The sequence below is a fragment of the Ruegeria sp. P8 genome (assembly GCF_056534665.1).
The window spans coordinates 167,559-212,893 of sequence record NZ_JBQERC010000004.1; the positions used below are offsets into that span (position 1 = coordinate 167,559).

Below are 45,335 nucleotides of genomic sequence, written 5' to 3' on the forward strand. Positions count from 1 at the left end.
AGGGTTGGCGCGCTGGTGCGGGCAAGAGGGCAATTATTGGGGCCACAACGCCATAATCCGCACCAAGGCTTTCGCCACCAGTGCCGGACTGCCCAAGCTGCGTGCGTTCAATGGTCAGGACAAGCTGATCATGAGCCATGATTTCGTCGAGGCCGGATTGCTGCGCCGTGCCGGATGGGCGGTGCGGTTCCTGCCGCGCATTCGGGGATCTTACGAGGAAACACCCCCCACACTGATCGATCATGCGATGCGGGATCGGCGTTGGTGCCAAGGCAACCTGCAACACCTGAAACTGCTGGGCTCGACCGGATTCCGGGCCGTCTCGCGTTTTCACATGTTCCACGGTGCCGTTGGGTACTTGATGTCACCGCTGTGGTTTGCGCTGCTGTTGATGTGGGCACTGATCGGTCAGGGCAAAGACGCTTCTGTCCTGCACTACTTCAGCCCCGATAATCCGCTGTTCCCGCAATGGCCGGAAATGTCTGAAACCCGGCACGTTCTGATCATTCTCGTGATGTATGCAATGCTGCTGGCACCCAAGGTGCTGGGAGTTCTGGCTTTGCCGCTAAGCGGTGTACGCTATTCCGAATTCGGAGGCGGCCTCAAGTTCCTGACCTCGTTTCTGGCCGAAGTCATTCTGTCGATCCTGTATGCGCCAATCCTTATGGTGCAACAAATGATCGCCGTTTTCCGGACAGCACTTGGCATTCAGCGGGGCTGGTCGCCACAAGCACGCGACGGTGGCAGTTACGGATTGCGCACGCTGATCCTGTGTCACGCATTGGAAACCGTCAGTGGCATAGCCTTGAGTGTTGGTATCCTGTCCGGGCTGGTCTCGATCTGGCTGGCTCCGATTGCCATCAGTCTCGCCCTTGCCATTCCGCTATCGGCACTCAGCGGTGTTTCGGCCGGTGCCGCACGCCGGATGGTCGGAATGCGCGAGGATTTCCGCGAACCTGCCATCACCCGGTCGGCCCGCCGTTACCGAGCCGAGCTGAAGCAACTGGTTGAAGGCAAGATCAACATGACCCCGGCAGAGTGATCAGCTGCCGGGAAGCCCTTCGTACCAATCCACGACCATATCAGCCCAACCGGCTGGAACTGTATGACCGCCCGGGAACAAGGCAAACTCCAGCGCGCTGCCTTTGGCACAGGTGGTCCAGCGGCGGCGCATAAAATTCCCCGTTGTGCTAAAGCCGGCCGGTTTGTGATCGACGCAGCCATTTGCCTCGCGCCAGATTTCGAGCCCGGCATAGATATCGCCCTGCCGAAACCGGCCACCGCCCAGTACGCGCCCCTCAAGCGGTACCACGTTGTCCGTCCAGCCATGGGTATGAAACATCCGGATCGGACCCTTGCAGGTTTCCGGGTGTGGCCTCCAGAATCCTCCGGACACCGGAACATATGCCGAAAATGTCTCGGGCGCCTTGCAGGCGAGATAGTTGACCATAAAGCCACCAGCCGAAAACCCGCCCAGCATGACCCGGTCCGCATTGATTCCGAACCGGTTTTCCGCGTCCTGAACCACTTCGGACAGAAAGGCGGTTTCATCCCGTTCGCCAAATCCAGGATAGAAATTCCAGCTTTTTGTGCCACCACGGTCGGGCCTCTCCAAGCCTTCCGGAGCCATGACAGCATAACCCCGCGCCAGCAGAGGTTCGACCATCCCGCGATTTCGCATCGTGCCTGAACCACTGCCGCCATACCCGTGCAGGAACACCACCAATGGCGGGTTTTCTGTGTCGGGCAATTCGATGTGATACGCGCCCATCGGCGTCTCGCAAACGCTCTGTTGATCGGCGCAGCCCGCCTGGACCGTCTGCGCGACAAAGGCAAAGATTGCTGCAAGACTGATTTCCCTGATCATCCCGCATCCTCAATGAATCTGCGAACCGGCAAACCGGCCCTTACCCATCCTGGCCCGGCCGCCGAGCCCAACATACCCTCGGGTACGTCGATGATATTTGTGAATCCGGCTTCAATCAAACGATTGCTGAGGCGCGCGGACCGCACCCCACGGGCGCAGATCAGCGCCACGGGAACAGCCTGATCACCACCGGTCATTTGTGTCAGAACGTCGACGAAATCTTCGCGCCGCATGTCCAGCGGTACCGCGCCCTCGCCAATTCCCGAGGCGCGCCATTCGCGCGGTGTGCGGATATCAACCAGCAGAACGCGCCCGTCCGCGGCCTGCTCATGGGCGTCGGCCACACTGATCCGGCCACCGCTGTGATCTTCAGGGATCAGTCTGTATTGCCTGATCGCAAACCCGGCAGCAATCGCGGCACCGCCACCAATCAATAGCCACCGTCGGGATCGGTTCGTTTTTTCGGCCACGCCTCAGCCTCCTGTTCGCTGATGCTGGTTCTAGCACAACCACACAGCAAGTTGCGCGGTGAAACACAGCTCGCAGATCAAGATCGCGTCATTAATGCGCAGCGCCGCCAATGCCTTGGTGATCCGTTGGAGCCCGGCAAAAAAGTTGCCATCTCTGGACAGTCGGCAAAATATCCTTACAAAATTGACCTCACCCTGACCGCCCAGACCGGAGTATCGCACTTGTCCCTATTCCTTATTGCGGCCCTTCCCTTCCTTGGTGCTGTATTTCCCGCACTGCTGATCCGCGCGGGCCGAAATGCCGCCGCATCCGCAGCCGGGTTGACCACATTTCTGGCCCTGATGGGGCTGCTGATCCACATCCCTTCGGTCATGCGCGGAGACGTCGTGACTGCCCGGTTTGACTGGATACCGAGGTTGGGCCTGAACGCGAATTTCATGCTGGACGGGCTGGGATTTCTTTTCGCCTTGCTGATCCTTGGCATTGGATTGCTCATCATCCTCTACGCACGGTTCTACCTGTCGCGCGAAGATCCGATGGGGCAGTTCTATACCTATCTGCTGCTGTTTCAGGGGGCGATGGTTGGTATTGTCCTGTCCGACAATATCCTACTTTTGATTGTTTTCTGGGAACTTACATCGCTCAGCTCATTCCTGCTGATCGGCTATTGGAAACACCTGCCCGATGGCCGTCAGGGCGCGCGCATGGCTTTGGCCGTCACCGGCTCGGGCGGGTTGGCGATGATCGCCGGGATGCTGATCCTCGGCAATATCGTTGGATCCTATGACCTGAGTGTCATTTTGCAGAACAAGGAGCTGATCCAGGCGTCCCCCTACTACCTGCCAGCGTTGATCCTGATCCTGCTGGGCGCCTTCACCAAGTCGGCACAGTTCCCGTTTCACTTCTGGCTGCCCCACGCAATGGCCGCGCCGACGCCGGTGTCTGCCTATCTGCACTCGGCCACCATGGTGAAAGCCGGTCTGTTCCTGATGGCGCGGATGTGGCCTGTTCTGGCAGGAACAGATGCGTGGTTCTACATCGTGGCCACGACTGGTCTGATCACCATGCTGCTGGGTGCGGTCATCGCGCTGTTCAAGGATGATCTAAAGGCGTTGCTGGCCTTTTCGACTGTATCCCATCTGGGCCTGATCACCATGCTATTGGGCTTTGGCACTAAAATTGCCGCCGTGGCCGCCATTTTCCACATAATCAACCATGCGACCTTCAAGGCCGCCCTGTTCATGACCGCCGGGATCGTGGATCACGAAACCGGCACGCGGAACCTGAAACGGCTGGGGGGTCTGCGTCACCTGATGCCGATCACCTTCACCATCGGCACCATCGCGGCCCTGTCCATGGCGGGTCTGCCGCCGCTGAACGGCTTTTTGTCGAAAGAGATGATGCTGGAAGAGACCGTTCACACCACTTGGTTGCATTCACATTATCTGGTTCCGGGGCTGGCACTTTTGGCAGCGCTGTTCTCGGCCGCTTATTCTTTCCGCTTCGTCAGCCATGTTTTCCTTGGACCCAAGCGAGAAGACTATCCCAGCCATCCGCATGACCCGCCTGTCGGGCTGTGGCTGGCGCCCGCACTGCTGGTTGTACTGGTCGTCCTGATCGGTCTGAATTCCGCCGCGATCGTTGGCCCCCTGATCGCCGTGGTTTCCAGCGCGGTGATAGGCGGCGAGAAGCTGCCGTATTACTCGCTCAAACTGTGGCATGGCTTCACGCCCGCACTTTACATGTCGGTTGTTGCGACATTGGGTGGCCTGTTCCTGCTGGCGCTGCACAAACGCGGCGAGCAGGTCTGGAATGCCCTGCCCCGGCCCGAGGCCAAGGTAATCTTTGAGGCGATCATCGACGCGCTGACCAGGCTAAGCCGCTGGATCACCGATGAGATGCATAACGGTGTTCTCAGCCGCTATGCGATCATCTTCGTGGCCTTCACCGTGGGCCTTGGTTATTACGCCTATTCGACAGGAACCATCGGCTTGGAAACCCGCGTTCCGCTGCCAGCGCAGATCATTCCGATCATCGGCTGGATTTGTCTGGTGGGCGCAACGCTTGGTATCATGTGGTTCCACCGGAACCGCCTGTTGTCGCTGGTGTTGATCGGCGTCGTGGGCCTGATCGTTTCCATCGCGTTCAACTATCTTTCCGCTCCGGACCTTGCCCTGACGCAAATCTCGGTCGAGGTGGTAACGATGATCTTGTTGCTGCTGTCGCTGAACTTCCTGCCGACCGAGACGCCATGGGACAGCAGCGCAGCGCGGCGATGGCGGGATGCCGCGATTTCCGTCGTTGCCGGTCTTGGCACCGGCGCGCTGGTCTACGCGATGATGATGCGCGATTTTGCATTTCCAACGATTTCAGAGTTCCATCTGGCCAATTCCTATAAGGGCGGTGGCGGCACCAATGTGGTCAACGTGATCCTGGTCGACTTCCGGGGTTTTGATACGTTTGGAGAGATCATCGTGCTGGGCATTGCCGCGCTGATTATCTTTGCGCTGACGGAATCCGTGCTAAGCACCAATGTCCGCAGTTACCTGCTGAATCGCAAACCGCACTGGCCCCAGTCCGGTGATTCACACCCGCTGATGATGGTTGTGGCGACCCGCGTGATGATGCCGATTGCGCTGATGGTCGGAGCCTATATTTTCTTCCGTGGGCACAACCAGCCCGGCGGCGGATTTATCGCTGGGCTGATCGTCGCCATCGCCTATCTGATGCAATACATGGCCAGCGGCTATACTTGGGCGATTGAGCGGCAGCGGTTTTATTACCACGGCACCATTGGCTGGGGCGTGCTGATCGCCGCTGCCACGGGGCTGGGGGCCTGGTTCAATGAACGCCCCTTCCTGACCAGTGATTTTGGCTATCTCCACTGGCCCCCGCTTGAGGAATTCGAATGGGCCACCGCCATGCTGTTTGACACGGGCGTGTTCCTTGCGGTTCTGGGTGCGGTCATGCTGGCACTCGACAGCCTGTCCCGCTTTGCGTGGCAGCCCGGAATGGCACAGGAATTCCCGATGGATATCAATCCCCTGCGGGACTCTCCACCGGAACAAGAACAAGAGAAGGAGCAGGCCTGATGGAAGCGCTCGTAGCCTCTGCCGTCGGTATATTGACCGCTGCCGGAATATTCCTGATCCTGCGCCGCCGGACGTTTCCGGTCATTCTGGGCCTGTCGCTGATCACTTACGCGGTCAACGTGTTCCTGTTCGCGACCGGGCGTCTTGCGCTGAACGCCCCCCCGGTTCTGAACAAATACAAGGACGTCGCTTACACCGATCCTCTGCCACAGGCGCTGGTGCTGACCGCAATTGTGATTTCCTTTGGAATGACCGCGGTGATCGTGATGATCTCGCTCAGCGCGTACCTGTCCTCCAAGGATGACCATATCGACATGACAGCGCAGGACAGCGTGGACGCAGCAGGAGAAGACGCATGAACCACTGGATCGTTGCGCCGATCGTCCTGCCCGCGATCCTGGCTCCGTTTAGCATCATGGTCCTGCGATACCATCTGGATCTGCAGCGCATCTTTTCGGTCGCCGGTGTTGTGGCCTTGCTTGGGATTGCGCTGACAATCACAGCGCAGGCTTCGGGCGGAGATATTCAGGTTTACGAGCTTGGAAACTGGCCCGCCCCGTTTGGCATTGTCATGGTGCTGGATCGAATGTCAGCTATGATGGTTTTGCTGACAGCTCTGCTTGCCTTGCCGATTGTGCTTTATGCCATTGCAACAGGCTGGGATGATCGGGGCAAACACTTCCACGCCCTGTTCCATTTTCAGCTTATGGGTGTCTGCGGCGCATTCCTGACCGGAGATGCCTTTAACCTTTTCGTGTTTTTCGAAGTTCTGCTGATCGCCTCTTATGGCCTGATGACCCATGGTGGCGGTGCGGTGCGATTGAAGGCGGGTGTGCAATATGTGGCTTACAACCTGTTGGGATCGACTTTGTTCCTGTTTGCGTTGGGCACGATCTATGGCGTGACCGGGACACTGAACATGGCGGATATCGCCATAAGGGTTGCCGAAATCCCGACCGAGGATACGGCATTGTTGCGGGTTGGCGCAGTCCTTTTGTTGCTGGTCTTTTGCATCAAGGCCGCCGTTCTGCCCCTGCATTTCTGGCTACCTGCCAGCTATGCCAATGCGCCAATGCCCGTCGCGGCCCTGTTTGCAATCATGACCAAGGTCGGGGCTTACTCGATTCTGCGGATGTTCACATTGGCCTTTGGCCCCGATGTCGCAGCGACAGAAGGTCTGGTGGGTGAGTGGTTGCAACCTGCTGCACTTGTCACTTTGGCTGTCGGGGCTATCGGCATTCTGGGGTCAAAACATATCGCCCGCATGGTGGCGTTCTGCGCGATTGCATCCATGGGCACCCTGTTGATCGCGATCTCGCAATTTACGCCTGATGCGACAGCCGCGGCGCTGTACTATGTGTTCCATTCGACGCTGGCGACAGCCCTGCTGTTCCTGGTTGCCGATCTGGTGATGGCGCGGCGCGGCGGGGCCATCGCACCAACGCCACCCATGCCGCAAAGCGGGCTGGTGTCTGCACTGTTCTTCGTGGGGGCGATTGCGATGGCGGGAATGCCGCCCTTGTCCGGCTTTATAGGCAAGCTGCTTGTGCTGGACGCCTCGCGCGATGCTTCGGATGCCACGGCGGTCTGGGCCGTGATTCTGATCAGCTCATTCGTCACAATAATTGGCTTGGCCCGAGCCGGAACTTTGATTTTCTGGAAAAGCTACGACACTCAGGCTGTTCCGATAGCTGAACCAGCGGAAAATGAAGCTGCCCCCGCACCGGTCGCACCTGAACCAAAACCCGGTCTGGCCTTTACTGCCGTGTTTGGCGCCGTAGCCGGCCTGATCCTGCTGACATTGTTCGCGGGCCCAGCGCTGGAATATACAAGCCAAACCGCAGAGCAGCTGTTCACGCCTGAAAACTACATCTCTGCCGTATTGGGAGGGACCGAATGATGAAACTGCTACACCGGATATTTCCGCACCCTCACCTGACCATTTTGTTGACGATCGTCTGGATCCTGCTGGCGAACAAGCCGTCGCTGAATTCTCTGGTCTTTGGCCTGATCCTTGGGATCATCATTCCCTTTGTCACACAACCCTACTGGCCCGACAGGCCCAAGCTGCGCAACTGGCCAATGGTCGCCGAGTACATGATCGTAGTGCTGTGGGATATTGTCGTCGCGAATGTGACCGTGGCCCGCATCGTCCTGTTCAAACGCAATGAAGACCGGCGGCCCAACTGGGTGTGCATTCCACTGGAGCTTCGGACACCCGAGGCCATAACCGTGCTGGCCGGGACCATCACGATGACACCCGGCACCGTCAGTTGCGACCTGTCGGCACAGGGGCACAATCTGCTGGTCCATTGCCTGGATGCACCAAACCCGGATCAGGTGCGCGACGAAATCAAGCAGCGCTATGAACGTCGCCTGAAGGAGATTTTCGAATGATCGAATACGCTATCTACTTTGCATTTGCCTGTTTTGGCGCGGCGATCATGATGTGTCTGTGGCGGATCATCACCGCAGACGGCGTTGGAACCCGGGTTCTGGCTCTGGATACAATGGTCATCAACACGATTGCCCTGATGATCCTTTATGGCCTGTCGAAAGGGACCGAGATTTTCTTTGAAGCGGCCATGATCATCGCGATGCTGGGTTTCGTCTCAACCGTGGCATATGCGCGCTTCATGCTGCGCGGCAACATCATCGAATGAGGGCGATATGACATTCATTGCAGAGCTGCTGATTGCCGTTTTCCTGATAGTCTCGGGTATCTTTGGGTTTGTCGGGTCCTTCGGCATGATCAAGCTGAATGACCCTATGTCCCGCCTTCACGCGCCGACCAAGGCGACAACTTTAGGCGTGGGTGGGGTGTTGCTGGCTTCGATCACCCATTCCGTTCTGCTGGAAGGCAAACTGTCGCTGCACGAGCTTCTGATCACGCTGTTTTTATTCCTGACGGCTCCGATCACGGCCCTGTTCATTGCAAAATGGCACATTCACCGTCATGAACTGCCCAGTGACCTGCCCGATGCTGGCGAGGATGAGCTTTGGGCCACCCACGCGGTCGAGCAGGTCGAGGATGTTCCGGACCACAGCGCGAATTAACTCAAATGCACACATCTCCGCTGCCCCTGACCCGTGATCTGGTTTTAATTGGCGGCGGCCACACCCATGCCCTGCTGCTGCGCAAATGGGGAATGAGCCCTTTGCCCGGCGCCCGGGTAACCGTGATCAACCCCGGCCCCACCGCCCCCTATTCCGGGATGTTGCCCGGATATGTCGCCGGACATTACGACCGGTGGGAGCTGGATATCGATCTTGTCAGACTGGCCCGTTTCGCAGGCGCGCGGGTGATCTTGGGCACGGTCAATGGCATCGATACCGAAACACACGAAGTGCACGTCCCTGGGCATCCTCCGGTAGGCTTCGACGTGGCTTCGGTCAATGTAGGGATCACGTCCGACATGCCCGCCCTGCCGGGCTTTGCGGAACATGCAGTGCCAGCCAAGCCGCTGGGACCTTTTGCTGCGAAATGGGCCGAGTATCTAAAGGGTCAAGGCCCGGCCTCGGTCGCTGTGATCGGTGGCGGCGTCGCGGGTGTCGAACTGGTCATGGCGATGGCGCACGCGTTGAAGGCCAGGGGGCGGGCAGCACAGATTACCCTGATCGATAGTGCCTCGGCCCTGACTGCAACCAAACCCAAGGCGGCGGCAACAATCCGGATTGCAATGCACGACCTTGGTGTAGAGGTGATTGAAAACGCGGTGATCACCCGGATCGGGCAAGATCACGTGGAACTAAAGGACGGGCGCACAATTCCGGCTGGTTTCGTGACCGGTGCCGCCGGAGCCCGCGCCTATGACTGGATCGCAAACACAGGGCTTGACCTTCAGGACGGATACATCCGCGTGAACGGCTACCTGCAATCCAGTGATCCGGCTGTGTTTGCCGCCGGGGATTGCGCCCATCTTACGGACAACCCCAGTCCGAAGGCTGGTGTCTATGCGGTGCGCGAAGCGCCGGTTTTGTACGATAATTTTCGCGCAGCGCTCGGCGCGGGACAGATGCGAAAATACACACCGCAAAAAGATTATCTCAAACTGATCTCACTGGGTGGCAAGTCAGCACTGGCCGAGCGTTTGGGAACATCGTTCAGCGGCCCGTTGATGTGGACATGGAAGAACCATATCGACCAGACCTTTATGAACAAGTTTCGCGACCTGCCGCAAATGACACCGCCCGCCCTGCCACGCGTCCGGGCAACCGGGCTTGATGAGGTTTTGGGTGAAAAGCCCATGTGCGGCGGATGTGGAGCAAAGGTCGGGCGCGACGCATTGCAACTCGCCCTGAAATCCCTCCCCGCCCCTGCTCGTACCGACATCACCGCCCTACCCGGCGACGATGCCGCGCTTTTGCAAACGGGCGGGGCGCAGCAAGTCATGACGTCTGACCACCTGCGGGCTTTCACCAACGATCCCGCACTTATGACGCGGATCGCTGCCGTTCACGCTCTGGGGGATATCTGGGCCATGGGGGCCGCACCTCAGGCGGCCACGGCAACAATCATCCTGCCGCGCATGTCTGCGGCCCTGCAAAGCCGCACAATGTCCGAAATCATGTCAGTCGCGAGTGACGTCATGCGGGCTGCGGGCGCGGAAATCGTGGGCGGGCACAGCTCAATGGGCGATGAGATGACTGTCGGTTTCACGCTGACTGGCCTGTGCAAGGCTACCCCGATTACATTGGCGGGTGGTCAGCCGGGGGATCGCCTGATCCTGACCAAACCCTTGGGAAGCGGTGTTCTGATGGCGGCGGAAATGACTGGTCTTGCCGAAGGGGCCTGGGTCGCGGCAGCCTACAAACACATGACACAGCCCCAGGGCGATGCAGCCCGCATTTTGGCCAACGCCCATGCGATGACCGACGTGACCGGGTTTGGTCTGGCCGGGCATCTGCAAGGCATCTGCGACGTATCGCATTGCGGCGCTACGCTTGAACTGGACGCGGTAAAGGTGATGGACGGCGCGCTTGCGCTGACGGATCAGGGGGTCCGGTCAACGATTTTTGCCGACAACAACGCGATTGCGCCCGATCTTCCGTCCGGGGGCAAGGCGGCGCTGCTTTTTGACCCGCAAACAGCCGGGGGTTTGCTGGCCGCCGTGAATGCGAAGGACGCCGAAACCCTTCTGCAAGATCTTCTGGACGCGGGATATACGGCAATGATCATTGGCCAGCTGACCGACACACCGGGTTTGCGCCTTCAAAGCTGATCCAGAAGGCCTTCAATTTGCGCGGCCGCGTTGCTCAGCCCCGTGTTGTCCAAAGTTTCCACATCAAGACTGGCCAACACTTGCACCGGGCGGGATTGCCGGGATTTGGTGTATGCGGGATCATAATGCTGTTCCATCAAGGCCCGTGTCAGCGCCTGTTTTTGACCCGCATCAATCAATCGCAGCCATCCGTCCACGACCTCATGCCCGCGATGGAACCGCAGCGGTGACAACCGGTCACGCAAACGGTCACTGTCAGACAGGATGTCGTTATAAGCCCGCACCAGATAGGCCGAACGTGCTTCAATCGAAGCCGTGATGTTCACACGCGGAGCCTTGCACAACGCGTTCCAAAGGCTGGGTGGCAGGATCAAGCTGCCAATTTTGGATGATTCCGCTTCGACCACGACTGGACGCACCGGATCCATTGAACACAGCGCAGCAGACAGGGCAGATTCAAACCCCTTCTGACTGGGCTGCCCCCCCGGCCTTTCGCCCAGCAAGGACCCGCGATGGTTGGCCAGCGCTTCAAGATCCAGAACCTGTACGCCTCGTGCCTGCAACACAGCCAAAAGATCGGTCTTTGCGGTGCCCGTGTAGCCATCCAACGCGATCAGCCGATGTGGCAAAGGATCATCGTACAAATAAGCGTTCACCAATCGACGATAGGTGCGATAGCCGCCTTCGACCACTTCGGCGCGCCAACCAATTTGTTGCAACATCCATGTGAAAGATCCGGAACGCTGTCCACCGCGCCAGCAATAGACCAAGGGGCGCCACGCTCCGTCATGATGGCTGAGGTGGTGTTCGATGTGATTGGCTGCATTGCGGAATACCAAAGCAGCGCCCAGCTTGCGCGCCAGAAAAGGACTTTCCTGTACATAAATGGTTCCGACCCGGGCGCGCTCCTCGTTGTTCAGCACTGGCAGGTTCATTGCACCCGGCAGATGATCTTCGGCAAACTCGGCAGGGCTGCGAACGTCAATCACGGTATCATAGGCGTGCGCATAAAGTTGGGTCAGGTCAGGAAAATTCAGAGCCATGCCGAAGGTCTAGCTTGCCGCGTTTCCAATGAAAAGGTCACGCGTCATAAGGTTCGATCAGATCAGGCCCGCTGGCCCGGTTCGAGTTCACCGCAGGACCGACCCGGTGGAAGGTCAGCACGTCCTCGTGCCCTGGCTGCATCAGTCGTGCGGCCCCTTTTCCGGCTTCACCCAACCATAGTGGCCAGTCTTTAGGTTCTACGATCAAGGGCATTCGCTGATGAATGACCTCAAGCCTTTTGTTGGCAGCCGTCGTCACGATTGCACAAGTGCCCTGCCGTTCGCCTTCAGGACCCCAGTCCTGCCAGACCCCGGCAAAAGCAATCGGAGCTTTGTCCTGACGGTGGATATACCAAGGCAGGCGCGTTCCCTGTTTCGTTTTTGTCCATTCATAGAACCCAGTCGCTATGATCAGGCAGCGGCGCGTCCGGCAGGCATCACGAAAGGCGGGCTTGTCCGCCAGGGTCTCGGCCCGGGCGTTGATCAGCAACGGCCCCGCTGTTTCGGTCTTGTACCAATGTGGCAGAAATCCCCAGCGCAGCGCACTCAGATGACGGCCTGTTTCGCCACTCCGCACGACATGTACCTGATTTGTCGGACAAACATTGAAATTCGGCACCACAGGTAGCGCATTTGCCGGGCGCGCCGAAAACAGCTGCGCCATCGCGTCGTTGGGAAGAGTTATTGCAAACCGTCCGCACATAGGTAATGAACCACCGATACATTCTTGATACAGGCACAGGATTTCACGGGGTCACATGGAAAACCAGACAACGCAATCCCTTAAGAGCAAAGCACTGGCCCTTCTGGACGCGGGCAAGCTTCCGCAAGCTTTGAAAAAGGCCCAGTTGGGTGTCAAGAAATTCCCAAAAGACTCGGATTATCATGCCATCGCCGGCTTTGTCTTGACCGAGATGAAGCAATACAAGAAATCAATTCCGCATTTTATTGAAGCCTCGCGGATGAAACCGGACGACCCGCAGTTTGTCGAAAACCTGGCGAATGTTTTGATGCAGACCCGGCAGATTCCCAAGGCCCTCGAATATACCGAACAAAAACTGGAACTATTCCCCAACAATCAGGAACTGAACCGCGTTCTGGATGAAATTCATCTCAAGGGCACCAACTGGCGCATGATCATTGAGCATGCGAGCAAAAAGCTGAAAAGTGATCCCGACAATGTGGATCTTCTTGAAAAACGTGCACGAGCCTACGCCAAAGTTGGATTTGACGATGAAAACTCGCGCGATATCGCGCGCGCCTACGAGTTGGCCCCCGAGAACACAAAGATTGCTTTTCATAAATCCGTCAATCTGCACCAAAGCGGTGACAAGCGCGGGTCCAAGGCGATTCTGAAGCGCATACTTCAAAATGAACCTGGGCACGTGTCGGCGTTGCTGCAATTGTCGACAATGGTATCAGCTGATGACGCTTCGGAACTACTAGAAGCCGTTAATACAACTATCTCCGACAGAGGAGATAATATTTTGGAGCTTCAGTTCGCAAAGGCACATCTGATTTCGACGCTAGACGGGTTGAATGCCGCCATGCCGCATTACGCGCGGGCCAATGATATTCAGCACCAAGGCAACCCTTATGTCTCGGCCGATGAAGAGGAAAAACTGTTCCGGATCACCAGCTTGTTTCCCGTTGATGCCGAAGCACCAGAGTCCGGCTTTGCCGAGGGGCCAACACCAATCTTTGTACTGGGTCAGCCCCGCTCGGGCACGACATTGATGGAAATGATGTTGAGTTCAGCCCCCGGAATTTCCGGTTGCGGCGAACTGACTTTGGGGGCCGATCTGTCGCGTGAGTATGAGAAAAAAGGCCAGAAGTATGACGCTGCCAAAGCGTCCGAGCTCGCGCGGGAATTCCTCGAATTGATGCCGCCCATTCCGGGCGACTCTGTCGCCTTTGTCGACAAGATGCCGCACAATTATCAACGTATCGGCTTCCTGCTGTCTGCCTTCCCAAAGGCAAAGATTATTAATATGCTGCGCGATCCGCGTGATGTTGGATTGTCCAAATGGATCAGGTGTTTTCCTGCCGGTGGAATGCGCTATGCCTCGAATATGCAGGCCATCGCCCATTCGGCAAATATGTATCGTCGCTACATGGCACATTGGGATGCCGTGTTCGGCAATCGTATTCTGACGGTGCCTTACGAAGAACTGGTGGCAGACCCGAAAACTTACAGCCAGCAGGTAGCCGCGTTCTGCGATTTGGAGTGGAACGAAACGATGATGCACCCTGAAAAGAACACGAAACAGGTGCGCACGGCCAGCATTGATCAGGTGCGCAGCAAGATCTCGACCAAGTCTATCGGAGGTTGGCGCGGGGTTGTCGAGCATATCAAGCCGATGCTCGACGGGATCGACCCCGAGCTCTGGCCCGAGTACGATTTCAGCTGAACGGTTACAAAACAAAAAAAGCCGCATCACAGGGATGCGGCTTTTGTCTTTGTCGTAAACCCAGTTATTTCTGCTTGATACGCCCGTCGACATAGGGCTGATAGGGCGCATTTTCCGCCAGGTATTCCGCGGTGACATCCGCAAGGTCCGGGCCGAAGTCATAGGCGTTCTTGTCATCGCCTTCGAACATCTTGTACCCGTCACCACCGTTGCGGACGTAGTTGTTGGTGACGACCAGGTAGGTCTTGTTCGGGTCGATCGGAATAAAACCGTCACCCTCGGCAATCATCACCTCGCTGACGCGCCCCTCGTTCGGTGCCACGCTTGGGTCCCAGGTAAAGCTAAGACCGGCGACCTGCGGGAATCGGCCTTTCACTTCTTCCACCTGACTTACGCCATTTTCGAGTGCGTCAATGACACCCTGTCCGCTGATTTCAAAGGTCGACAGTGTATTCTGGAAAGGCAACACCGTCAGAACCTCGCCCATGGTCACATCACCGGGATCGATAGAAGCCCGCAACCCACCCGAGTTGGCAATGGCAATCTGAACGCCCTGATCCGCCACACGCGCCAGCATCGCATCGGCAACCAGGTTACCCATCTGGCATTCCTGCACGCGGCAAATTGAGCGATCCCCTTCAATGGCTTCTGCAGCGCTTGCAACAACCTTGTTGCGGATTTCATCCAAAGGCACCGCCAGTTCCGCAATCCGGTCCAGCGCGGCCTGATCCTCGGTCACTGCGTTGTCCATGATCAAAGGCTCGCCAGCTGCCTCGATCACTTTGCCATCGTCATCGAAAGTGACGTTCAATTCGCCCAGAAACTTGCCATAAGCATAGGCCTGAACGATCTGTACGCCGTTTACCACTGTTGGGTACGGACCTGCCGCCTTATCCGACACATTCGAAAGATACGTGTTCGAATGCCCGCCGACGATCACGTCAACACCAGTCGTCTCTTGTGCGACACGCTGATCGACGCCATAGCCGGAATGGCTGAGAACGATGATCTTGTTGACACCCTCACCTGTCAGTTTATCGACTTCGGCCTGCACAGCTGGCACCGGGTCCGAAAACGTGACATTGGGGCCGGGCGAGGCAAGCTCATCCGTGTCGATTGGGGTCAGGCCGATCAAGCCGATCTTCTCGCCGCCTACTTCGATAACGGTCGATTTCTTGATCCTGTCTGTCAAAAGCTCTTCGTCGTGAATATCGGCGTTGGACATCAGGACCGGGAAGTCGACCGAGTCGATGAACCCCCGCAACACTTCGGGGCCGTCATCAAACTCGTGGTTGCCGACGGTCATGGCATTATAGCCCAGCTTGTTCATGAACTCGGCTGCGACCTTGCCCTTGTAATAGGTATAGAAAAGGGACCCCTGGAACTGGTCACCTCCATCCACCAGAATCGAATTTTCTGCCCGTGCGCGCGCGTCGGCAACTGCCGTTACTAGGCGCGCCGATCCGCCAAAGCACTTGCCTTCTGCATTGTCTTCCTCACCGCAACCGCTGTCGTATTTGTTGATCGGCTCAAAGCGCGAATGGAAATCGTTGGTGTGCAGAATTGTCAGCTTGTAATCGGCTGCTGCGGCACCCGCCGTCAGGCCCACCACCGCGACCGAAGTTAAAAATCGGGTCAACATCTTGGAACTCCCTGTTATTATTGCCGGGGATCGTGCGCTTATGTCGACCGAGAGTCAAAGGAGAAATCCAGCTTGATTCCAAGCGCTGTGCGGGGCATCAGGTCATCATGCTGATCTACAAGATTTTCCGAGCCGTCGAATGGGCTGAACTGCAAAGTCTGGGCGCCACAGACGGAGCACCCATTGACGTGTCAGACGGGTTTGTTCACTTTTCTACCGCTGAACAAGCTGCTGAAACCGCTGCCAAGCATTTTGCGGGCGTTGAAGGGCTTACGCTGTTGGCCTGTGATGCCGACGCCATGGGCGATGACCTGAAATGGGAAGTGTCGCGAGGAGACGCCCTGTTTCCACATCTGTATCGTCAGATCAGGTTAAGCGACGTTGTCTGGGCGCGACCCCTGCCTTTTGTCGGCACGGCACATCAGTTTCCCGAGGACATGGCATGATATCTTATGTCGATCCGGATCGCGGCCAGTTCGAGGCATTCAAGGCCCTGGACCGCGACCAGCCGATCGAAATGCTCAATCTGGTGAAGTTCCGCGCCGAGGCGCAGTATCCCAAATCACATGAATTGGCTGGCGCAGGGTTGACCGGGGCTCAGGCCTATCAGAAATACGGGGATGAAACCGCCCCAATCATTGGCCGTATCGGGGCATGCATCCTGTGGCGGGGTGTATTTGAAACGACTCTGATCGGACCGGCTGATGAGGTATGGGATGCCGTCTTTATCGCACGCTATCCGACTGCATATGCGTTTCTTGAAATGGTGACTGACCCAGTGTACCGGGCAGCGGTGGTCCATCGGCAGGCTGCGGTCGAAACCTCGCGCCTGATCCGGTGCGGATCAAGCAAAAGCGGGAAAGCGTTCGGATGAAACTGACCGAGAAGTTCGGGCTTGCGGCCCTGCACTGCATGGACCCCGAAACCGCCCACGGGATGTCGATCAGGGCTTTGAAGGCGGGGCTTGCGCCTGCGCCGGGGCCGGTGACAACACCGCGCCTGAAAACCAGCCTAGCCGGGTTGGACCTGCCTAACCCGGTAGGATTGGCCGCGGGCTTCGACAAGAACGGTGAGGTTTTGGCACCCCTGTCACGCGCTGGATTTGGTTTCATCGAAGTCGGGGCTGTCACACCACGCCCGCAACCGGGAAACCCTAAACCACGCCTGTTTCGCCTGACCGAAGACAAAGCGGCGATCAACCGTTTTGGTTTCAACAACGAAGGCATGGAGGTGATGGCAAAACGACTTGCTGATCGCCCCCAAAATGCGGTGATCGGCCTGAATCTGGGTGCCAACAAGGACAGCGAGGATCGCGCAGGTGATTTCGTCAAGGTGCTGGCGCATTGTGCCCCGCATCTGGATTTTGCCACCGTCAACGTGTCATCCCCGAATACGGAAAAGCTGCGGGATTTACAGGGCAAAGCAGCGCTGAGCGCGCTTTTGAGCGGTGTGATTGAAACCCGTGATGCGCTGCCTCGCCCGCTGCCTGTCTTCCTGAAAATCGCGCCGGACCTGACCGATGCCGAATTGCAGGACATTGCCGAGGTTGCGCGCGAGACCCATGTGGATGCCGTGATTGCCACCAACACCACCCTGTCACGCGAAGGGCTGCGCAGTTCGCACAAAGGTGAAACCGGTGGGCTGTCCGGTGCACCGCTGTTCGAGAAATCAACACGTGTTCTGGCGCGGCTTAGCCAGTTGACCGGGGGTGACATTCCCCTGATCGGCGTCGGTGGCATCAGCAATGCGGAACAGGCCTATGCCAAGATTTGCGCCGGGGCATCAGCTGTGCAGTTCTATACGGCGATGGTGTATGGCGGCATTTCTCTGGCGGCGGACATTGCGAACGGGCTGGATGAACTGCTGGCCTGCGACGGCTTTGACAATGTGGCTCAGGCCGTCGGCAGCAAACGAGAGGACTGGCTATGATCGAATATTGGCACAACCCGCGCTGTTCAAAATCCCGCGCTGGTCTTGCATTGCTGGAAGAAAATGGTGCACGGGTCACGGTGCGCAAATATCTTGAGGATGCACCATCAATTGATGAGCTGCGAGCGGCACAATCCGCCTTGGGGCTTTCGCCCGTCGAGATGATGCGCACCGGAGAATCCCGGTTCAAGGAACTGGGGCTGACAAAGACCTCGCCAGACGACGCCCTGATCCGGGCCATGGCTGAAAACCCGATCCTGATTGAACGTCCGCTTGCCATTGCGGGCGATAAGGCTGCCATCGGGCGTCCACCGGAAAACCTTCTTACGCTGCTCTAGGCCACCTGCGCCTCGAGCTTGGGATAGCGCCACCCCAAAGTCACGCCACGTGCGATGTTAAGCACCATCAACGCGGCCCACAGGCCGTGATTTCCGAAACTTGGCACCAGAATGAACAGCGCAACCAGATAGAACACAACCGATTGGAACATCGCGCTGCGCATTGCCCGGGTCCAAGTGGCGCCTATGTAGATTCCGTCAAACATCCAGCTTGCCACGCCAATAACGGGTGCCAACGCGGCCCATACGAGAAACTCGCGCCCCGCCTCACGCACCTGCGGTGAGGTCGACATGACGTCGATCAACGCGGGTCCGGCGATAATGAATACCGCACCCAGTAACAGGGCACCCCCAACACCCCATTGCGAGGTCATGACAGACGCGCGGCGCACCTGATACCTGTCTCTGGCACCCACCGCGCTTCCGACCAGAGCCTCGGCGGAAAAGGCGAACCCGTCCAGCGCGTAAGCCGTGACTTCAAGAAACTGAAGCAAGACTTGATTGGCCGCCAGATTGACATCACCCAGATCCGAACCGACGAAAAGAAAAGTCGTGAAGGATCCGGTCAGCAAAACCGACCGGATCATGATATCGCCGTTGACCTGCAACATCCGTTGCAGCCGAGCGGCATCAAATATGCGGGCCCAGTCGCGCCAGATTCCGTCTTCGAACCCATCCCGACACAGCCAAATGCCCAGCGCCAGACCTGTCCATTCCGCAATCAAAGTGGCAATGGCAACCCCTTCGACACCCCAGCCGAGACCAAGCACGAACCATAGATCCAGAACGATGTTCAATCCGTTCATCCAGACCTGAAGAACAAAAACCCCGCGCGTGCGCTCAACCGCAATCAACCATCCGGTAACCGCATAAAGCGCGATAGTGGCAGGCGCGCCCCAAATTCGAATCTCAAGATAGGCGTGGGCCAGCGTTTCGACCTCGGGGCTTGCCGGAGATAAAGCGAACGCACCCGCGAACACGGCCACTTGTGTAAGGATAAAGAACAGCCCAGCCGCGCCGCCAAGCATCAGGCCGCGCATCAGCAATGCCCGGGTTTCAACAGCGTCGCCTGCCCCGCGTGCCTGCGCCGCCATCCCGGTGGTTCCCATCCGCAAGAAACCGAAGATCCAGTAGATCGTTGACAGGATCACTGCACCGATCCCGACCGCACCAATAGGCGCAGCCTGCCCCAACTGGCCGACAACGCCGGTATCAACTGCCCCCAGAATCGGAACGGTGGCGTTCGACAGGACAATCGGCACAGCGATCTTCAGCACCCGTCGATGCGTGATGGGCGCCGAGGCGTCCTGCATGGTCAGCTCTTGCCCCGAGGCGGTTGCGGCATCAGGAAATGCCCGGAGGCCTGCGCAAACAGTTTCGCATGATTGTCCTGCCAGGCTTCAACCCGTACCGAGGCGTAACGCCGCCCCGACCGGCTGATAAATGCCCGCGCATAGGCGTCTCGCGGCAAGCCCGAACGCAGATAGTCGACGGTAAAGTCGATCGTCTTGGGAAACCGGATGCTTTCGTCTGACACGATGGCCTCTGCATCGATCTCTCCGCTTTCAATACTTGGGAACATGTGTTCCCAGCTCAGCGTGATAACGGCTGTCACCTCCAAAAAAGCTGCGGTTACGCCGCCATGAATTGCAGGCAGAAACGGATTGCCGATCAGCTTGTCATCGAAATTCAAAACACCGGTCAGCTCATCCCCGCGCCTGTCAAAACTGATGTTCAGGAAACGTATATACGGTACGCCGTCGACAAGCGCACGCAGGGCTGCATCGCGGCGCTGCTTGACCACCTGCATCGGCTCGGGACGAGGTCTTGGCATATTACTTCCCTTCAACCGTAAAGGACCCTGAGGCTGTCGCCACCGGCAGGTCCGTGTCGTTGTCCATTGCGGTGGCCCGCACGAAGGCAACGTTTCGCGTGATATGGTGACAGACGGCATGAGCAGTAATCGTCTGACCGGGTGTCGCCGCGCGCATATAGTCAATCCGCAGATCGATTGTTGCGGTTCCTCCGGGGGCCGATGGGTGGCTCATCACCGCAGCGCCACAACAGGTGTCCAGAATCGTGGATATCGCTCCCCCATGAATCACCCCTGTACGCGGATCCCCGATCAGGTCTTTGTTGTAGGGCAGAGTTATCTCTGCCTCACCCTCACCGATCTGCGTGAGCGTAAGGTTCAATGCCCGCGCATGGGGGATCGCCTCGATAAACTGGCGGGCTAAAACTGTCTTATCGACCATAAGTATGCGTCCTGTTCTCTGCACCGCCTTTATGAGCCGGTGTTCCGGTAAAGAGCAAGCCTACCTGTTGCGCTTGGGATCGGGACCGCCTAGGTTGCTGACGAGGAGACCGGGAATGTCCAACAACCGTTTGTCATTCAAAGAAATGTGCGCCGAGTTTGACGTGACGCCGCGCACCCTGCGCTACTACGAATATATCGAGCTTTTGCAACCGGACCGCGAAGGGCGTTCGCGCTTTTACGGGGCCCGGGAATGCGCGCGGATGAAACTGATCATGCGCGGCCGAAAGTTTGGTTTTCCTCTAGAAGAGATTCGCCAATGGCTACTGATCTATGAAGATCAGGGAAACGAGGCCCAGATGGCCACCTTTGTCGAAATGGCGGACCGCCAGATGAGTGAGCTTCAGCAGCAGCGACAGCAGCTGGATGAGGCAATGGACGAACTCAAAAGCCTGCGCGACCAAACGGCCAAGTCGCTGGAATAACCTTTTCCGACATTTCATAACCAAGCATTGCAGGTGGCAGAACCTGTCAAAACCGGTGCGCATCCCCTTCAAAGCACCCGTTTATTCATGCCGAAAATCAGTTGACGTAACGGTAACAAAATTACGCCGAAAGCCCCTTACGTGCACGGATGTTACGTCAACTTCAAAGTGACGCAGCGTCTGGATTACGTAAACGTCACTCACATGTTGTAAAGCACCCACCAACTGCGCAACTCATGTCTCATGACGCCAGTGACGAGAGTATGACGAATGACCGAAGATGTGATGACCATCCGCGAGATGTGCGAGACCTATGATGTCACACCACGCACCTTGCGGTTCTATGAGGCAAAGGAACTACTGTTCCCGATCCGCGAAGGCCAAAAACGTCTGTTCACCAAACGTGACCGGGCGCGGCTCAAGCTGATCCTGCGCGGCAAAAGATTCGGGTTCAGCCTCGAGGAAATTCGACAGCTGCTGGATCTCTACCATGTGGGCGATCAACAGGTCACCCAGATGAATCGCACATATGAAATCGCGTGCGAGCGTCTGGCTGACATGGAATCGCGCCGCGAAGAGCTGACGCAGGCCATCGACGATCTGAAAGAGCAGTTGCGCTGGGGCGAGAAAGTCATCGCCTCGATGAAACAGGAAAAGAAGGCGGCCGAGTAACCTCGCCCTGCCTTCCGGACATATGAATTAAGGGAGCTTCACATGCCCGTTTACAACGCGCCAACCAAAGACATGCAGTTCATTCTGCACGATGTTCTGAAAGTCTCGCAGTCGGACATCCCCGGCTATGACGAACTGGAGCCCGAATTCACCGGCGCAGTTCTGGAAGAAGCAGGCAAGGTTGCCACCAACGTCCTGCATCCTTTGAACGTTGTTGGTGACACCGAAGGGTGCCGGTTGGAAAACGGCATTGTGTACACCCCTACCGGGTTCAAAGACGCCTTCGAGCAGATGAAGGAAGGTGGCTGGACTGGCCTCGACATGCCGGAAGAGTATGGTGGCCAGAACATGCCTTACGTGATCGGCACAGCTGTGGGTGAGATGTTCTCGGGCTCCAACCAGGCTTTCACCATGTATCAGGGCCTGACCCACGGCGCGGCCTCGGCCATTCTGGCGCACGGGACAGACGAGCAGAAGAACAAATACCTGCCCAACATGGTCAGCTGCGAATGGACCGGCACCATGAACCTGACCGAACCGCATTGTGGCACCGATCTGGGCCTGATGCGCACCAAAGCAGAACCGCAGGGTGACGGCAGCTACAAGATCTCCGGCCAGAAGATCTTTATCTCGGCTGGCGACCACGACATGGCAAACAACATCGTCCATCTGGTGCTGGCCAAGATCTCGGGTGGCCCCGAGGGCATCAAAGGCGTGTCGCTGTTCATTGTGCCCAAGTTCATTGTGAACGAAGACGGCAGCCTGGGCGAGCGCAACGGCGTATCGGTCGGCAAGATCGAAGAGAAAATGGGTATCCACGGCAACTCGACCTGCGTCATGAACTATGACGAAGCCACCGGCTGGCTGCTGGGCGAAGAGCACAAGGGCATGCGCGCCATGTTCACCATGATGAACGAAGCGCGTCTGGGGGTGGGCATGCAGGGCCTGTCGCAAGCCGAAGCGGCCTATCAGAATGCTCTGGAATACGCCAAGGACCGTTTGCAGGGTCGCGATGTGACCGGTGTCAAGAACCCGGATGGTCCGGCCGATCCTCTGATCGTGCATCCTGATATCCGTCGCAACCTGATGGATCAGAAAAGCTTTACCGAAGGCGCGCGCGCGTTCATCCTTTGGGGCGCGACCATGATCGACAAGGCGCACCGCGCGGGAGACAAGGATGCGGACGGGCTGATCTCGCTGCTGACCCCGGTCATCAAAGGCTTCCTGACCGACGAAGGCTACGACATGACCGTTCAGGCGCAGCAGGTCTATGGTGGCCATGGCTACATCGAAGAATGGGGCATGTCGCAATATACCCGCGACGCCCGCATCGCGATGATCTACGAAGGTGCAAATGGCGTTCAGGCGCTTGATCTTGTGGGTCGCAAGCTGGCGCAGGATGGCGGCAAGCACGTCATGGCGTTCTTCGAGATGGTCAAAACCTTCTGCAAGGAAAACGCGGGCCAGAACGAAGCATACGACAAGGCGTTCATCGAACCGCTGAAAGCCGCATCCAAGGATCTTCAGGCCGCTGGCATGTATTTCATGCAGGAAGGCATGAAGAACCCGAATAACGCATTGTCCGGTTCCTATGACTTTATGCACATGTTCGGCCATGTTTGCCTGGGCCTGATGTGGGCGCAAATGGCGAAAGCGGCTCAGGAAGCGCTGGATGGTGGAGCCTCGGACAAAGAATTCTACGAGACCAAGATTGCCACCGGCCGTTTCTACATGGCCCGCCGCCTGCCCGCGACAGCGATGCATCTGGCGCGAATCCAGACCGGCGCGGACACGGTAATGGCACTGGACGCGGCGAACTTCTGATCTCAGTCTGGGTCCGGGCAACACCGCCCGGACCCAGCTTACCGGAGGAGACCAAATGCCAAAACGTTTTCGCCTGACCCGCCGCTTTCCGGTTGCGATGACTGAAGATGGGTATCGCAAACTCAAAGCGTTCGCGCGTGATGCCGGTCTGGACGAAGGTGAAGCGCTGTCTTTCTTGTTCGAGAATTTCAACAGCGTGATTGATGAGGAGAACCTGACCCACCGCCTGCGCATCTTCAATTCCGAACTTGAGGCACGGAAGAGGTGAACTGCTGCGGAGAAAACTCAACGGCGACTTTAATTTGAATGCCGGACGCCTCCGGCGGGAGTATTTGTGAAAAGATGAAGCGGCGATGCGTCCCTGCCACCGGGCACACTCGCCATCAGGACAGGAACGACTTCACCTTTTGCGGTCATCGGCTCTCCAGCCTGTACCGCACGACCACTGAATACGAAGATGGTTGATGAAAGATTACCTACTGCCCTTCATCTTTTCAAAAATACTCAAATCCGGCCTAGCCACATGCGCCTTGGGAGGGGCGAGCACATGACCATCAAACTTCATTGCTTCGGAGAAAGTGGAAACAGCTACAAGGCTGCTTTGGCTCTGGAAATGTCCGGTTTGGAGTGGGAACCGGTCTTTGTCGATTTCTTCAAAGGTGTAACCCGTACGCCGGAATATCGTGCTGACGTAAACGAGTTGGGTGAAGCACCAGTTCTGGTCGATGGAGATTTTCACACCAGCCAATCCGGTGCGATTCAGGCCTATGTCACGGAGAAATCCGGCAAGTTCGGTGGCAAGGACCGGGAAGAAGACTACGATATTCTGCGTTGGGTTTTGTGGGACAATCACAAACTCAGCTCAATGGCAGGTTTGACGCGGTTCCTGATCAATTTCCTACCCGAGCAGCACCGCAACCCTGATGTCATTGCATTCAATAAAGGGCGTTTGAAGGCAGCTTATGAGATCCTGAACAACCACCTGGACGGCCGCGACTGGATCGTTGGTGATGGTGTGACCAACGCCGACCTTAGCTGCTGTGGTTATCTGTATTACCCTGAACCATTTGGCTTTGACCGTGCCGACTGGCCCCATATCGACGCCTGGCTGACCCGCTTGTCCGAACAGCCCGGCTGGAAACACCCCTATGAACTGATGCCCGGCAACCCGTCGGATCGAGCTTGAGGAGAAGACCCATGACCGAAGCCTATATCTATGACGCCCTGCGCACGCCGCGCGGCAAGGGCCGCAAGGATGGCAGCCTGCACGAGGTAACCTCGGTGCGCCTGTCCGCCCTGACCCTGAACGCGATGAAAGAGCGCAACAACCTGGAAGGTCACGCCGTCGAAGACGTGATCTGGGGAAACGTCACGCAAGTGATGGAGCAAGGCGGCTGTCTTGCGCGCTCGGCCGTTCTGGCATCCGACCTCGACCAGTCGATCCCGGGTCTCGCGATCAACCGTTTCTGCGCCTCGGGCATGGAAGCCGTGAACCTGGCCGCAAACCAGGTGAAAGGCGGCGCTGGCGAAGCCTATATTGCGGGCGGTGTCGAGATGATGGGTCGCGTGGCCATGGGCAGCGACGGTGCAGCAATCGCTGTTGACCCCTCGCTGGCGATGGAGACCTATTTCGTACCTCAGGGAATCTCGGCCGACATCATCGCGACCGAGTATGGCTTTACCCGTGATGACGCGGATGCGCTGGCGGTTGAATCGCAAAGACGTGCTGCGGAAGCCTGGGCCGACAACCGGTTCGAGAAATCCGTGATCACCGTCAAGGATCAGAACGGCCTGACCATTCTGGACCGCGATGAATACATGCGCCCCTGCACTGACATGCAGAGCCTCGGTGCGCTGAACCCGTCGTTCGCTATGATGGGCGAGCAGATGCCTGGCTTCGACAAGGTTGCGATGCTGAAATACCCCCATCTTGAGCGCGTGAACCACATCCACCACGCCGGCAACAGCTCGGGCATCGTGGACGGAGCCGCTGCTGTTCTGATCGGCAACAAGGAATTTGGCGAGAAATACGGCCTCAAGCCGCGTGCCCGCATCAAAGCAACCGCCAAGATTGGCACTGATCCGACCATCATGCTGACTGGCCCGGTTCCGGTGACCGAGAAGATTTTGGCCGACAATGGCATGAAGATCAGCGATCTGGACCTGTTTGAAGTGAACGAAGCTTTCGCCTCGGTCGTGCTGCGGTTCCAGCAGGCATTTGATGTCGATCCCGCACTGGTCAACGTCAACGGTGGCTCGATCGCGATGGGTCACCCGCTGGGTGCCACGGGTGCGATGATTATCGGTACGCTGCTGGATGAACTTGAGCGTCAGGACAAGGAAACCGGTCTGGCCACGCTTTGCATTGCATCCGGCATGGGTGCGGCTACCATTATCGAGCGTGTCTGATGCCTAAGCTGGATCTTTCTCAGATCCCGTTTCAGGGCGGCTCGGCCTATCCCGGCAAGCTGGCCGAAGCGACCACAGGTCGCTTTGCGCAGCGCGTGGGCGATGCGGGCGGGCTGACCCAATACGGGGTCAACATCGTGCGGCTGGATCCGCAGGGCCTGTCATCGCTGCGCCATTACCACATGAAGCAGGACGAGTTTGCCATCATCCTCAGCGGCTCGTGCACGCTGGTCGATGATGATGGCGAGCACGAGATGCAGCCCGGCGATTGCGCCGCCTGGCCCGCAGGTGAGGCCAACGGCCATCACCTTGTGAACAACACCGATGCGCCCATGACCTTTCTGGTGGTGGGCACACGGACCCCGACCGAGACCGGCTATTACAGCGACATGGACATGATGGTGAAGGTTGATGAGAACGGATTCTCCTTCACCCGCAAGGATGGCAGCCCGCTGACGGCTGACCAGATTGGAGATGACAATGACTGATTTCACTCTGAGCAAAGACGCAGACGGCGTCGCCACGATCACCTGGGACGTGCCCGGGAAGACCATGAACGTGATGTCCTTTGACGGGCTGGCAGAATTGAGCGATTGCATCGATCAGGCGCTGGCCGATGACGAGGTTAAAGGCATCGTCATCACCAGCGGCAAGGAGGGGTCCTTTGCTGGCGGCATGGACCTGAACCTGCTGGCCGTGATGAAAGAACAGGCCGGTGACGATCCCGCCAAGGGCCTGTTCGAAGGTACGATGCAGATGCATGCGCTGCTCCGTAAGATCGAGCTGGCGGGCATGGATCCCAAGACAAAGAAAGGCGGCAAGCCGATTGCCACCGCCCTGCCCGGCACCGCTGCGGGTATCGGGATGGAACTGCCGCTGTCCACGCATCGCATCTTTGCCGCCGAAAACCCCAAGGCCAAATACGGCCTGCCAGAGATCATGGTCGGCATCTTTCCCGGCGCGGGTGGCACCACCCGGATGGTCCGCAAGGTGGGCGCGATTGCCGCCGCACCCCTGCTGCTCGAAGGCAAGATGCTGGACGTCAAGAAGGCGAAAGGCGCGGGCTACATCGACGAGATTGCCGCTGACCCGGTTACAGCCGCGAAAGATTGGGTGCTGAACGCCAAGGAAGGCGATCTCGTCAAGCCTTGGGATGCCAAGGGCTACAAGATGCCCGGCGGCGCGCCCTACCACCCGGCGGGCTTCATGAACTTCGTCGGTGCCTCGGCGATGGTCAACGGCAAGACCCAAGGGGCTTTCCCGGCAGCCAAGGCTCTGCTAAGCGCGGTTTACGAAGGCGCTCTGGTGGATTTCGACACCGCGCTGAAAATCGAAGCGCGCTGGTTCACGTCCGTGCTGATGAACCCTTCGTCAGGTGCGATGATCCGGTCGCTGTTCCTGAACAAGGAAGCACTGGAAAAAGGAGCCGTGCGCCCCGCTGGTGTCCCGGACCAGTCAGTCAAGAAGATCGGCGTTCTGGGCGCGGGCATGATGGGGGCTGGTATCGCTCTGGTATCGGCGCAGGCCGGTATGGAAGTGGTTCTGATCGACCGCGACCAGGAGGCTGCCGACAAAGGCAAAGCCTATACCGAGACCTATCTGGACAAAGGCATGAAGCGCGGCAAGGTCACGGCTGAGAAAAAAGAGGCCATGCTGGGTCGCATCACAGCAACGCCGGATCTGGACAACCTGAAAGGGTGTGACCTGATCATCGAAGCGGTCTTTGAAGACATGGGCGTCAAGGCTGAGATGACCAAAAAGGTTGAGGCGATCATCCCCGAAGAGTGCATCTTTGCATCGAACACATCGACCCTGCCGATCAGCGATCTGGCCAAAGCCTCGGTTCGGGCTGACCAGTTCATCGGCATCCACTTCTTCTCACCGGTCGAAAAGATGTTCCTGGTCGAGATCATCAAGGGCAAGGAAACCGGGGATCGTGCAGTGGCCAAGGCGCTGGACTATGTGCGTCAGATCCGCAAGACCCCGATCGTGGTCAACGATGCGCGTTTCTTCTACGCAAACCGCTGCATCATTCCATATATCAACGAAGGCGCGCGCATGGTCACTGAAGGCGTCAGCCCCGTTTTGATCGACAACGCCGCGCGGCAGTTGGGCTTCCCGGTCGGTCCGATCCAGCTGACCGACGAAACCTCGATTGATCTGGGTGCAAAGATCGCCCGCGCGACAAAGGCGGCGATGGGCGATGCCTATCCGGAAAGCCCCTCAGACGATTTGATCTTCTGGATGGAGGAACAGGGCCGTCTGGGCCGTAAGGCGAATGCCGGTTTCTTCGACTATGACGAGAAGGGCAAGCGCGTCGAATACTGGAAGGGCCTGCAAGACAAGTATCCGCTTGCCGATGACCAGCCTGACCTGATCGAAGTGCAGGAACGTCTGATGTTTGCTCAGGTTCTGGAAGCCGTTCGCGCACTGGAAGAGGGTGTTCTGGAAGACATCCGCGAGGGTGATGTCGGTGCAATTCTGGGCTGGGGCTTTGCCCCGTGGTCGGGTGGTCCGTTCAGCTGGCTGGACATCATCGGCACACCCTATGCGGCCGAACGTTGTGATCAATTGGCCGAGACATACGGTGAACGCTTTGCCTGCCCGCCACTGCTGCGCGAGATGGCAGAAAAAGGTCAGAGCTTCTACGGTCGCTTCAACCCCGAAGCAAAGGCCGCTTAATCCAATGATACGGGCGCATGTCACCATGCGCCCGCATCGTTCTTGTCAGTGTTTGGTTAGATCTGCCATTCGGGCCGCAGGAACAGAACCGGCGCGCTTGGGCGTCCCGGTCGACCCGGTCGCCTGACCCCAAACGGCGGGCGGATCGGAAATATCGGTTCCTGGGGAATGGGTGCAGGCAGCGCACCCAATGGGTTGGCAAGAGCCGACATATCGCCCTTGCTTATAAGTGAGTGGATCAGGTCGGAGGCCACCTCTTCGGTCGCGACTTCATACCGTGTTCCTGTCGTTGCGCTGCGCATATTGAAGCGACCGGACGGGCAATAAGCCTGCAATCCGCCTTCGACAAAGATCACCTGATCGTCATCAAAAAACAGGGAAAACACTTCAAAAGACGACCCCGGTGCCTGTGACGTCAGGCGACCGGCACCGTTCAACAAACGCGCGGGCACCACCGAAGGCGCATCGGCCGTGACATTGATCCGGGACAGGTTCAGCGCCATGCCCTGTTCGGGCATCAACCAGACAGGTCGCCCGTTATATACGGCGCGGGCAGGCACGAGGACCGGCAGGAACTCGACCCGGCGTTCATCGGCCGGAATGACGACAACGCTTATCGAGATGCGCCGCACCTCTTTGAACCCGTGATCGAGGGTTCGAACCAGATCACCTACCGTGATCCGTTCGACCGGCTTCCACCCGGCAGTCGTGGCGATCTTGGTGCCGTGCAAAAACCCGCCACGGCGCGCATTTACCGCCTGTTTTTTGTTGGTTCGATCAACTTCTGGCAGCTGATCCAGATAAACAGAAATACTTGTTACTTCGGACACGTGCCTTACCCCCTTTTGGCACAAAACATTTATGCCAATGAGCTAACACCAAAAATCCAACCCGTCACATTTCAGACATATTTGCGCCCAATTTTGACCAACTCCGCGTAATTGCCGATGGTTTTCGTGGACACTCCAGGACTCTCATCCGACATTTTTGCCATTTCTGAAACGAATGCCTTTTGTCGATCCACCGAATCCACGGCGTTTCACCGGATACGGAAGAAACGAAACGGTCTGGCTTGGGCGTGCATACGGCCCAATCGCGTCAGGCGACTTTTTGCTGTTCAGATGATCGACTGGCGCGCCACCCCAGCAACAGACCCGCTGCCGCAATCATAAGGATGCCCGAAATCTGAAAGACGCCAATGGTTTGCCCAAAGGCCACAAATGCGAAGAGCGGGCCGAAGATCATGACAGAATACTCGAACACCGCCACATAAGACGGCTCACCCACTTGATATGCCTTGATCAGCATGAAAACCGCGATTGTTGAACCGACAGCCTGAGTAACCAACCACGGTATGGCAGGTCCCATATCCCAGACCCACCCACGCGTAACAAACCCCTCAGCACCGTCTGCCGTAACAACCGGCGAGATTGTCAGGAACGTGAGCCCCATCGCACCTGCCAAACCCAGCGTAATGACCATGACGGCCAGCATGGCCACAGTGCTTTCCTGAGAACAATGCGTACGCGTGAGAATCGAACTGAGGGCATAGAAAAACCCCGCGGCCACGGGCACCAGAGTGCGCAGGTCGAAATCGCCGGGGTTTGGCTGAAGCACCAGAAGGATGCCGGTAAATCCAATCAGTACGGCCAGTATGCGCCACGGCCCTATTGGTTGCCTGAGCACCAGAGCGGAGATCAGCAGCACGAAAATCGGTGAGGTGAACAACCCTGCCAGCGCCTGTGCAATTGGCATCATGGCAAGAGATGCAAAATAGAACAACATTGCCATGGTAATCAGAACGCTGCGCAAGATGACAGGGCCCCACCGCACGGGCCTCAACCCGCCCAGCCCCAGAAACGACAGGCCAACAATCAGCGGCAGCATCAACAATGCGCGGGTCAGATGAAACTGCCACAGCCCGACGGTTTCGGCCAAAAGGATCACAACATTGTCGATGACGCCGATAATTGCCATGGCACTTACCATCAGGGCCGAAGCCAGAACAGCAGAAGATGCGGAATGCGCCTGCATGAAGTCGTGTCCTGATTGCGATGGTGGGCCGACTGTTTCGATCCATTCGGGTATCCAGCACAATTCACAACGACTGCGCAACAGGTTTGCGCCCTGCGATTTCACCATGCTAAGCTGTAATAAAACAAATTCGAGCAGACCAACCCAGATGACGGCCCTGAAACAGTACCAGCGGATCGAAGCCACCGGTCTGTGGCGCCCCTCGCCCGATGAACAGCGGCGCGAGGTTGTTGTGTCTATCGGCGAAGCCACCCTGACCATTTCTGATTTCAATGACAGGGCGCTAACCCATTGGTCGCTGGCGGCACTTGAACGCCAGAACCCCGGTTCCTTTCCGGCCATATTCAACCCGGACGGTGACCCGGATGAAACGCTTGAGCTGGCGGAATCCGAAACCACGATGCTTGAAGCGATCGATCGATTGCAGCGTGCTATTGATCGGTCCCGCCCCCACCCGGGGCGTTTGCGCTGGCTGAGTGTCGGAGGCGTCGTGGCCGCTGTGCTGGCCCTGTTGCTGTTCTGGCTGCCCGGTGCGCTGCAAAACCATGTTGTCTCGGTCGTGCCCCAGGTCAAGCGGCAGGAGATCGGCGATATGATCCTGCATCGGATCGAGCGTGTTTCGGGCCAGGCCTGTACGTCGCGGGATGCACGGGATTCACTGGAACAATTGGCCCGGCGCACGGGCGTACGGCAGATCATCATTCTGCCAGCAGGCGTTCAGGACAGCCTCAGCCTTCCTGGCGGCACGGTCCTGCTAAGCCGTGCTTTGGTAGAGGATTACGAAGATCCTGCCGTTGCAGCGGGCTATGTGATTGCGGAACGGGCGCGGGCCGCGCATTGGGACCCGCTGGATGACCTTCTGGACAGAACCGGCGCGACCTCGGCCTTCAGGCTTCTGACAACCGGCGGGCTGACGCCCGAGATTATCGACACATATACCGAGCAGGTCCTGTCGCAGCCTCGTCCGGCCATTTCTGACGACGACTTGCTGGCGATGTTCTCGCAAAGCGCGCTTCCCTCAACCCCCTACGCCTATGCCCGTGATGTGACCGGCGAAACCGTTCTTGGCCTGATCGAAGCAGATCCGATGGCGGGAAGGGCACTGGAACAGGTGCTGCCGGACCGCGACTGGGTCCGGCTACAGAATATTTGCGGCGAATAAACCGGGTTACTTGGTTCCGAACATCCGGTCACCGGCATCCCCCAGACCGGGCATGATGTAACCTTTCGAGTTCAACTCGCGGTCCAGCGCTGCCGTGACGATACGAACGTCAGGGTGCGCTTCCTTCATCCGCGCGACACCTTCGGGTGCCGCCAACAGGCACAGAAAGCGAATATCCGTCGCCCCGGCCTGTTTCAGCAGGTCAATGGCCGCGGCCGAGCTGTTACCAGTCGCCAGCATCGGATCCACCGCAATGACCAAACGGTCCTTCAGGCTTTCGGGGGCCTTGAAATAATACTGTACGGGTTTCAGCGTTTCTTCGTCGCGATACAGCCCCACGAAACCGACGCGTGCCGAAGGTACAAGTTCCAGCACCCCGTCCAGCATCCCGTTTCCGGCGCGAAGGATCGACACCAGCGCCATTTTCTTACCCGCCAGTATGGGGGCGTCCATTTCTTCCATCGGCGTTTCGATATTTCGCGTTGTAAGGGGAATGTCGCGCGTGACCTCGTAAGCCAGAAGCAATGTGATCTCGCGCAGCAACTGCCGGAATCCGGCGGTCGAGGTGCCCTTGTCCCGCATGAGCGTCAGCTTGTGTTGCACCAGCGGGTGATCAACGACGGTCAGGTGTTCGCTCATGTGTTCTCCAGTCTTTTCTTGACCCGCGCGCGGGTGTCATCATCACAGAAGGCCGCGTTCAGGGCCATCTCATTCAATGCCGCAAAATCCCCGGCCTCCCAGCCGAAAGCCGCGTTCAACATCTCATATTCCCGCCGCATGGTCGTGTGAAAAAACGGAGGATCGTCGGTGGAAATCGTAACCTTTACGCCCGCATCGCGCAGTTTCGCGATGGGGTGGGCAGCAAAATCAGGGAAAAGACCCAGAACCACATTCGAACCCGGACACACCTCAAGCGTGATTTCCCGGTCAACCAGTTCACGAACAAGATTCAGGTCTTTGATGGCGCGGACGCCGTGCCCGATACGCTCAACCCCCAGATCGCGCACAGCGTCGCGCACACTGTCAGGGCCACCAAACTCACCTGCATGCGTGGTCAGGCGAAGCCCGGCTTCGCGAGCACAATCGAAAGACCATTTGAAGTCACCCTGCGTGCCAATGGATTCGTTGCCGCCCATGCCAAAACCGGTGATCCAGTTTCCGGCGGTCTCGGCCGCACAATGGGCACTCCGCCTGGCTTGTTCGGGGCCAAAATGGCGGACACAGGTAACGACACCGCGCAAGGTGATATCGAATTTACGCTCGGCTTCGTCTGCCGCATCCTGAATGGCATTCAGATAATCCCGCCACGCATGCAGGTCGCCACCGCCGCAAAAATCAGGGCTGAGAAAGGTCTCGGAATAAACCACGCCATTTTCAGCGCTTTCCTCAAGAATGGCCAATGTCAACCGCCGGAAGTCTTCGGGCGTTTTCAGAACTTCGCAGGCGGCTTCGTACACGCTCAGAAAATGCGCGAAATCACGAAAATCATAAGATCCGTCCGGTTTGAAGATGCCGCTCAGGTCAACGCGTTTTTCATGCGCAAGCTGACGGATGAAGGCCGGAGGTGCCGCGCCTTCGTGGTGAAGATGCAGTTCGATTTTAGGCAGGTCTGCGACGCTCATAAAAAATTCCTTCCCGGCCCTTGCGCCGGAATGTTCAGATGATGGGCAATGCTGGCCGCAATATCGGCAAAATCCACTTGCCCGATCTGTCCCGCACCCTGCCCCGCAATCAGAACCGGTACCTGTTCACGGGTGTGATCCGTTCCAATCCAGCTTGGGTCATTGCCATGATCGGCAGTCAACAGCAACAGGTCGCCTGGGTGCAGCTTCTTCAGGATATCCCCGATCTCGCGGTCGAACCATTCCAACGCGCGCGCATATCCGCTGATGTCGCGGCGATGCCCATAAAGGCTGTCAAATTCGACAAAGTTGGCGAAGGTCAGACTGCCCTCTTCCGCCTCGTCCACAAGATCAGACAGGTGCTGCATCAGCTGGGCATCCGACCCTTTGCGCAGCGTGTCGATCCCCTGCATCGAGAAGATGTCGCCGATCTTGCCCACTGCATGAACCCGTCGCCCTGCATCCTGCACCCAGTTGGTCAGCACCGGTGCCGGGGGCAGAATGGCGAAATCCTTGCGATTGGTCGTCCGTTCGAACCCCGTCTCAGGCGTTCCGACAAAGGGGCGCGCGATGACACGCCCCACTTTCATCTTGTGCAATCGCGGAGCAAGCGCGCGGCACATGTCCAGCAACCGTTCCAGCCCAAAGCTTTCCTCATGCGCCGCGATCTGAAACACGCTGTCAGCGGATGTATAGCAGATCGGCCAGCCGGTGCGCATATGCTCAGCGCCCAGCTCGGCGATGATCGCTGTCCCCGACGCGTGGCAGTCACCAAGAATGCCTTCGGTCCCGGCAGCTTCGGCTGCCGCGCGGCTCAATTCCGCTGGAAAAGCCGGAACCGTGTTTGGAAAGTAATGCCAATCCCAGGGCACCGGCAGGCCCGCCAACTCCCAGTGGCCCGAGGGCGTGTCCTTACCCGGCGAATGCTCACGCGCGCAGCCCCATAGTCCAACAGGTTCGGCATCGAGGCCCGGAGTGGTCTCTCCAGACGCCAGCCGCACAGCCGCACCCAAACCCAGCGCGTCCAGGTTGGGCAGGTGCAACGGGCCGGTGCGCCCATCTACTGCGCGGCCTTCCGCGCAGGCTTGGGCGATATGGGCCAGCGTGTTTGCCCCGGCATCCGGAACATCACCGTTGAAAAACCGGTCTGCATCAGGTGCCCCGCCTATTCCGACGGAATCCATGACGACAAGAAACGCTCGGCTCATACGCTGATCCTTTCGTGGATCAGATCGGGCAGCTTTGGAACTGTATCGCTGATTGTCATCGCACTCAGCACAGTGTCCGCCGCGCGCCGTGCGGCGTCTTCCCGTGCAGCGTGGACCACGGCAATGGGTGAACCTTTTGACACACGATCCCCCAGCCTGAGGATGTTGGATACTCCTACTGCCGGATCGATCTCATCGCTTTCGACCTGACGGCCGCCACCCAGCGCGACGACCGCAAGGCCCAGCGCCTCACCGTCGATGGAGGAGATGTAACCGTCTTCGGGAGCAGGAACCTCCTGAATAACGCTCGCCTCAGGAAGGAAACGGGTCCAGGTATCGACAAATTTCACAGGACCACCAACCGCAGCCAACATGCGACCAAACCGTTCGGCGGCGCGACCGTCACGGATGATCTCGGCGATCTGCTCACACCCCTCCTCGACCGATTTGCACATGCCTGCATCAGCCAACAGGACGCCGCCCAACTCGGCAGAAATATCCACCAGAGGCGAAGCATCCGGACCGGTCAGAACCTTCATCACTTCCGCGACCTCCAGTGCATTGCCCAGCGCCGGGGCCAAAGGCTGGTTCATGTCCGTGATCACCGCCGAAGTCCGGCACCCGGCCGCGTTTGCGGTCTCGGTCAATGCTGTGGCCAGCTTACGGGCATCCTCAATTGTTTTCATAAAGGCACCGCTGCCGACCTTGACGTCAAGAACCAACGCATCCGGGCTGGCCGCCAGCTTTTTGGACAGGATCGATGCTGTGATCAGATCCAGACTTTCAACCGTCGCCGTCACGTCCCGAACCGCATAAAGCCGCTTGTCCGCCGGTGCAATCTGGCCCGTCGCGCCGACGATAGCCGCGCCCGTTTCGCGCAATATCTGCGCAAGTCGCTCCTGACTGATCTGAGTGCTGACACCCGGAATCGCCTCGAGCTTGTCAAGCGTTCCACCCGTGTGCCCCAAACCCCGGCCCGAGATCATCGGAACAAACGCACCGCATTCCGCCAGCGCCGGAGCAAGCACAAGGCTGACACAGTCCCCGACCCCACCGGTCGAGTGCTTGTCGATCACCGGCCCGTCCACATCCCAACTGAGAACATCGCCGCTATCGCGCATCGCAATCGTCAAGTCCGCACGCCCCTGAGGGCCCAGCCCGCCCATACAGACGGCCATGGCAAACGCCCCGGCCTGCGCATCGCTGACGCTGCCGTCTGCCAACCCTTGCGCGAACCAGATCAGCTCGTCGCGGCCTGGAACTTCGTGCCTGCGCAGTTTGGCTATGATTGAACGGGCGTCCATGCGTTCAGACATCCTCCATGTGCGACGCGTCGAACGCACCCGGCAGCAAATCTCCGATGGTTGTCTCAAACTCCGCACCATCGACGGTTGCCAGAGTAACTTTTACATCGCGCTTGCCAAACTCGGCCAGCTTCTGACGGCATCCACCGCAAGGCGGCACAGGCTGAGGGCTGGAGGCAACCACGTAGATTTCGGTCAGTTCCTGCTCACCCGCGGCCACCATTGCGGCAATTGCACCTGCTTCCGCGCAGGTGCCCTCGGGATAGGCCACATTTTCGACGTTGCACCCGGAAAAGACTTGGCCCGAAGAAGACCGGAGCGCTGCGCCAACTTTGAAGTTCGAATATGGCGCGTAGGCGTTTTCCCGGACAGACAAGGCAGCGTCTTTCAGCGACATGGCGATTCCCTATTTTTGATCATCTGGTCAGAAATTTGCACGCTAACGTATTAAGGCGGGGAAATTGAAGCCCCCGACCCGTGTTTTTCGCTTAACCCAGCGTTGTGTTGAAGGTACCGGGTAAGGTGACTTCCAACAATTCGATATTGTCTGTTGGGTCGGACAGCCGTGTGCGCATCCCAGGTGGGATGACGAACGCATCCCCTTGCTCCAGCCGGTAGGGATCGCGCCCCTCTCCTTCCAGGGTGACCTCTCCGTCCATCACAAAGGTAAAGTGAATGTCGGTGTCATGGATGGCCCATTCCGGATCACCCGATCCTTTGCGCACAACCTGCACCCCAGCGACGCCCTTGGTGTTCTCGGCAATCGTAGTGTCGCGGCAGATGTAACCCGGAAGACGGAAGGGCATCCACTCGGCACCCTTGGCCTGATTATAGACAAAACGTTGCCCCTGCCATTCGCGGTCCGGGCGGATGTGCGGAGTGGGAAGTATCATGTCATGGTCGATTTCCGTGACATGCTCAGCCGGCACTCCAATCTCGATGACCTGAACATTATCAGAGGCTTCGAGAACACGGTGCCGGATTTCCGGTGGTTGAATAAAGCAGTCCCCCGCTGTCAGACGCATTTTCTCGCCCTGATCCTCATAGACCACATCCACCCAGCCATGGATGCAAAAGATCAGCTGAAACCCGACCTTGTGAAAATGCACCATGTCCGGAACCGGTCCACCATCGGGAATGCGGATATGGCTGGCAATAATCGACCCGCCCAGCCGATCCGGGACCAGATCGCGATAGTGCATCCCGGCCCGGCCAATGATCCAGGGGGCCTGATCCTTGAGCCTGCGCACGACAAAGGAATGCACGGTCTCTGGCATCACCAGTGGCGGATTTCGTTCTTCAATTTCGATTCGGGTGCCATTCGGGGCTACAAGAACGCGTTCACCACCCGCGAAATCAGACGGATCATCCGTCAGGATACGCAATGTTCCCGGACTTTCCGGTGCGTCTTTTTCAATGCGCAACCGCACGCCATGCCCCGAAAACACCGCGACGCGCGGATCGTCAGCGGGATAAATCATGTCCATCTTCATCCCCAGTTTTTTTGTGTAAAAAGGGATGTCGTCGCGAATTTCCTGTGTGGGCAGGCGAATTTCAGCGTGCGTTTTCGCCAGATCGGATGTCTTGGTCATCAGTATTCTCTTCGAATTGCAACTTTGGCCATCCGATCAGAACAGAGGTCAAAATGCCAATCGAAAAGAACATCTCCGGCATTTCTTCCATAACGAAGAAGCGCATTTCAATAATCACAGGTAAAACTCCGCCGTTCAGCGCGGTGAACTCGACCAAATCTGGGTGATGACAACCGCCCAACACCACTGCAACCAACATCCAACCTACTGATCCCTCGTTCGTTACCAGCCGGGTCATCAGTTCTGAATGTCACAACGGCTTTGCCAGAGTGATCTTGGTCGTCACAATGTGAAAAGGCGAAAATGAACTCAGACAATATCAATCCGAATTCACGGTTGCGACATCACGGCAGAGTTACGTAGCGTAGCCAAGTCCAAAAAAATAGTTTAAGGCTAAATCAAATTCTCAATGGGAGCTGAATCGCCGATGTCTGACACCCCCAGCCTGCGACAAGCTGCGCTCGAATATCATGAATTTCCCAAACCCGGGAAGCTTGAGATCAAGGCTACCAAACCGATGGCCAACGGGCGCGATCTGGCCCGCGCCTATTCGCCCGGCGTGGCCGAGGCGAGCCTTGAAATCAAGGCCGATGCAGCCAATGCGGAACGTTACACGGCGCGCGGCAACCTTGTTGCTGTGGTGTCAAACGGCACCGCCGTGCTTGGCCTGGGGAATATTGGGGCACTCGCGTCGAAGCCGGTTATGGAAGGCAAGGCCGTTCTGTTCAAGAAGTTTGCGGGCATCGACTGTTTCGATATCGAGGTCGACCAGCCCGATCCCGAAAAGCTTGCGGATATCGTCTGTGCCCTTGAACCAACATTTGGCGCCATTAACCTTGAAGACATCAAGGCCCCCGATTGCTTCATCGTCGAGAAACTCTGCCGTGAACGTATGAACATCCCGGTTTTCCATGACGATCAGCACGGAACCGCTATTGTGGTCGGGGCTGCGGCCAAGAATGCGCTGCATGTGGCCGGAAAGTCATTTGAGGACATCAAGGTCGTGTCGACCGGCGGCGGGGCTGCCGGGATCGCGTGCCTGACCATGCTGGTGAAGCTGGGTGTGAAGCGCGAAAACATATGGCTGTGCGACATTCACGGGCTTGTCTACGAAGGACGGGCCGAGGACATGAACCCGCACAAGTCACAGTTCGAGCAGAAGTCGGATTTGCGGACGCTGGACGATGTGATTGGTGGGGCCGACCTGTTTCTGGGTCTCAGCGGCCCAAATGTTCTAAAGCCTGATATGGTCCGGAAAATGGCCAGCCGCCCGATCATCTTCGCCCTAGCCAACCCGACGCCGGAAATTCTACCAGAGGACGCGCGTGCAGTAGCACCAGACGCAATCATCGCCACGGGGCGCAGCGATTTTCCCAATCAAGTCAATAACGTGCTGTGCTTTCCGTTTATCTTCCGGGGTGCTCTGGATGTCGGCGCGACCGAGATCAACGACGCGATGCAGATTGCCTGCGTGGATGGCATCGCTGAAATGGCGCGCGCGACCACAAGCGCCGAGGCGGCGGCTGCCTATAAGGGCGAGCAACTGACCTTTGGCCCCGAATACCTGATCCCAAAACCATTTGACCCACGTCTTGTGGGCGTGGTGTCCTCGGCGGTCGCCAAGGCCGCCATGGAAAGCGGTGTTGCAAAACGCCCTATCGAGGACCTTGAAGCCTATAAGGAAAAGCTCAACCAGTCGGTCTTCAAATCAGCCCTTCTGATGCGTCCTGTGTTCGAGGCCGCGGCCGTCGCATCCCGTCGCATCGTTTTTGCCGAGGGTGAAGATGAAAGGGTTTTGAGGGCCGCGCAGGCCATTCTCGAAGAGACGACGGAAACACCAATTCTGATCGGGCGACCCGATGTGATCGAAACCAGATGTGAAAAGCTGGGGCTGACCATTCGTCCGGGCAAGGACTGTCAGATCGTTAACCCGGAGAACGACCCGCGCTATTACGATTACTGGACTTCCTACCACCAAATCATGCAGCGCCGCGGTGTGACGCCGGATCTGGCCAAGGCGATCATGCGCACCAACACAACGGCCATTGGTGCGATCATGGTGCATCGTGGCGAAGCGGACAGCATGATCTGCGGCACATTTGGTGAATTCCGCTGGCACCTGAACTATGTCGAACAGGTGTTGGACGACAGCAAACTGCGCCCGCATGGTGCGTTGTCCCTGATGATCCTGGAAGATGGCCCCCTGTTCATTGCCGATACGCATGTCCGGCAATTGCCGTCGCCGGAAGAATTGGCCGAAACCACCATTGGCGCCGCGCGACATGTTCGCCGGTTCGGGATCGAGCCCAAGATCGCCTTCTGTTCGCAGTCGCAATTCGGCAATCAGGCTGAAGGATCAGGCAAACGGCTGCGGGCGGCGCTTGAAATCCTTGATCGGCAGCCGCGCGATTTTGTCTACGAAGGCGAAATGAATCTGGATGCGGCTTTGGATGCAGACCTGCGGGCGCGTATCTTCCCAGCGTCGCGACTAGAGGGGGCGGCCAACGTTCTGATATTCGCCCACGCAGATGCTGCCAGTGGCGTACGCAATATTCTGAAGATGAAGGCGGACGGGATTGAAGTTGGCCCGATCCTGATGGGCATGGGCAACAAGGCCCATATTGTTACTCCATCCATCACCGCGCGCGGTCTGCTGAACATGGCGGCGATTGCAGGAACACCCGTGGCGCATTACGGTTAACCGGGGGCAGCCTTGCTGGCGCCCCTGCCAACAGGGGGGGGGGAAGCGCATGAAAGGACATTGCCACTGCAACGCCGTGCATTGGGAAAGCGATGCCCAAGCCGCGTGGAGCTGTTATTGCCACTGTTCAGATTGCAGGCGAAACTGCGCCGCGCCGGTCACGGCTTTTTTCGGGCTGCCGCATGAGGCGGTCAGATGGTTGGGTCAGGCACCAAAGATCTATCGCTCATCGGAAGGGGTTGAACGTCTGTTTTGCGGCAACTGCGGAACCCAGATGGCCTATCGCACAGCGCGCGATACGGTGAACATTCATCTTTACACCGCAACGCTGGACAACCCGGAGACCCTGCCGCCACAGTTTCACGTGTTCCACGCCGACCACCTGCCCTGGCTGAACCTTCAGGACAAGCTGCCACGTTACGCCAAAACGGCTGGTTGAGCTGATTCTCGGAACGGCACAATATTTGCACGCAATGGTTTGCAATTTTGCAAAACTTTCTATTGCTGCGACAAAAACTGTGCTTCAACTGTAATTTTGCAAAAATTTGCAAGTCATATTCCGCTGATCTGCAAATTTTTTGCGGTAAACTGACGCGTCGTCACGCGTCGCGCTTGCCCGGATGTTTTCAGCGACCTAACACAATGTCCAAGCCGTTGTGAGGAGGACAAGATGGCGTATCAGGACGTTTATGACAGCTGGAAATCCGACCCCGAAGCGTTCTGGATGAACGCTGCGAAAGGGATCGATTGGGTCAAGGCCCCCAGCAAAGCACTGTTCGACGACAATGCGCCCTTGTACGAATGGTTCAGCGACGCGCGGGTCAATACCTGTTGGAATGCCGTAGACCGTCATGTGGAAAACGGGCGCGGTGAACAAACCGCCATCATCTATGACAGCCCCATTACCCACACCAAGCGCGAGATATCCTATGTCGAGCTTCGCAACCGCGTGGCCACTCTGGCCGGCGCGCTGCGCGCAAAGGGTGTCGAGAAAGGCGACCGTGTCATTATCTACATGCCGATGATCCCCGAAGCGCTTGAGGCGATGCTGGCCTGTACCCGCCTCGGCGCCGTGCATTCGGTCGTGTTCGGCGGGTTTGCCAGTAACGAACTGGCCGTGCGCATCGACGACGCCAAACCCAAAGCAATCATCGCCGCGTCCTGTGGGATGGAACCCGGTCGCGTGGTACACTATAAGCCCCTGCTTGACGGTGCGATCGAACTGGCCAACCACAAACCTGATTTTTGTGTGATCTTCCAGCGGGAACAAGAGGTCGCCCAGTTGATTGAAGGGCGCGATTTCAACTGGCATGGTTTCCAATACGGTGTCGAACCGGCTGAATGCGTGCCGGTTGATGGCAATGACCCGGCTTATATCCTGTACACCTCTGGCACTACGGGTGCACCCAAAGGGGTCGTGCGCCCCACTGCCGGACACCTTGTGGCACTGAACTGGACGATGAAGAATGTCTATAACGTCGATCCGGGCGACGTGTTCTGGGCAGCCTCCGATGTGGGCTGGGTCGTGGGGCACTCCTATATCTGCTACGCGCCCCTGATCCATGGAAACACCACAATTGTGTTCGAGGGCAAGCCGGTCGGCACCCCGGATGCTGGCACCTTCTGGCGCGTGATCTCGGAACATAAGGTCAAAAGCTTCTTCACCGCACCTACGGCCATCCGCGCCGTCAAACGAGAAGACCCCAAAGGCGAATTGATCGGCAAATACGATCTGTCTCATCTACAGGCCCTCTATCTGGCAGGCGAACGCGCCGACCCTGACACAATTATCTGGGCACAAAACGCGCTGAAGGTTCCGGTGATCGACCATTGGTGGCAAACCGAAACCGGCTGGGCCATAGCCGGAAACCCGCTGGGTATCGAAGAGCTTCCGGTCAAGCTGGGCTCGCCCGCAAAACCGATGCCGGGTTATGACGTGCAAATTCTGGATGAAGGCGGTCACCCGATGAAGGCCGGTGAACTGGGTGCCATCGCGGTTAAATTGCCCCTGCCCCCAGGCACCTTGCCAACACTGTGGAATGCCGAAGCACGGTTCAAGAAATCTTATCTTGAACACTTCCCCGGATATTACGAAACCGGCGATGCCGGGATGATTGACGAAGACGGGTACCTCTACATCATGGCGCGCACCGATGACGTCATCAACGTTGCCGGCCATCGCTTGTCGACAGGTGGGATGGAAGAAGTGCTGGCCGCCCACCCAGATGTGGCAGAATGCGCGGTGATCGGTGTTTCGGACCAGCTGAAGGGACAGATGCCGGTTGGCTTCCTGTGCCTGAATGCTGGTGCCACACGGGATCATGGCGATGTGGTTCAGGAAGTCGTCAAAATGGTTCGGGAGAAAATCGGGCCGGTGGCCGCCTTCAAACTGGCTGTTGTCGTCGACAGGTTACCCAAGACCCGTTCCGGTAAGATCCTGCGTGGTACGATGGTGTCGATTGCAGACGGTCAGGACTACAAAATGCCTGCAACAATTGACGATCCTGCCATCCTTGATGAGATCAAGGAAGCATTGCAGACAATTGGTTACGCCAAGTAACCATCGGGCGGCACAGGCCGCCCATGTCATGTCCGCCCTTGCAACCTGAATCTGGGCCCCTACTGTCGCTGTAAGACAGTGAGGGCCCATGACACATACCGATATCTGGCGTCTCAGCGCCACAGAGCTGACCACCTTGACCCGACGCGGCGATCTGAGCGCGACCGAGGCGGTTCAGGCCTCGATTGATCGCATGGACGCGGTGAACCCCGCGCTGAACGCGGTCGTCGAAGACTTGCGCGCCGAGGCCCTGGAACGCGCGCAGTCGCTAGATGCTGCACGGCGGAGTGGTCAGCCGACCGGCCCGCTGCATGGTGTTCCGGTAACAATCAAGGTGAATGTCGATCAGAAAGGCCACGCCACCACCAACGGTGTCATTGCGCTGAAGGATGTGATCGCACCGGATGACGCGCCGGTGGTCAGCAACTTGCAAAAAGCGGGGGCCATTGTGATCGGGCGAACGAATACGCCCGAGTTTTCCTTCAGGGCCGACACCGACAACCCCCTGCATGGGCGCACGTTCAACCCGTGGGGACGGCACATTTCACCCGGGGGATCATCCGGTGGCGCTGCTGCCGCCGTGATGGCAGGTCTCGGTGCGCTGGCCCATGGCAACGATATTGGCGGCAGCCTGCGCTTTCCGGCAGCCGCTATCGGAGCGGTTACGGTGAAACCGGGGCTGGGGCGCGTTCCCGCGTGGAACCCAAGTCAGAAGGCCGAACGCGGATTGCTGGCGCAATCAATGTCGGTTCAGGGCCTGATCACCCGGTCGACTGCGGATCTGCACCTGTCCATGCCCAGCCTGATCGCCACCGATGCGCGGGATCCGTTCCACGTACCAATGCCCTGGCGCGGCGAGCGTTTTGACCAGCCGATCAAGGTGGCATTCACCAAGAACACCTTCGGCTATGCGCTGCACCCCGAGGTCGAAAAAGCCCTCGACACTGCGCGCGATGCGCTGGTCGATGCAGGGTACGACGTTGAAGAGGTCGATCCACCCGATGTCTTTGAATGTGGTCGGATCGGGTATCGGACCTTGATGGGCGAAGTGCTGACCCTGATGAAATCGGACATTGAAGCCGCTGGTTCCAAAACCATCCGCGACATCTTTGACGTCTACTTTCAGGAATTCCCACCCATCGTTGAAACAGAATTGGTTCGGATGCTGGCCAAGCGCAGCCATTATGCCCGTGAATGGTCCCTGTTTATGCAGGACTACCCGCTGGTTTTGTCCCCTTTCCTGCCACAGCCATTTTTCAAACCTGACCGGGACACCGAAGGCGCTGAAGGCGTGCATGATGTTTTGGGATGCGCTGTCTATTCCTATGCGATGAACTTTCTGGGACTGCCTGCAGCCTGCGTTCCGTCACGATTGGCCAACCTTCCCAAAGGGCCTCAACCTATCAATGTACAGATCGCGGCACAGCGCTGGCGCGAGGATTTGGCCGTGGATGCCGCCGCCGCGATAGAAGCTCGCGTGGGACAGATGTGTTTCCCGCTTTGGGATCACATGTAACAAAAAATAGACCCCGGGTCATTGTGCCCGGGGTCCAGCTGCTAAAATAAGCCCGGATTTCTGATGACGAGCGTAGCACCACCCACCCTCGCCAGCGCAAAATCTGCGCAACCATTCGAAAACACCGTTTAGGTGGCCACTCACTCCCACCTTGGCGTGTTCTCCGGACAAGTTCACATTAGCCAATCATTAAGGGAATTCCTGTGAACTGCTTCACACAGGCGTGAGAAAAATTTGGGGATGGCCTATTTTACGTGAATTGTTCGGATATTAGACGTTCTTCCAACCCATGGCCGGGGTCGAAAAGGATACGGTGCGCAATGGCTGGTTCCGACCTGATCTCAACCCAGTCGATATCCGGGAAAGAAACGGAATCGGCGGCCACGATGACCGGGCGCTTGTCAGCTTCGACCACATCGAACCTGACTTTCGCCATTTTCGGCAACAAGGCACCACGCCACCGCCTTGGGCGAAACGCTGCGATGGGTGTCAGGGCCAGAACGTCAGCGCCAATCGGAACAATCGGCCCATGCGCGGAATAGTTATAGGCGGTCGATCCCGCAGGCGTGGCAAGCAATGCCCCGTCACAGACCAGTTCGGCCATGCGCACCCGGCCGTCTACGCTGATCTTGAGCCTTGCTGCCTGAGGACCGGCGCGCAGCAATGACACTTCGTTGATCGCCAGCGCCTCGTGCAGTTTTCCAGATTGGTCCATCGCCTGCATGGCCAACGGGTTGATAACCTCTTCCTCGGCATCCTCCAGCCGCGCCATCAGGTCGTCTTCGTGATACTCATTCATCAGAAAGCCGATCGTGCCGCGATTCATCCCGTAAACCGGAGTATCGAGATGTTGCACATTGTACAAAGTGTGCAACATGAAGCCGTCGCCGCCCAATGCAACCACTACATCTGCGTCCCGAGGTGCCACATTACCATATTTGGCCACCAGGATGTCGCGCGCTGTTTGCGCCACTTTGACCTCACTGGCGAGAAAGGCGATTCTCTTTTTCATGTTTTGTGGTTTCCGGTGTTGCACATTTGGTTCCGAAACAAACATACCTTTCCCCAATAGGCCAGTCTTGACGCCGCAGCAGGCCAAATCGTCGCTTTAAGCCTTTTGCGAATGTGGCGTTTCCGATAGGAAATCCGCAAGATTAATACCCAGCCATGTGGAGCGCCAATGAACGCCAATCTTCGTGACACCGGATTTTTCACCCAGTCCTTGTCGGACCGCGATCCTGAGCTTTTTGGCTCGATCCGGTCTGAGCTGGGTCGTCAGCGCGACGAGATCGAGC

Annotated in this window: 44 protein-coding genes (1 of these 44 only partly in view); 26 read left to right on the plus strand and 18 right to left on the minus strand. The window is 57.8% G+C overall.

Annotated features, from left to right (window positions below; all coding sequences use genetic code 11):
• Window positions 1-1,042 carry the 3' portion of a glucans biosynthesis glucosyltransferase MdoH gene (gene mdoH, locus ACR0BZ_RS08590; protein WP_480920001.1) on the plus strand. It extends 830 nt beyond the left edge of the window, so the window shows 1,042 of its 1,872 coding nt (coding positions 831-1,872); the start codon falls outside the window, past its left edge; it ends in the stop codon at window positions 1,040-1,042.
• On the opposite strand, the gene ACR0BZ_RS08595 is transcribed toward mdoH, so the two are convergent.
• Both ACR0BZ_RS08595 and ACR0BZ_RS08600 read right to left on the minus strand, forming a co-directional pair.
• Entirely contained in the window at window positions 1,043-1,867 is an 825-nt protein-coding gene (locus tag ACR0BZ_RS08595; protein ID WP_480920002.1) for a CE1 family esterase, read from the minus strand.
• Entirely contained in the window at window positions 1,864-2,337 is a 474-nt protein-coding gene (locus ACR0BZ_RS08600; RefSeq protein WP_480920003.1) for a rhodanese-like domain-containing protein, read from the minus strand. Before ACR0BZ_RS08600 ends, ACR0BZ_RS08595 begins: the two co-directional genes overlap by 4 nt.
• Before the next feature lie 222 nt (window positions 2,338-2,559).
• On the opposite strand from ACR0BZ_RS08600, the gene ACR0BZ_RS08605 reads away from it, so the two are divergent.
• The 7 genes from ACR0BZ_RS08605 to selD are packed head-to-tail and all read left to right on the plus strand — an operon-like array spanning window position 2,560 to window position 10,652.
• A complete protein-coding gene (locus tag ACR0BZ_RS08605; RefSeq protein ID WP_480920004.1) occupies window positions 2,560-5,430 on the plus strand; it encodes a monovalent cation/H+ antiporter subunit A in 2,871 nt (956 codons plus the stop codon).
• Complete coding sequence (locus ACR0BZ_RS08610; RefSeq protein WP_209503290.1) at window positions 5,430-5,789, plus strand: Na+/H+ antiporter subunit C; 360 nt, start codon at window positions 5,430-5,432, stop codon at window positions 5,787-5,789. The genes ACR0BZ_RS08605 and ACR0BZ_RS08610 overlap by 1 nt, the downstream gene beginning before the upstream one ends.
• Window positions 5,786-7,330 carry a monovalent cation/H+ antiporter subunit D gene (locus ACR0BZ_RS08615; RefSeq protein WP_480920005.1) on the plus strand — a complete coding sequence of 515 codons (1,545 nt, stop codon included), beginning with the start codon at window positions 5,786-5,788 and terminating at the stop codon, window positions 7,328-7,330. The genes ACR0BZ_RS08610 and ACR0BZ_RS08615 overlap by 4 nt, the downstream gene beginning before the upstream one ends.
• Window positions 7,330-7,827: a Na+/H+ antiporter subunit E gene (locus ACR0BZ_RS08620; RefSeq protein ID WP_209504851.1), complete on the plus strand. Its 498-nt coding sequence runs from the start codon at window positions 7,330-7,332 to the stop codon at window positions 7,825-7,827. The genes ACR0BZ_RS08615 and ACR0BZ_RS08620 overlap by 1 nt, the downstream gene beginning before the upstream one ends.
• Window positions 7,824-8,093: a K+/H+ antiporter subunit F gene (locus tag ACR0BZ_RS08625; protein WP_209503286.1), complete on the plus strand. Its 270-nt coding sequence runs from the start codon at window positions 7,824-7,826 to the stop codon at window positions 8,091-8,093. Before ACR0BZ_RS08620 ends, ACR0BZ_RS08625 begins: the two co-directional genes overlap by 4 nt.
• A 7-nt stretch (window positions 8,094-8,100) precedes the next feature.
• Window positions 8,101-8,487: a Na+/H+ antiporter subunit G gene (locus ACR0BZ_RS08630; protein WP_267365960.1), complete on the plus strand. Its 387-nt coding sequence runs from the start codon at window positions 8,101-8,103 to the stop codon at window positions 8,485-8,487.
• A 5-nt stretch (window positions 8,488-8,492) separates the two neighbouring features.
• Window positions 8,493-10,652 carry a selenide, water dikinase SelD gene (gene selD / locus ACR0BZ_RS08635; protein WP_480920006.1) on the plus strand — a complete coding sequence of 720 codons (2,160 nt, stop codon included), beginning with the start codon at window positions 8,493-8,495 and terminating at the stop codon, window positions 10,650-10,652.
• Here selD and mnmH read toward each other — a convergent pair.
• Window positions 10,643-11,695 (minus strand): tRNA 2-selenouridine(34) synthase MnmH, encoded by a 1,053-nt coding sequence (gene mnmH / locus ACR0BZ_RS08640; RefSeq protein ID WP_480920007.1) that lies wholly within the window; start codon window positions 11,693-11,695, stop codon window positions 10,643-10,645. The genes selD and mnmH overlap by 10 nt on opposite strands.
• Window positions 11,696-11,732: 37 nt before the next feature.
• Entirely contained in the window at window positions 11,733-12,398 is a 666-nt protein-coding gene (locus ACR0BZ_RS08645) for an SOS response-associated peptidase (RefSeq protein WP_480920008.1), read from the minus strand.
• A 55-nt stretch (window positions 12,399-12,453) separates the two neighbouring features.
• Between ACR0BZ_RS08645 and ACR0BZ_RS08650 the strand changes: the two genes are divergently transcribed.
• The gene (locus ACR0BZ_RS08650; protein ID WP_480920009.1) at window positions 12,454-14,106 is read left to right on the plus strand and encodes a tetratricopeptide repeat-containing sulfotransferase family protein; all 1,653 of its coding nucleotides are present in this window, start codon (window positions 12,454-12,456) and stop codon (window positions 14,104-14,106) included.
• A gap of 64 nt (window positions 14,107-14,170) precedes the next feature.
• On the opposite strand, the gene ACR0BZ_RS08655 is transcribed toward ACR0BZ_RS08650, so the two are convergent.
• Window positions 14,171-15,748: a bifunctional metallophosphatase/5'-nucleotidase gene (locus tag ACR0BZ_RS08655; protein WP_480484248.1), complete on the minus strand. Its 1,578-nt coding sequence runs from the start codon at window positions 15,746-15,748 to the stop codon at window positions 14,171-14,173.
• Between the two features lie 107 nt (window positions 15,749-15,855).
• Between ACR0BZ_RS08655 and ACR0BZ_RS08660 the strand changes: the two genes are divergently transcribed.
• The 4 genes from ACR0BZ_RS08660 to arsC are packed head-to-tail and all read left to right on the plus strand — an operon-like array spanning window position 15,856 to window position 18,015.
• Complete coding sequence (locus tag ACR0BZ_RS08660; protein WP_209503272.1) at window positions 15,856-16,194, plus strand: DUF952 domain-containing protein; 339 nt, start codon at window positions 15,856-15,858, stop codon at window positions 16,192-16,194.
• On the plus strand, window positions 16,191-16,622 hold the full coding sequence (locus ACR0BZ_RS08665) for a DUF1330 domain-containing protein (RefSeq protein WP_480920010.1): 432 nt from the start codon (window positions 16,191-16,193) through the stop codon (window positions 16,620-16,622). Before ACR0BZ_RS08660 ends, ACR0BZ_RS08665 begins: the two co-directional genes overlap by 4 nt.
• Entirely contained in the window at window positions 16,619-17,677 is a 1,059-nt protein-coding gene (locus ACR0BZ_RS08670; protein WP_480920011.1) for a quinone-dependent dihydroorotate dehydrogenase, read from the plus strand. The genes ACR0BZ_RS08665 and ACR0BZ_RS08670 overlap by 4 nt, the downstream gene beginning before the upstream one ends.
• Window positions 17,674-18,015: an arsenate reductase (glutaredoxin) gene (gene arsC / locus ACR0BZ_RS08675; protein WP_209503266.1), complete on the plus strand. Its 342-nt coding sequence runs from the start codon at window positions 17,674-17,676 to the stop codon at window positions 18,013-18,015. Before ACR0BZ_RS08670 ends, arsC begins: the two co-directional genes overlap by 4 nt.
• Here the strand turns inward: arsC and ACR0BZ_RS08680 are convergent.
• The 3 genes from ACR0BZ_RS08680 to ACR0BZ_RS08690 are packed head-to-tail and all read right to left on the minus strand — an operon-like array spanning window position 18,012 to window position 20,270.
• The gene (locus tag ACR0BZ_RS08680) at window positions 18,012-19,328 is read right to left on the minus strand and encodes an MATE family efflux transporter (protein ID WP_480920012.1); all 1,317 of its coding nucleotides are present in this window, start codon (window positions 19,326-19,328) and stop codon (window positions 18,012-18,014) included. The genes arsC and ACR0BZ_RS08680 overlap by 4 nt on opposite strands.
• Window positions 19,329-19,330: 2 nt before the next feature.
• Window positions 19,331-19,849, minus strand: coding sequence for a PaaI family thioesterase (locus tag ACR0BZ_RS08685; protein ID WP_267364663.1), 519 nt, complete (start codon window positions 19,847-19,849; stop codon window positions 19,331-19,333).
• A 1-nt stretch (window position 19,850) separates the two neighbouring features.
• Window positions 19,851-20,270: a PaaI family thioesterase gene (locus tag ACR0BZ_RS08690; RefSeq protein ID WP_209503260.1), complete on the minus strand. Its 420-nt coding sequence runs from the start codon at window positions 20,268-20,270 to the stop codon at window positions 19,851-19,853.
• A 115-nt stretch (window positions 20,271-20,385) separates the two neighbouring features.
• Here ACR0BZ_RS08690 and ACR0BZ_RS08695 point away from each other — a divergent pair, with 115 nt between their 5' ends.
• From ACR0BZ_RS08695 to ACR0BZ_RS08730, 8 genes are all read left to right on the plus strand, one after another.
• Window positions 20,386-20,754, plus strand: a complete 369-nt coding sequence (locus ACR0BZ_RS08695; protein WP_267364662.1) for a MerR family transcriptional regulator — start codon at window positions 20,386-20,388, stop codon at window positions 20,752-20,754.
• Window positions 20,755-21,024: 270 nt separating this feature from the next.
• Window positions 21,025-21,426 (plus strand): MerR family transcriptional regulator, encoded by a 402-nt coding sequence (locus tag ACR0BZ_RS08700; RefSeq protein ID WP_209503256.1) that lies wholly within the window; start codon window positions 21,025-21,027, stop codon window positions 21,424-21,426.
• Between the two features lie 42 nt (window positions 21,427-21,468).
• Complete coding sequence (locus ACR0BZ_RS08705) at window positions 21,469-23,250, plus strand: acyl-CoA dehydrogenase C-terminal domain-containing protein (RefSeq protein ID WP_480538210.1); 1,782 nt, start codon at window positions 21,469-21,471, stop codon at window positions 23,248-23,250.
• 55 nt (window positions 23,251-23,305) lie between these two features.
• Complete coding sequence (locus ACR0BZ_RS08710) at window positions 23,306-23,518, plus strand: hypothetical protein (RefSeq protein WP_209503252.1); 213 nt, start codon at window positions 23,306-23,308, stop codon at window positions 23,516-23,518.
• A gap of 279 nt (window positions 23,519-23,797) precedes the next feature.
• On the plus strand, window positions 23,798-24,436 hold the full coding sequence (locus tag ACR0BZ_RS08715; protein WP_480920013.1) for a glutathione S-transferase family protein: 639 nt from the start codon (window positions 23,798-23,800) through the stop codon (window positions 24,434-24,436).
• 11 nt (window positions 24,437-24,447) lie between these two features.
• Window positions 24,448-25,659, plus strand: a complete 1,212-nt coding sequence (locus tag ACR0BZ_RS08720; RefSeq protein WP_480920014.1) for an acetyl-CoA C-acetyltransferase — start codon at window positions 24,448-24,450, stop codon at window positions 25,657-25,659.
• Complete coding sequence (locus tag ACR0BZ_RS08725; RefSeq protein WP_267364657.1) at window positions 25,659-26,147, plus strand: cupin domain-containing protein; 489 nt, start codon at window positions 25,659-25,661, stop codon at window positions 26,145-26,147. The genes ACR0BZ_RS08720 and ACR0BZ_RS08725 overlap by 1 nt, the downstream gene beginning before the upstream one ends.
• Entirely contained in the window at window positions 26,140-28,341 is a 2,202-nt protein-coding gene (locus ACR0BZ_RS08730; protein WP_480920015.1) for a 3-hydroxyacyl-CoA dehydrogenase NAD-binding domain-containing protein, read from the plus strand. Before ACR0BZ_RS08725 ends, ACR0BZ_RS08730 begins: the two co-directional genes overlap by 8 nt.
• A 56-nt stretch (window positions 28,342-28,397) precedes the next feature.
• Here ACR0BZ_RS08730 and ACR0BZ_RS08735 read toward each other — a convergent pair whose 3' ends face one another.
• Both ACR0BZ_RS08735 and ACR0BZ_RS08740 read right to left on the minus strand, forming a co-directional pair.
• A complete protein-coding gene (locus ACR0BZ_RS08735; protein WP_480920016.1) occupies window positions 28,398-29,171 on the minus strand; it encodes a Hint domain-containing protein in 774 nt (257 codons plus the stop codon).
• 268 nt (window positions 29,172-29,439) lie between these two features.
• Window positions 29,440-30,375 (minus strand): DMT family transporter, encoded by a 936-nt coding sequence (locus ACR0BZ_RS08740; protein ID WP_480920017.1) that lies wholly within the window; start codon window positions 30,373-30,375, stop codon window positions 29,440-29,442.
• Between the two features lie 148 nt (window positions 30,376-30,523).
• Between ACR0BZ_RS08740 and ACR0BZ_RS08745 the strand changes: the two genes are divergently transcribed.
• Window positions 30,524-31,537, plus strand: coding sequence for a hypothetical protein (locus ACR0BZ_RS08745; protein WP_267367575.1), 1,014 nt, complete (start codon window positions 30,524-30,526; stop codon window positions 31,535-31,537).
• Window positions 31,538-31,543: 6 nt separating this feature from the next.
• Here ACR0BZ_RS08745 and upp read toward each other — a convergent pair whose 3' ends face one another.
• The 7 genes from upp to ACR0BZ_RS08780 form a co-directional block, all read right to left on the minus strand.
• Window positions 31,544-32,176, minus strand: coding sequence for a uracil phosphoribosyltransferase (upp, locus tag ACR0BZ_RS08750; RefSeq protein WP_480484262.1), 633 nt, complete (start codon window positions 32,174-32,176; stop codon window positions 31,544-31,546).
• Entirely contained in the window at window positions 32,173-33,159 is a 987-nt protein-coding gene (locus tag ACR0BZ_RS08755) for an adenosine deaminase (protein ID WP_480920018.1), read from the minus strand. The genes upp and ACR0BZ_RS08755 overlap by 4 nt, the downstream gene beginning before the upstream one ends.
• Window positions 33,156-34,367, minus strand: a complete 1,212-nt coding sequence (locus tag ACR0BZ_RS08760; RefSeq protein ID WP_480920019.1) for a phosphopentomutase — start codon at window positions 34,365-34,367, stop codon at window positions 33,156-33,158. The genes ACR0BZ_RS08755 and ACR0BZ_RS08760 overlap by 4 nt, the downstream gene beginning before the upstream one ends.
• Complete coding sequence (locus ACR0BZ_RS08765; protein WP_480920020.1) at window positions 34,364-35,671, minus strand: thymidine phosphorylase; 1,308 nt, start codon at window positions 35,669-35,671, stop codon at window positions 34,364-34,366. The genes ACR0BZ_RS08760 and ACR0BZ_RS08765 overlap by 4 nt, the downstream gene beginning before the upstream one ends.
• 4 nt (window positions 35,672-35,675) lie before the next feature.
• Window positions 35,676-36,068, minus strand: a complete 393-nt coding sequence (locus ACR0BZ_RS08770; RefSeq protein ID WP_480920021.1) for a cytidine deaminase — start codon at window positions 36,066-36,068, stop codon at window positions 35,676-35,678.
• Between the two features lie 91 nt (window positions 36,069-36,159).
• Window positions 36,160-37,263 carry a cupin domain-containing protein gene (locus tag ACR0BZ_RS08775; RefSeq protein WP_480920022.1) on the minus strand — a complete coding sequence of 368 codons (1,104 nt, stop codon included), beginning with the start codon at window positions 37,261-37,263 and terminating at the stop codon, window positions 36,160-36,162.
• The gene (locus ACR0BZ_RS08780) at window positions 37,226-37,501 is read right to left on the minus strand and encodes a hypothetical protein (RefSeq protein WP_480920023.1); all 276 of its coding nucleotides are present in this window, start codon (window positions 37,499-37,501) and stop codon (window positions 37,226-37,228) included. Before ACR0BZ_RS08780 ends, ACR0BZ_RS08775 begins: the two co-directional genes overlap by 38 nt.
• Window positions 37,502-37,690: 189 nt before the next feature.
• Here ACR0BZ_RS08780 and ACR0BZ_RS08785 point away from each other — a divergent pair, with 189 nt between their 5' ends.
• The 4 genes from ACR0BZ_RS08785 to ACR0BZ_RS08800 all read left to right on the plus strand — a co-directional run bounded on the left by ACR0BZ_RS08785 (window position 37,691) and on the right by ACR0BZ_RS08800 (window position 44,040).
• Window positions 37,691-39,964, plus strand: a complete 2,274-nt coding sequence (locus ACR0BZ_RS08785) for an NADP-dependent malic enzyme (protein WP_267365814.1) — start codon at window positions 37,691-37,693, stop codon at window positions 39,962-39,964.
• Between the two features lie 49 nt (window positions 39,965-40,013).
• On the plus strand, window positions 40,014-40,403 hold the full coding sequence (locus tag ACR0BZ_RS08790) for a GFA family protein (RefSeq protein ID WP_480484268.1): 390 nt from the start codon (window positions 40,014-40,016) through the stop codon (window positions 40,401-40,403).
• A 231-nt stretch (window positions 40,404-40,634) separates the two neighbouring features.
• Window positions 40,635-42,524 (plus strand): propionate-CoA ligase PrpE, encoded by a 1,890-nt coding sequence (gene prpE / locus ACR0BZ_RS08795; protein ID WP_480920024.1) that lies wholly within the window; start codon window positions 40,635-40,637, stop codon window positions 42,522-42,524.
• An 88-nt stretch (window positions 42,525-42,612) separates the two neighbouring features.
• Window positions 42,613-44,040: an amidase family protein gene (locus ACR0BZ_RS08800; protein WP_480920025.1), complete on the plus strand. Its 1,428-nt coding sequence runs from the start codon at window positions 42,613-42,615 to the stop codon at window positions 44,038-44,040.
• Between the two features lie 250 nt (window positions 44,041-44,290).
• Here ACR0BZ_RS08800 and ACR0BZ_RS08805 read toward each other — a convergent pair whose 3' ends face one another.
• Window positions 44,291-45,097, minus strand: a complete 807-nt coding sequence (locus ACR0BZ_RS08805; protein ID WP_480485157.1) for an NAD kinase — start codon at window positions 45,095-45,097, stop codon at window positions 44,291-44,293.
• Window positions 45,098-45,335: the final 238 nt, after the last annotated feature.

Coding starts and splice junctions, on each gene's coding strand:
- upp (WP_480484262.1), bottom strand. CDS start 32,176: ATGAGCGAACACCTGACCGTCGTTGATCACCCGCTGGTGCAACACAAG.
- ACR0BZ_RS08705 (WP_480538210.1), top strand. CDS start 21,469: ATGCCCGTTTACAACGCGCCAACCAAAGACATGCAGTTCATTCTGCAC.
- ACR0BZ_RS08765 (WP_480920020.1), bottom strand. CDS start 35,671: ATGGACGCCCGTTCAATCATAGCCAAACTGCGCAGGCACGAAGTTCCA.
- mnmH (WP_480920007.1), bottom strand. CDS start 11,695: ATGGCTCTGAATTTTCCTGACCTGACCCAACTTTATGCGCACGCCTAT.
- ACR0BZ_RS08770 (WP_480920021.1), bottom strand. CDS start 36,068: ATGTCGCTGAAAGACGCTGCCTTGTCTGTCCGGGAAAACGCCTACGCG.
- ACR0BZ_RS08700 (WP_209503256.1), top strand. CDS start 21,025: ATGACCGAAGATGTGATGACCATCCGCGAGATGTGCGAGACCTATGAT.
- ACR0BZ_RS08685 (WP_267364663.1), bottom strand. CDS start 19,849: ATGCCAAGACCTCGTCCCGAGCCGATGCAGGTGGTCAAGCAGCGCCGC.
- ACR0BZ_RS08695 (WP_267364662.1), top strand. CDS start 20,386: ATGTCCAACAACCGTTTGTCATTCAAAGAAATGTGCGCCGAGTTTGAC.
- ACR0BZ_RS08655 (WP_480484248.1), bottom strand. CDS start 15,748: ATGTTGACCCGATTTTTAACTTCGGTCGCGGTGGTGGGCCTGACGGCG.
- ACR0BZ_RS08645 (WP_480920008.1), bottom strand. CDS start 12,398: ATGTGCGGACGGTTTGCAATAACTCTTCCCAACGACGCGATGGCGCAG.
- ACR0BZ_RS08710 (WP_209503252.1), top strand. CDS start 23,306: ATGCCAAAACGTTTTCGCCTGACCCGCCGCTTTCCGGTTGCGATGACT.
- ACR0BZ_RS08725 (WP_267364657.1), top strand. CDS start 25,659: ATGCCTAAGCTGGATCTTTCTCAGATCCCGTTTCAGGGCGGCTCGGCC.
- ACR0BZ_RS08610 (WP_209503290.1), top strand. CDS start 5,430: ATGGAAGCGCTCGTAGCCTCTGCCGTCGGTATATTGACCGCTGCCGGA.
- ACR0BZ_RS08595 (WP_480920002.1), bottom strand. CDS start 1,867: ATGATCAGGGAAATCAGTCTTGCAGCAATCTTTGCCTTTGTCGCGCAG.
- ACR0BZ_RS08670 (WP_480920011.1), top strand. CDS start 16,619: ATGAAACTGACCGAGAAGTTCGGGCTTGCGGCCCTGCACTGCATGGAC.
- ACR0BZ_RS08745 (WP_267367575.1), top strand. CDS start 30,524: ATGACGGCCCTGAAACAGTACCAGCGGATCGAAGCCACCGGTCTGTGG.
- ACR0BZ_RS08730 (WP_480920015.1), top strand. CDS start 26,140: ATGACTGATTTCACTCTGAGCAAAGACGCAGACGGCGTCGCCACGATC.
- ACR0BZ_RS08740 (WP_480920017.1), bottom strand. CDS start 30,375: ATGCAGGCGCATTCCGCATCTTCTGCTGTTCTGGCTTCGGCCCTGATG.
- ACR0BZ_RS08805 (WP_480485157.1), bottom strand. CDS start 45,097: ATGTTTGTTTCGGAACCAAATGTGCAACACCGGAAACCACAAAACATG.
- ACR0BZ_RS08680 (WP_480920012.1), bottom strand. CDS start 19,328: ATGCAGGACGCCTCGGCGCCCATCACGCATCGACGGGTGCTGAAGATC.
- ACR0BZ_RS08760 (WP_480920019.1), bottom strand. CDS start 34,367: ATGAGCCGAGCGTTTCTTGTCGTCATGGATTCCGTCGGAATAGGCGGG.
- ACR0BZ_RS08785 (WP_267365814.1), top strand. CDS start 37,691: ATGTCTGACACCCCCAGCCTGCGACAAGCTGCGCTCGAATATCATGAA.
- ACR0BZ_RS08780 (WP_480920023.1), bottom strand. CDS start 37,501: ATGACCCGGCTGGTAACGAACGAGGGATCAGTAGGTTGGATGTTGGTT.
- ACR0BZ_RS08630 (WP_267365960.1), top strand. CDS start 8,101: ATGACATTCATTGCAGAGCTGCTGATTGCCGTTTTCCTGATAGTCTCG.
- ACR0BZ_RS08790 (WP_480484268.1), top strand. CDS start 40,014: ATGAAAGGACATTGCCACTGCAACGCCGTGCATTGGGAAAGCGATGCC.
- prpE (WP_480920024.1), top strand. CDS start 40,635: ATGGCGTATCAGGACGTTTATGACAGCTGGAAATCCGACCCCGAAGCG.
- ACR0BZ_RS08690 (WP_209503260.1), bottom strand. CDS start 20,270: ATGGTCGATAAGACAGTTTTAGCCCGCCAGTTTATCGAGGCGATCCCC.
- ACR0BZ_RS08720 (WP_480920014.1), top strand. CDS start 24,448: ATGACCGAAGCCTATATCTATGACGCCCTGCGCACGCCGCGCGGCAAG.
- ACR0BZ_RS08660 (WP_209503272.1), top strand. CDS start 15,856: ATGCTGATCTACAAGATTTTCCGAGCCGTCGAATGGGCTGAACTGCAA.
- ACR0BZ_RS08625 (WP_209503286.1), top strand. CDS start 7,824: ATGATCGAATACGCTATCTACTTTGCATTTGCCTGTTTTGGCGCGGCG.
- arsC (WP_209503266.1), top strand. CDS start 17,674: ATGATCGAATATTGGCACAACCCGCGCTGTTCAAAATCCCGCGCTGGT.
- ACR0BZ_RS08755 (WP_480920018.1), bottom strand. CDS start 33,159: ATGAGCGTCGCAGACCTGCCTAAAATCGAACTGCATCTTCACCACGAA.
- ACR0BZ_RS08620 (WP_209504851.1), top strand. CDS start 7,330: ATGAAACTGCTACACCGGATATTTCCGCACCCTCACCTGACCATTTTG.
- ACR0BZ_RS08665 (WP_480920010.1), top strand. CDS start 16,191: ATGATATCTTATGTCGATCCGGATCGCGGCCAGTTCGAGGCATTCAAG.
- selD (WP_480920006.1), top strand. CDS start 8,493: ATGCACACATCTCCGCTGCCCCTGACCCGTGATCTGGTTTTAATTGGC.
- ACR0BZ_RS08800 (WP_480920025.1), top strand. CDS start 42,613: ATGACACATACCGATATCTGGCGTCTCAGCGCCACAGAGCTGACCACC.
- ACR0BZ_RS08775 (WP_480920022.1), bottom strand. CDS start 37,263: ATGACCAAGACATCCGATCTGGCGAAAACGCACGCTGAAATTCGCCTG.
- ACR0BZ_RS08715 (WP_480920013.1), top strand. CDS start 23,798: ATGACCATCAAACTTCATTGCTTCGGAGAAAGTGGAAACAGCTACAAG.
- ACR0BZ_RS08650 (WP_480920009.1), top strand. CDS start 12,454: ATGGAAAACCAGACAACGCAATCCCTTAAGAGCAAAGCACTGGCCCTT.
- ACR0BZ_RS08615 (WP_480920005.1), top strand. CDS start 5,786: ATGAACCACTGGATCGTTGCGCCGATCGTCCTGCCCGCGATCCTGGCT.